The organism is Amycolatopsis roodepoortensis (genome assembly GCF_024628825.1).
Taxonomy (GTDB): Bacteria; Actinomycetota; Actinomycetes; order Mycobacteriales; family Pseudonocardiaceae; genus Amycolatopsis; species Amycolatopsis roodepoortensis.
In genome coordinates this window covers 7,513,531-7,570,298 of record NZ_CP102415.1, presented here as the reverse complement: position 1 = coordinate 7,570,298, position 56,768 = coordinate 7,513,531, and the positions used below count along the sequence as shown (strand labels likewise).

The window sequence follows — 56,768 nt, the reverse complement described above, 5'->3', positions numbered from 1 at the left end:
ACACCTGCTCGCCCAGCACCGCGAGCAGCGGTGAGCCGACCTGGTCGACCACGGTCACTTCGGCGCCGTGTTCCCTGGCGGCCGCCGCGGCCTCGGTCCCGATCCAGCCCGCGCCGACGATCACCACCCGCCTGGCGTCCTTGAACGCCGAACGCAGCGCCAGCGCGTCGTCGAGGGTGCGCAGGGTCCGCAGTCCCGGCAGATCCCCGCCGGGCACCGGCAGTGAGCGCGGTCGTGAGCCGGTCGCGAGCACGAGCCGGTCGAAACGGTGTTCACCGCCCGCGTCGTCGTGCACGAGGCGGGCGCCGAGCTCGATCTTGGTCGCGGTCGCGCCGCTGGAGAACGCGATGTCCTTCTCCGCGTAGAAACCCTCGTCGTGCACCCAGTCGGGTTCATCGGTGTTGCCAAGCAAAAGCCCTTTGGACAACGCCGGTAATTCGTACGGGCGATGGGTGTCGGTGCCGAGTAGCAGGATCTCTCCCGCGTAACCGCGTTCCCGCAGCGTCCCGGCCGCCGTCGCTCCGGCGAGACCGGCTCCGACGATGACGATCTTCCTGGGTTCGGACATCCATGACCTCCCAAGCAGTGCCTCCCCCGGACGCTACTCCCGTTCCTCCACTTCCGGCCTAGCGAGAACGGAAGTCGATCACGATATGAAGGATCGGTTAACCCATCAGTAGGAATGTCGGGTAACTCGCGTCACGGCCCCGAAAGCGCCTCGTCCCAGCCTCGGACGAGAAAGGGAGATCATGGGATACGGGAGGATGAGGACGTTGGCACCCCGGGACGAATGGTCGGTCGGCTGCCGGGATCTCGCGGGCAGGCGCAGGGACGTGACGGTGTTCGTGAGCAGCGACAAGATCGTGCTCGTGGCGCCGCCCGGAGAGGCCGCCGTGCTCGGGCCGCTGGACGTGGGGCGCCTGCGCGCCGCGCTCCGCGACGCCGTGGTCGCGGTGGCCGAGCATCCGGACCACCATGAATGACAACTACCGTTCCTACTTCTGAGTAGGTAGAGTCGGCCCCGTTCGGAAGGAGCCGGCCATGACCACCTACTTCGTGACGGGCGCGACGGGTTTTCTGGGAAAACGCCTGGTCGCGCGCCTACTACGGCGACCTGAGACCGTAGCCGTCCACGTTCTCGTGAGGGAGACCTCACGCGGGAAGCTCCCGAGCCACGAGAAGCTCGTTCCCGTCACCGGCGATCTGACCGAACCCCTGCTGGGCATCGATCCCGCCCGCCTGGAACCCCTTGACCACGTCGTGCATCTCGGCGCGATCTACGACCTCACCGCGGACGAAGCGGCGAACCGCGCGGCCAATGTCGACGGCACCCGCAACGTCCTGGAGTTCGCCGCCGCCGCGAAGGCCGGGCTCTTCCACCACGTCTCGTCGATCGCGGTCGCCGGGCAGTACGCCGGGCGGTTCACCGAGGCCGACTTCGACCTCGGCCAGAGTTTCGCTTCGCCGTACCACGCGACGAAGTTCGAGGCGGAGAAACTCGTGCGGCAGCACGGGAAAACGCCGTTCCGGGTGTACCGGCCGTCCGCCGTGGCCGGTGATTCGCGCACCGGCGAGATGGACAAGATCGACGGTCCGTACTACTTCCTGCCCGCGATCTCGCGGCTCGCCGCGCTGCCCCGCCGTCTCCCGCTGGCCGCCCCGGATCTCGGCGCCACGAACCTCGTTCCGGTCGACTACGTCGTCGAGGCGATGGAACACCTCATGCACGCCGACGCGCCCAGCGGGAGCACGTACCACCTGGCGTCACCCCGGCCGCAACCGCTTCACGAGGTCTACAACGCCTTCGCCCGGGCCGCGGGCGGGCCGAAGATCTCCGCGGTCCTTCCTCCCGGACCGTCCGGAGCGCTGAAGCGCGCCGGAACCCGGCTGGCGAAATCCGCGGCCGCCGGATTCGACCGGGTCCCTGGCGGGCGTTCGGCCCGGGCGGCGGTGCTCGCGGAACTCGGCATCCCGCTCGAAGTGCTGCCGCATCTGAGCATGGAGGTCGACTTCGACACGAGCGCGACGACGGCCGCGCTCGAAGGCAGCGGGATCACCTTGCCGCCGTTGAAGGAGTACGCCGGTCCGCTCTACCGGTACTGGCTGGAGCACCTGGATCCCGACCGCGGCCGCCGCCGTCCGGGGCCGGAACCCCTCGAAGGCCGGAAGGTGCTGATCACCGGCGCTTCCTCGGGTATCGGTCGCGCGTCCGCGCTCGCCGTCGCCGCGAAGGGCGGCGAAGTGATCCTCGTGGCCAGGCGCGCCGACGAACTCGAACAGGTCCGCGAGCAGATCGTCGCGGCGGGCGGGAAGGCGTCGGCGTATCCGTGCGACCTCACCGACGGCGGTGCCGTCGACGCGCTGGTCAAGGACGTGCTCGCCGCGCACGGCGCCGTCGACATGCTGGTCAACAACGCGGGCCGCTCGATCCGGCGGTCGCTTTCGCTGTCCACCGAACGGTTCCACGACTACGAGCGGACGATGGCGATCAACTACTTCGGCCCCGTGCGGCTGACGCTGGGCCTGCTGCCGTCGATGACCGCGCGCGGATTCGGGCACGTCGTCAACGTGACCACCCAAGGACTGCAAACGGACACCCCGCGGTTTTCCGCTTACCTGGCCTCGAAGGCCGCGCTGGAGGAGTTCGGGCTGACCGCCGGCCGGGAAACGCTTTCCGACGGCGTCACCTTCACCTCGGTCCGGATGCCGCTGGTGCGCACCGACATGATCGCGCCGACCGGTTCGTATCGCGGCATGCCGTCGAGCTCCCCCGAACGCGCCGCCGCACTGGTGGTGAAGGCACTGGAGAAACGACCCGAGATCCTGAACCTGCCCGAAGGAACCGCCGCCGAACTCGTGACGCTCGTCGCACCGAAGACGGCACGGTTCTTCGCCCATCTCGTCTACCGCGCCATGCCCGAGTCCGCGCCGGAATCCCGTGGCCTGCCCCGGAAGGCTCCGCTCGCGTCGGTGGCGGGCGCGGTCACCCGGCTGGTCTGGCGCCGCCGTCCCTGAGAGCCTGTGGGCGGAGCTGAGGTTTTCCCCGGAAAGTGACCATACGCGTGAACCCGCCCGGCCGAAGGCCCCGCTGTCGCGGTGGCAGGGCGCCCTTAACCACCTTCGCGACCAGGAAGACCAGGTCGCGCCCTGTCGACGTCGATCGCGGACGCGGGTTCACCTATAGACACTGACGTCCCGCCGCCGGGGCTCGATCGGGGGACGCCCCCGGCCGCTACCATCGGTTTCCGATACGCCGGGGGGTCGGCGGGCACGGGCCGAGGCAGGACGACCGGGAAGGGGCAGTGTGGACGTCGCCAGTCCCCCGCTGTCGACCGGACCGGACGCGGCTGGGAGGTCAGCGGTACGTCCGTCCAGGACAGTGCTGAGGCTGTCCCTCCACGCGGTCTGGGTGCTCGCGCTCGCCGTCGCCACCGAACTCCGGGTGGGGCGCTTCGGTTTCCACCCTTCGGACCAGGGCTTCATCCTCGCCCAGGCGTGGCGGGTGCTGCACGGCGAAGTCCCGCATTCCGACATCATCTCCGCGCGGCCACTGGGTTCGGCGTACCTGCACATCGTCGACTTCGCGCTGCCGGGGCCGCTGTTCTTCGTCTCCAGCGTGCTCAGCATGCTGGAGATCATCCTGGCGACCATCGCGTTCGCCGTGCTGGTCACCCGGCGCCGCGTCCGCGACTGGGGCCCGGGGCTCACCGGGCTGACGGCGGCCGCGTCGCTGCTGAACCTCAACGCCTTCCCGCTGATGGCCTGGCACACGATCGACGGGATCTTCCTGACCGCCTGCGGTGCCTGGGCACTGGATTCGGGGCTGCGCAACGGCAAGGCGTGGCCGCGGCGGCTCGGCCTGGTGCTGCTGGGCACCGCGGTGTTCGTCAAACAGAGTTTCGCGCCGGTACCGCTGATCGCGCTGTGCTGGCTGCTGCTGCACCCGTCACTACGGGAAGGCGCGTTCCGCACCGGCCGCTGGTGGGCCCGGCTGGCCTGGGATCTGCTGGCGCTGGGCGCCTTCCTGGTGGTCTACATCGGAATCGTCGCCCTCGACGGCGGGCTGGGCGCGATGGCCGAGCAGCTCACCGGCGGCCTGCCCGCGTACGGCGAGCGGCTTCTCGGGCTGTGGCTGGAAAACCCCGCGTCGCTGCTGCGGCCGCCGGTACGGGGCTTGACCTTCTTCGCGATCGCCGGGGTGTTCCTGGCCCTGCTGGGGATCTTCCGCGAGCGCGCGGGCCGCGCCGGGGCGGTCCTCGCGCGGCTGCTGCTCCTGGCAGGCGTGGCGGTGGTGGTCGGCACCGTCGTCGACGGGCATTTCACCGGCGCGTCGCGCTGGGCGGACGTCCTCTGGTGGATCCTCGGTGTCGCGCTGCTGGTGAACTGGGCGGCGACGCGGCGGTTCTCGCGGATGGGCGCGCTCGTCTTCGCGACCGGCTTCATGACCAGCCTGTCCTGGGGGAACGACACACCGACGCTGTTCACCGGAACACTGGCGCTGACGGCGATCCTGCTGCTGGCGGACGCGCTGCCGCCGCTGCCGGAGCCGTCCCGCCGGCTCGGGCTGGCGGGTGCCACGGCGATGGGCCTGGTCGCGGTGCTGGCGTCGGGCTGGGCCGTGGTCGCGCACCACGACGAAGCCGCGTACCTCGACATGGCGCACGAGAAGCTGACCGGTGACCTCGGCGAGGTGACGCCCTCGATGCGCGGGATCCGGACGAATCCGGGCACCTTCACCTACATCTCCCAGATCCAGGACTGCGTCATGCGATTCCCCGCCGGGCGCACGGCCGTCCTGCCGGACAACCCGTTCGCGTATCCCGCCTTCGGCCTGCGCAACCCGTTCCCGCTGGAATGGCCGCTGCCGCTGGAGATCGTCGCCGATGCTCCGGAGCGCATGCTCTCGACGGCCGACGTCCTCAACCGCGAAGGCGATTACCTGGTGCTGTTCCAGACCGTCAGCATGCCCGCGCTGGCCAAAGGCGGGCCGGTGCCCGCCGAGGTCGCCGGGGACGCGCCGATCTTCGACTACCTCGGCCTGGAGAACGCGCTGCGGTCGCGGCTCACCGGGCAGACCGTCACCTGCGGCAGCTTCGTCGGCAAGTGGGCGCCCCGCCCCTGACGCGTTTAGTCCTCTGAATGCGGGGGTCAGTCGACGCCGGCGTCCTCGGGGCGGCCGGAAGCCAGACCGGCGAGGACGTCCAAGGCTGCCGCGAGCGTTTCGAGCGGCGGCGACGAGACGGCGAGGCGCACCGCGTTCGGGGCGTGACCGGGGACGACGGCGAACGCGGCCGCCGGGGTGACCGCGATCCCGCGCCGCGCGGCCGCGGCGACGAAGGTCTCGGCGCGCCAGTGTTCGGGGAGCTCCCACCAGCAGTGATACGCCTGCGGATCGGCGTGCAGGGCGAACCCGGCCAGCCGCGCCGCCGTCACCCGCTGGCGTTCCGCGGCGTCGAGCCGTTTCGCCCGCTCGACGGTTTCCAGCGTCCCGCCGGTGATCCACCGGGTGGCGGCTTCGACGGCGAGCCGGGGCGCGACCCAGCCGCCCGAGCGCACGGCCGCGGCCAGCCGTTCCCGCCATTCCGCCGGGACGGCGAGGAAGCCGGTGGTCAGCCCCGGGGCGAGCCGTTTCGACATGCTGTCGACGAACACGGTGCGCTCCGGAGCGTACGCCGCGAACGGGCGGACCTCGGGCCGGAGGAAGGTGTAGATACCGTCCTCGATCACCGGGATGTCCATCCGCCGCACGGTTTCCGCCAGCTCGGCGCGCCGCGCTTCGTCCATTGTGGACCCGAGCGGATTGTGCAGCGTCGGCTGGACGTACAGCGCGCGCACGGACGCGGCTTCGAGCGCCTCGGGAACGAGACCCCTGTCGTCGGTCTCGATGGGCACCAACTGGACACCGAGCCGTCCGGCGAGTGCCTTGACCACGGGATAGGTGATGGCTTCGACGGCGAGGCGCTCCCCCATCGGCACGAAGGCGGCGATGGCGGCCGCGATGGCCTGGCGCCCGCTCCCGGCGAAGAGGATCTCCGGCGTCCAGCCGTCCTTCGCGAGCAGCCCGGCGACGGCGTCACGTGCCTGCTTCGAGCCCGAGACGCTTCCCGGCCGCAGCGCCGCTGTCAGGACGTCTTCACGCAGCAGCGGCTCCAGCGCCTTCCCGACCAGCGCCGACTGCTCCGGAAGGACGGCGAAGTTGAGCTCGAGGTCGACCGTCGCGCCACCGGGTTCGGCGAGCGCGGTCTCCAGCGGCGGCTTCGCGGCGCGGACGAACGTGCCCCGGCCGACCTCGCCGACCACGACACCTCTCCGGACGAGTTCGCCGTAGACCCTGGCGGCGGTCGAGTTCGCGATCCCGCGTTCGCGGGCGAACCGCCGCTGCGGGGGCAGCCGGTCGCCTGGCCGGAGCCTTCCGGCCTCGACGTCGGCGGAGATCTCGTCCGCGACTATCCGGTAGTCCTCCATGCCGTCCTTCGATCGCACCGAGTGCATTCACGCGATTGCACTGGGGATGATGCCATCGACGAACGTCGTGAGCCGACTGCGACCTACGGAACACCACAACGGCGGACTCCTAGGTTAGCCTAACCTGCGTGGAGACCGTGGAAACCCTCACCGAGCAGAGCACGACGTCCCGCCTGCACGCGGACGCGCTGACGCTCGCCTACGACGGCCGGACCGTGGCCGAAGACCTCGGGGTGGTCATCCCCGACCGGTCGTTCACCGTCATCGTCGGCCCGAACGCCTGCGGCAAGACGACCCTGCTGCGCGCGCTCGCGCGGATGCTCAAACCCCGCCAGGGGTCGGTGTTCCTCGACGGGCAGGTGATCAGCTCCTTCCCCGCCAAGGAGGTCGCCCGGCGGCTCGGCCTGCTCCCGCAGAGCTCGATCGCGCCCGACGGCATCACCGTCGCGGACCTCGTCGCGCGTGGCCGGTACCCGCACCAGCGCCTGCTGCGCCAGTGGTCCCGTGAGGACGCCACCGTGGTCGCCGAGTCCATGCGCGCCACCGGGGTCGACGACCTCGCCGAGCGGCTGGTCGACGAACTGTCGGGCGGCCAGCGGCAGCGCGTGTGGATGGCGATGGCGCTCGCGCAGGAGACCGATCTCCTGCTGCTCGACGAGCCGACGACGTACCTGGACATCGCCCACCAGATGGACATCCTCGACCTGTGCGCGCAACTGCACCAGGAACAGGGCCGGACGCTGGTGGCGGTGCTGCACGACCTCAACCACGCCGCCCGCTACGCGACGCACATGATCGCGATGCGCGGCGGAGAGGTCCTGGCGACGGGCTCGCCCGAAGAGGTCGTGACCGCGGCCAACGTCGAGAAGATCTTCGAGCTGCCCTGCCGGGTGATGCCGTGCCCCGAAACCGGGACCCCGCTGGTGATCCCGAAGGCCGGGCGCCGCGCCGCGTGATCATCCCGGAGTAGGTTGGCGGCGGAGGTGCCATGTCACAGCAACTGTGGTCCGAAGTGGACGATTATCTGTCCGGGGTGCTCATCCCGTCCGATCCCGCCCTCGAAGGCGCGCGTGAGGCGTCGGATCGGGCCGGGCTGCCGTCGATCGCCGTCGCGCCGAACCAGGGCAAACTGCTCAACCTGATGGCGAGGATGATCGGCGCCCGGTCCATCCTGGAGATCGGCACGCTCGGCGGGTACAGCACGATCTGGCTCGCCCGCGCCCTGCCGCCGCAGGGCAGGCTCGTCACCCTCGAATACGACCCGAAGCACGCCGAGGTCGCGCGCGCCAACATCGAAGCGGCCGGGCTCGGCGGGCTGGTCGACGTCCGCGTCGGCAAGGCGCTGGACCTGCTGCCCTCGGTCGAGGGCCCGATCGATCTGGCCTTCATCGACGCCGACAAGGTCAACAACCCGGCGTACTTCGAGGCGTCGCTGAAGCTGGTCCGGCCCGGCGGCGTGATCGTGGTCGACAACGTCGTCCGCGGTGGCGCGGTGACCGACGCCGCCAGCGAAGACCCGAACGTCCAAGGGATCAGGCGGCTGCACGAGATGATCGCCGCCGAACCCCGCGTCGACGCGACGGCCGTCCAGACGGTGGGCAGCAAGGGCTACGACGGGCTCACCGTCGTGCTGGTGAAGCCCTGACGGCTCCCTCGGCCGGGTCGTCGCGGTCCGGCCGGGTGTTGCGAAAGCCACTTTCGCAACGTTGAAGGTTGCGAAAGTGGCTTTCGCAACGTCGGCGTGGCCCGGTCCGGCGCCGTGCCCCCGGTGACCGTGTCGCGAAAGCCACTTTCGCGACGTCTGGTGTCCCGAAAGTGGCTTTCGCGACACCACGAACAGGCCTCACCGCGGCGCCGTCGTGACCGGCCGCGGACCCGAGCCCTCCGGCCACCGCACCGGCATCCCCTGGTGCACACCGTTCATGAAGCGCTGCCAGACGTCGGCCGGGATCGTCCGCCCGGTCAGTTTCTCCCCGGCGGCGTCCCGCATCCGGCGCGGCTCGTCGGAGCCGACCCAGACCGCCGTCGCGAGCTGCGGCGTGTACCCGACCGCCCAGCCGCCGGCGTTGTCGTCCGTCTCGTCGAACTGGAAGTCGCCGGTCTTCAGCGCCGCCGGGCGGTCCTTCAGGCCGGTGGCCAGCACCTGGCTCATTTCGCTCGCGATCCGGCGGCTCAGCGCCTCGTCGTCCTTGAACGCGGGCGCCCTGTCCGACGGCCGTTCCCACACGATCTCGCCGTTCTCGTCCCGGATCTTCGACACCAGATGCGGGGTGGCGCGCATACCGTCGGCGGCGAAGGTCGCGTAGGCACCGGCCATGTCGCTGGGGCGCAGGGGATACCGGCCGACCGCGATCCCGGGGCTGATCAGGAATCCGTCCTTCTCCCGCAGTGTCACCGCGCCGTCGACGGTCTCGGGGATCCCGGCCGCGCGGGCGCTTTCGCGGACCGCTTCCGCGCCCAGTTTCTTCGCCAGGTCGACGAACGGGCCCCGGGCGCCCCGCCCCATCGCCTCGCGCAACGTGCACTTCCCGGCTTCACCGCACTGGTCCTCGAATTTGAAGGTTTCGCCGAGGAAGTCGACCTCCGCGGGCGCCTTGAGCGGCTCGTCCACGTTCACTCCCCGTTCGAGACCGGCGGCGAGGATGAACGGCTGGAAGGCGGAGCCGGTGCCGTACGGGGTACCGGCGTAGTCGTGCACGCTCCAGCCACCGCCGTTGTAGGCGCGGATGGCGCCGGTCCCGGGTTCGACGGCGACCAGCGACGCGCGGAAGTGCTCCGGTTGTCCCTTCAAGCGTTCCTTGACCGCCTTCTCGGCTTCGGCCTGCGCTCGCGGATCGATGGTCGTCTCGACCTTCATCGCGCCGCTGCGGAGCCGGTCGAGCGGATAGCCGACCTGTTCCAGTTCCGCGAGGACCTGCTGCTTGATGTGGTACTGCTCGTAGGTCACGCGACCGGCCCGGGTCTCCGACGGCGCCTGGATCGCGTCCTCCGGGTAGGTCATGGTGACCGCTTCGGCCTGGCTGACGTAACCGCGCGCGACCAGCTTGTTCATCACGTAGGACCAGCGCTTCATCGCGTGCTCATGGCTGGAGGCGTACGGGTCGTGCACCGAAGGCGACTGGATCATGCCCGCGAGGAACGCCGCCTCGCTCCAGGTCATCGAGTCGTCCAGCTTGCGGCCGAAGTAGGCGTTCATCGCCGACGCCGGGCCGTAGGTGCCGCGGCCGAACGAGATGATGTTGACGTAGCTTTCGAAGATCTCCTTCTTGGTCTGCTGCTGGGTGATCTTCGTGGCGAGCACCAGCTCGGAGAACTTGCGGGTGAGGGTGGCGTCCTCGTTGCCGGTGGATTTCTTGATGTACTGCTGGGTGATCCCCGAACCGCCGCCGACGCCGGTCACCAGCGCGCGGCCGAGCCCGGTGAGGTCGAAGCCCTCGTTGTCCCAGAAGGTCGGGTCCTCGGTCGCGACGATCGCGTCGCGCAGTTTCGCGGGGACGGCGTCGTACGGCACGAACAGCCGGTCGCCGCCGGGCGGGACCACCTTGAGCAGTTCGGAACCGTCGGCGTTCTGCAGGACCACGGTCTTGTCGAGGTCGGCGAGGACCTCTTGCGGGCTGCGGACGTCGAGCAGGACGTACGCGAGCCCGAACGCGACGACGGGGATGCCGACGAGCAGGCCGAGCGTCCAGGCGGCGATCCGCCGCCACCTGCGCTTCTTCCCTTTCGGCTCAGGGGTGGCCGTGGTCTGCGACTCGGGTGCGTCTGCCTCATCCGGGTTCTCCACGCCAGGTTAGACGCCCGAACGAGTGAAAAGGTTGTGGGAAAATCACCGAATCGCGCCCAACCCCCTCCCGCATTCAGAGGACGAAACGCGGTCAGGCGAGGAAGGCCCGAAGGAGCGAAGCCGTCCCCTCGACGTGCTCCGTCATCGCCCGCCGGGCCGCCTCCGAATCCCCGGCGAGGATCGCGTCGACGATGGCCTCGTGCTGGGCGTTGGAGTGCTCCAGATTCGGTTCGAGCAGCGGGATCATGTCGAGCAGCTGGTTGACCCGCATCCGCGCGTCGGCCATCGCCGTGGTCAGCGAGCCGGACGCGGTGACCTCGGCGATCGCCAGGTGCAGCCGCGAATCCTTGCGCCGGTAGTCGCCGACGTCGGCCGCCGCCGCCTCGGCGAGCGTGCTGGTCAGATGCTGGCGGTCGGCCGGGGTGAGGGACCGCGACGCCGCCATCTCGGCGGCGCCGGTCTCCAGGACGTGCCGCAGGCCGAGCGTGTCCTCCAGGGTGGCGTTGTCGACCTTCCGCCCTTCGGTGGCGGGCGGGTCGGGCAGGACGTCGTTGACGAACGTGCCGCCGTACCGCCCGCGCCGCGACTCGACGTAACCCGCGTCGGACAGCGCGCGGATGGCCTCGCGCAGCGTCACCCGGCTGACCCCGAGCCGCTCGGCGAGCTCGCGTTCCGAAGGCAGCCGCTCACCAGCGCCGACCACACCCAGCCGGATCGCCTGGAGCAGCCTTTCGACGGTCTCCTCGAAGGCGTTGCCCGCGCGCACCGGGCGGAACAGCGCGTCACCCGCGTTCGCGACCGTGCTCGACTCCACCCTTCGAGTTTAGGCGGCCCGCAATTCGTCCTCTGGATGCGGTACTTGCGTATGCAACTACCGCATCCAGAGGACTGAACGCGGGCGTCAGCACTCGATGACGTTCACGGCGAGGCCGCCGCGTGCGGTTTCCTTGTACTTCACACTCATGTCGGCGCCGGTCTCGCGCATGGTCTTGATCGCCTTGTCCAGCGTCACGACGTGCGAACCGTCGCCGCGCATCGCCATCCGCGCGGCGTGGATCGCCTTCGACGCGCCGACGGCGTTGCGCTCGATGCACGGGATCTGCACCAGCCCGCCGACCGGGTCGCAGGTCAGCCCCAGGTGGTGCTCGACGCCGATCTCGGCGGCGTTCTCCACCTGCGCGGGTGAACCACCGAGGACCTCGGTCAGCCCAGCGGCGGCCATGGCGCTGGCCGAACCGACCTCGCCCTGGCAGCCGACCTCGGCGCCCGAGATCGAGCCCGTCTGCTTGAGGATCGAGCCGATCGCGCCCGCGGTCAGCATGAACGTCACGATGCCGTCGTCCGACGAACCCCGGATGAACCGCTGGTAGTAGTGCAGAACGGCCGGGATGATCCCCGCGGCGCCGTTGGTCGGCGCGGTGACGACGCGGCCGCCCGCGGCGTTCTCCTCGTTGACCGCCAGCGCGTACAGACTCACCCAGTCCATCGCGTACAGCGGGTCGCCGACGCCGTCCTCGGCGAGCAGCTTCTCGTGCAACGCCTTCGCACGGCGCGGCACCTTCAGCCCGCCCGGCAGGACGCCCTCGTGCTCGCAGCCGTTGCGCACGCATTCCGCCATGACCTGCCAGATCTCCAGCAGCCCTTCGCGGACTTCCTCACGCGTGCGCCACGAAAGCTCGTTGCGCAGCATGATCTCGCTGATCGGCAGCCCGGTGTCCTCGCAGTGCTTCAGCAGATCCGCGCCGGTGCGGAACGGGAACTCCAGCCGGGTCGAGTCCTCGACGACGACAGTGTCGGTCTCGTAGGACTCGTCCCGCACGAACCCGCCGCCGACGGAGTAGTAGGTGCGCTCGCGCAGCACCTTCCCGTCGGCGTCGAACGCGCGGAAGATCATCCCGTTCGGATGCGCCGGCAACGACTTCCGCCGGTGCATGGTCAGGTCGGTGTCCTCGGTGAACACGATCTCGTGCTCACCACGCACCTTCAATCGGCAGGATTCGCGGATCTCCGCGATCTTGCCGGGCACCGTGTCGGTGTCGATCTCCTCCGGACGCTCCCCCGACAGCCCGAGCAGCACGGCCTTGTCGCTGCCGTGCCCGAACCCGGTGGCGCCCAGCGAGCCGAAAAGCTCGCTCTGGACCCGCGTCGTGGCCGTCAGGTCGCCGTCGGCGGCCAGACCGTCCACAAAGGTCAGTGCGGCGCGCATCGGGCCCACCGTATGGGAGCTGGAAGGGCCGATACCGATCGAAAACAGGTCGAAGACGCTGATCGCCATTGATCTGCCCTCCTTCCTATCTGGCCAGCAGTGAGCTGGCTTCTTGGGCCGCGGGCCCTTCGGCGGCGAGATGGGCCAAGTTCTCCGACAGCTCTTCGCCGCGGTGGGCCTTCGTCTGCGCGAACAGCCGACCGGCCCGATACGACGAGCGTACGAGCGGCCCGGCCATCACACCAGCGAAGCCCATCGCCTCGGCGGCGTTCGAATGCTCGACGAACTCCTCCGGCTTGACCCACCGATCCACCGGATGATGCCTCGGCGACGGCCGCAGGTACTGGGTGATCGTCAGGATCTCGCAGCCCGCGTCGACCAGGTCCTTCATCGCGGGCGCGACCTCCTCCGGCGTCTCGCCCATGCCCAGGATCAGGTTCGACTTCGTCACCAGACCCGCCTCACGAGCCTTCGTGATGACCTCCAGCGACCGCGCGTACCGGAAACCAGGCCGGATCCGCTTGAAGATCCGCGGCACCGTCTCCACGTTGTGCGCCAGCACCTCCGGCCGCGAACCGAACACCTCGGCCAGCTGGTCCGGATCCGCGTTGAAATCCGGGATCAGCAGCTCGACACCGGTACCCGGGTTCAACGCGTGGATCTGCCGCACGGTCTCCGCGTACAGCCACGCACCGCCGTCCTCCAGGTCGTCACGCGCGACACCGGTCACCGTCGAGTAGCGCAAACCCATGGCCTGCACCGACTCCGCCACCTTCCGCGGCTCGGTCCGGTCCAGCGCCGCCGGCTTACCCGTGTCGATCTGGCAGAAGTCGCAACGCCGCGTGCACTGGTCCCCACCGATCAGGAACGTCGCCTCACGGTCTTCCCAGCACTCGTAGATGTTGGGACACCCGGCTTCTTCGCAGACGGTGTGGAGGCCCTCACGCTTGACCAGTCCCTTGAGCTCCGTGAACTCCGGACCCATGCGGGCCCGGGTCTTGATCCACGACGGCTTCTTCTCGATCGGGGTCTGCGCGTTGCGGACCTCGAGCCGGAGAAGTTTGCGCCCCTCGGGGAGCGCGCTCATCGGTTGAGGTCCGCGTACAGCGGGTGCTTCTTGGCCAGCAGCTCGACCCGGGCGGACAGCGACTGGCGCAGGGCCTCGTCGAAGTCCGGGCGCAGCGCCTCGGCGATGACGTCGGCCACCTCGGCGAAGTCCTCGGCGCCGAAGCCGCGGGTCGCCAGCGCCGGGGTGCCGATCCGCAGGCCGGAGGTGACCATCGGCGGACGCGGGTCGAACGGGACGGCGTTGCGGTTGACCGTGATACCGACCGAGTGCAGCCGGTCCTCGGCCTGCTGACCGTCCAAAGTGGAGTTGACCAGATCGACGAGCACCAGGTGCACGTCGGTGCCGCCGGTCAGCACGCGGACGCCGGCCTCGCTGCAGTCCGTGCGCGAAAGGCGGTCGGCCAGGATCTTCGCGCCCTCGAGCACGCGCTGCTGGCGCTCGCGGAACTCCTCGCTCGCGGCGATCTTGAGCGCGACGGCCTTGGCGGCGATGACGTGCTCCAGCGGACCACCCTGCTGGCCGGGGAACACCGCCGAGTTGATCTTCTTGGCGAGTTCCTGACGGCACAGGATGATGCCGCCGCGCGGACCGCCGAGGGTCTTGTGCGTGGTCGTGGTGACGATGTCGGCGTACGGCACCGGGCTCGGGTGCAGGCCCGCGGCGACGAGACCGGCGAAGTGCGCCATGTCGACCATGACCTTCGCGCCGACCTCGTCGGCGATGCGGCGGAACTCGGCGAAGTCGAGCTGACGCGGGTACGCCGACCAGCCGGCGATGATCAGCTTCGGCTTGTGCTCCTTGGCGAGGCGCTCGATCTCCTCGACGTCGACGATCCCGGTCTCCTTGTCGACGTGGTAGGCGACGACGTTGTAGAGCTTGCCCGAGAAGTTGATCTTCATCCCGTGGGTCAGGTGCCCGCCGTGCGCGAGGTCGAGACCGAGGATGGTGTCGCCGGGGTTGAGCACCGCGACCATGGCGGCGGCGTTGGCCTGCGCGCCCGAATGCGGCTGGACGTTGGCGTGCTCGGCGCCGAACAGGGCCTTCGCGCGGTCGATCGCCAGCTGCTCGATGACGTCGACGTGCTCGCAGCCGCCGTAGTAGCGGCGGCCGGGGTAGCCCTCGGCGTACTTGTTGGTCAGCACCGAACCCTGCGCCTCGAGCACGCCCACCGGGGCGAAGTTCTCCGAGGCGATCATCTCCAGGGTCGACTGCTGCCGGTCGAGTTCGGCCGCGACGGCGGTGGCGACCTCGGGGTCCACTTCGGACAGGGCAGCGTTGAACATCTCAGTTCTCCTGGGTCAGGACGGCGTACGCCTGGGCGTCGAGCAGGGCGGGCACGTCGCCGGACAGACGCACCTTCAGGAGCCATCCTTCGGCGTACGGGTCCGAGTTGATGAGCTCGGGGGTGTCCGTTGTGGCCTCGTTCACCTCGACGACCTCGCCGTCCACCGGTGCGTACAGCTCGCTGACCGACTTGGTCGACTCGACCTCGCCGAACACCTCGCCCGCGGTGACGGTGTCGCCGACCGAGGGGAGCTGGACGAACACGATGTCACCGAGCGACTCGGCGGCGAAGGCGGTGATGCCCACGGTGGCGACGCCGTCGGCGACGTTCAGCCACTCGTGTTCCTTCGTGTACTTCAGGTCCTGGGGGATGCTCATGATCGAAAAGGGGCCTTTCAGGCGCGGGAGTAGAAGGGCAGGGCGACGACCTCGACGGGCTCGATACGGCCCCGGATGTCGACGGAAAGCTCGGTGCCGGGCTCGGAGTGCTCCCGGTCCACATAGGCCATGGCGATCGGGTAACCCAGCGTCGGCGAAAGGGCACCACTGGTGACTTCACCGATCTCGGTGTCACCCGCCAGGACGGTGTAGCCGTGCCGCGGCGCGCGGCGGCCGGAGCCCTTGAGCCCGACACGCACGCGGGGAACGTCCTTCTTGGACAGCTCTTCGAGCGCGGCCTTGCCGACGAAGTCGCCCGGCTTCTCGAACTTGACCACGCGGCCGAGGCCGGCCTCGAACGGGCTCAGCTGGAGGCTGAGTTCGTTGCCGTACAACGGCATTCCGGCTTCGAGACGCAGCGTGTCGCGGCAGGCCAGGCCGGCCGGGAGCAGGCCGTGCGGCTCGCCGGCGTCGGTCAGGATGCGCCAGACGGCGGGAGCCTCACCGGCCGGGACGTACAGCTCGAAGCCGTCCTCGCCGGTGTACCCGGTGCGGGCGAGCAGGACGTCGTGCCCCTTCACGACGGCCGGGACGCTCGCGTAGTACTTGAGCGCGCCCAGGTCGGCGTCGGTGACGGCGCCGAGGATCTCGACGGCCTTCGGGCCCTGGACGGCGATCAGCGCGACGTCCTCGGACTTGTTCTCGACGACCGCGTCGAACCCGGAGACCCGCTCGGCCAGCGCCTGCGCGACCACGTCGGCGTTGCCCGCGTTGGCCACGACCAGGAACTTCTCGTCGGCGAGGCGGTAGACGACCAGGTCGTCCAGCACACCGCCGTTCTCGTCGCAGATCATCGTGTAGCGCGCCCGGCCCGGCTTGACCCCGGACAGGTTGCCGACCAGCGCGAAGTCGAGGGTGTCGGCCGCCTGCGGGCCGGTCACCTCGATCTCGGCCATGTGGGACAGGTCGAACAGGCCCGCGGCCTCGCGGACCGCCTTGTGCTCCGCCAGCTCGCTGGAATAGCGGATCGGCATCGACCAGCCCGCGAAATCGGTGAACAGCGCACCCAGTCCTTTGTGGACTCCGTGCAGGGACGTCTCTTTCGACATCAAGTGCCTCAGTTCTCGTAGGCGTTGAGCGGCGGGCAGGAGCAGACGAGGTTACGGTCCCCGCGCGCTCCGTCGATGCGGCGCACCGGGGGCCAGTACTTGGACTTGCGGTTCACCCCGGCGGGGTACACCGCCAGTTCGCGGTCGTACGGCAGGTCCCAGTCACCGACCAGGGTCTCGGCGGTGTGCGGGGCGTTGCGCAGCGGGCTGTTGTCCGCGGCCCACTTGCCCTGCGCGACGGCGTCGATCTCCGCGCGGATGGCGATCATCGCCGCGATGAAGCGGTCGATCTCGCCGAGGTCCTCGGATTCGGTCGGCTCGACCATCAGCGTGCCCGCGACCGGGAACGACATGGTCGGCGCGTGGAAGCCGTAGTCGATCAGGCGCTTCGCGACGTCGTCGACGCTGACGCCGGTCTCCTTGGTGAGCCCGCGCAGGTCGAGGATGCACTCGTGCGCGACCAGGCCGTCCTGACCGGTGTAGAGCACCGGGTAGTGCTGGTTGAGGCGCTTCGCCACGTAGTTCGCGGCGAGCACGGCGACCTGCGTCGCGGCGGTGAGCCCGCCCGCGCCCATCATGCGGACGTACGCCCACGAGATCGGCAGGATCGACGCCGAGCCGTACGGGGCGGCGCTGATCGGGCCGACACCGGTTTCGGGACCGGCCTTCTCCAGCAGCGGGTGGTTCGGCAGGTACGGCGCGAGGTGCGCGCGGACCGCGACCGGGCCGACGCCGGGGCCGCCGCCACCGTGCGGGATGCAGAAGGTCTTGTGCAGGTTCAGGTGCGAGACGTCGCCGCCGAACTCACCCGGCTTGGCGAGCCCGAGCAGCGCGTTGAGGTTCGCGCCGTCGACGTAGACCTGGCCGCCCGCGTCGTGGACGATCTTGGCCAGCTCGTCGATGCCGTGCTCGTACACGCCGTGCGTGGACGGGTACGTGACCATGATCGCGGACAGCGTGTCGCGGTTGGCCTCGACCTTGGCGCGCAGGTCGTCGAGGTCGACGTTGCCCTCGGCGGTGCACTTCACCACGACGACGCGCATCCCGGCCATGACCGCGGAGGCGGCGTTCGTGCCGTGGGCGGACGACGGGATCAGGCAGACCTCGCGTTCGGCCTGGCCGTTGGCGTGGTGGTACGCGCGGATCGCGAGCAGGCCGGCGAGCTCGCCCTGGCTGCCCGCGTTCGGCTGCAGCGACACCTTGTCGTAGCCGGTGACCTCGGCCAGCCAGCTCGACAGCTGCTCGACCAGGGTGTGGTAGCCCTCGGCCTGGTCGGCCGGGGCGAACGGGTGGATCCCCGCGAACTCGCGCCAGCTGATCGGCTCCATCTCGGTGGTGGCGTTGAGCTTCATCGTGCAGGAGCCGAGCGGGATCATGCCGCGGTCGAGCGCGTAGTCGAGGTCGGACAGGCTGCGCAGGTAGCGCAGCATCGCGGTCTCGGAGCGGTGGGAGTGGAAGACCTCGTGGGTCAGGTAGTCGCTCTCGCGGCCGAGGCCGGCGGGCAGCGCGCTGGCGTCGGCGGCGGGGGTGTCGATACCGAAAGCGTTGAGCACCTTGGCGATGATCGCGGGCGTGGTGACCTCGTCGACGGCGATGCGGACGTGGTCGGCGTCGACCGGGCCGAGGTTGATCCCGTTCTCGCGCGCGACCGCGACGACCGCTTCGGCCTGCCCGGGCATGCGGGCGAGGACGGTGTCGAAGAAGCCCTCGTGGACGACCTCCACGCCTGCCGTGCGGAGGGCGTCCGCCAGGCCGGCGGCGAGCCCGTGGACACGGGTCGCGATGCGCTTGAGGCCGTCGGGACCGTGGTAGACCGCGTACATCGCGGCGAGCACGGCGGGCAGGACCTGCGCGGTGCAGATGTTGGAGGTCGCCTTCTCGCGGCGGATGTGCTGCTCACGCGTCTGCAGGGCGAGGCGGTACGCGGGGTTGCCGTCGGCGTCGACCGAGACCCCGACCAGGCGGCCCGGCAGCGAACGCTCGAGCCCGGCGCGGACGGCCATGTACCCGGCGTGCGGGCCGCCGTAACCGAGCGGGACGCCGAAGCGCTGGGTGGAACCGGCGGCGATGTCCGCGCCGAACTCACCCGGCGCGGTGATCAGCGTGAGGGCGAGCAGGTCCGCGGCGACGGTGTACAGCGCGCCGGCGGCCTTCGCGGTCTCGGAGATGGCGGAGTAGAAGCCCGCGCCGCGCAGCACGCCGGAAGCGCCCGGGTACTGGACGACGACACCGAAGAACTCCTCCGGTAGGCCGGTGAGCAGGTCGCGGACCTCGACCTCGACGCCCATGGCCTCGGCGCGGGTGCGGACGACCGCGATGGTCTGCGGCAGACATTCGGCGTCGAGGACGACCTTGTTCGACTTCGCCTTCGACGCGCGGCGCATCAGCATGACGGCCTCGGCGACGGCGGTGGACTCGTCGAGCAGGGAGGCGTTCGCGGTGGCGAGACCGGCCAGCTCGGAGACCATGGTCTGGAAGTTGAGGAGGGCTTCGAGACGGCCCTGCGAGATCTCCGGCTGATACGGCGTGTACGCCGTGTACCAGGCCGGGTTCTCCAGCACGTTGCGGCGGATGACCGCCGGGGTGACCGTGTCGTGGAAGCCGAGGCCGATCATCTGGGTCATCGGCTTGTTGAGCGCGGCGAGCGCGCGAAGCTCGGCGATGGCGTCCTCTTCGGACGCGGCGGGGGGAAGTTCGAGATCGCGGGTGACCCGGATCGCGGACGGCACGGCGGCCTGCACCAGGGCATCGAGACTGCCGTAGCCGACCTCGGCGAGCATCTTGGCCTGCTCGGACTCCGAGGGGCCGATGTGCCGGTCGTCGAAGGACGTACTGGTCAAGGGAGCTCCTTGGGTCAGGCGCCGGATAGACCGGTGCGCTGGGAACTCCCCCTCTGTCATGGCACCTGAGAGTTTCACCACCCGTGACCGGGGTGGCTTTCACCTTGGGTGAGACGCACTTGCGCGCCTGCTTTCCAGAGTGGCCTCGCGTGAAGCGGTAGTGGGTACCTGAGAGATTCCGGGGAGTTTGCTCCTTCGGTGCCCCACCACGTTCGTGGGGGCTCTCCCGCTCCAGCTCGACGGCCCTGTCTGAAGTTGTGCGCACACCGTACCTGGCGTGTTCGACGCGCGTCTACTTCCGGCCGAGCACGTCACTTGCGTGATCGAAGCCGTAACTCACGTGATCAGAGCCGTAACTCGTGAGTTACGCCTTCAATCACGCGAGTGACGGCCCCGAGCACGCGAGTTACGCGTTCTCCATCATCATCTCGGCGGTGATGGTGCCGCAGAGCTCGGCGCACCGCGTCATCATGTCGGCGGCGTCGGCGAGCTCGGCGTCACCGGTCCTGGCGCACTCGCCGGCGCACATGCGCATCATCTGGGAGGCGAGGCCGCACATCTTCGCGCACATGCGCATCATCTCGAGGTCGGCGACCATCGCGGAGCAGCGCATCATCATGTCGGCGCACATACGGGACATGTCCGCGCAGGTCACCATCATCATGCCGAGCTTCGCACCGCCCAACTCCATGCAGCGCGTCATCATCTCCTCGCACCGGACGTGGCACTCGTTGCACAGGTCGATGCAGTCACGCATGGCGGTGCTCATCTGCCGGGTCATGCTGGGCCTCCTGGGTGGTCCTGGATGCTGGCTACGCGTTGTCAGGACTACAGCGCAGGTCAGCGGCCCGCCATCCCAGCCACCGGGACGAGTGACGCCGCGCGTTCAGAGGACTGAACGCGGGCGATTCAGAGCGGGGTGACGTAGGCGCCCGAGATCCCGCCGTCCACCAGGAACTGCGAAGCCGTGATGAACGAGGCGTCGTCGCTCGCCAGGAACGCGACGGCCGCCGCGATCTCCTCCGGCTCCGCGAACCGCCCGACCGGCACGTGCACCAGCCGCCGCGCGGCCCGTTCGGGGTCCTTCGCGAACAGTTCCTTCAGCAGAGGCGTGTTCACCGGCCCCGGGCACAGCGCGTTCACCCGGATGTTCTCCCGCGCGAACTGCACGCCCAGCTCCCGGCTCATCGCCAGCACCCCGCCCTTCGACGCGGTGTAGGAGATCTGCGACGTCGCCGCGCCCATCACCGCGACGAACGACGCCGTGTTGATGATCGAGCCCTTGCCCTGCCGCCGCATATGCGGCAGCACCGCCTTGCAGCACAGGTACACCGACGTCAGGTTGACCTTCTGCACCTTCTCCCACGCGTCGATGCCCGTGGTGAGGATCGAGTCGTCCTCTGGCGGGGAGATGCCCGCGTTGTTGAACGCGACGTCGACCGAGCCGAAAGTGTCCACAGTGGTCTGGAACAGGGCCTCGACCTGCTCGACGTCGGTGACGTCGGCCTGTACGAACAGCCCGCCGACCTCGTCGGCCGCGGCCTTGCCCGCCTCGGCGGAGATATCGCCGATGACGACCTTCGCGCCTTCGCTCGCCAGCCGCCGCGCGGTGGCGAGGCCGATGCCGCTGCTGCCGCCGGTGATGACCGCCACCCGGCCCTCGAAACGCTGAACCATTTCCTATTCCTCCGTGCTGATGGTCTTATACGAAAAGAGACCAGCTCACTCTGTGCTGATAAAAAGGTTCTTGGTCTCAGTGAAGGCGTCGACGGCGTCGGGACCAAGTTCGCGGCCGAGCCCGGACTGCTTGAATCCGCCGAACGGCGTCCAGTACCGGACGGACGAATGCGAGTTGACCGACAGGTTCCCCGCTTCGACACCGCGCGCGACGCGGAAGGCGCGGCCGACGTCGCGGGTCCAGATCGAGCCGGACAGCCCGTACTCGGTCTGGTTGGCCATCGTCACCGCGTCCGTCTCGCCGTCGAACGGGACCACGGCGACGACGGGGCCGAAAATCTCCTCGGACGCCAGCGGATGCCGCAGGTCCGGTGGGGTGACGACGGTCGGCGCGAACCAGTATCCGGGGCCGACGGGCGCGTTGCCCCGGAAGGCGACCGGCGCGGATTCGTCCACATAGGACGAGACCTTCGCGCGGTGCCCCGCCGAGATCAGCGGGCCCATCTCGGTCACTTCCAGCCGCGGATCCCCCACGACCACACCGTTCACCGCCGGTTCCAGCAGCTCCATGAACTTCTCGTACACACTCGACTGCACCAGGATCAGCGACCGCGCGCAGCAGTCCTGCCCGGCGTTGTCGAAGACGCCGTACGGCGCGGTGGCCGCGGCCTTGTCCAGGTCGGCGTCGGCGAAGACGATGTTCGCGTTCTTGCCGCCGAGCTCCAGCGTCACCCGCTTCACCTGCGCGGCGCAGCCCGCCATGATCTGCTTGCCGACCTCGGTCGAGCCGGTGAACACCACCTTCCGCACCGCCGGGTGGTCCACGAAACGCTGCCCCACCACCGATCCCTTGCCGGGAAGCACCTGGAAGACGTCCTCGGGGATCCCCGCCTCGCGGGCGAGTTCGCCGAGGCGGATCGCGGTGAGCGGGGTGAGCTCGGCGGGTTTCAGCACGACGGTGTTCCCCGCGGCGAGCGCCGGTGCGAACCCCCAGCCGGCGATGGGCATCGGGAAGTTCCACGGCACGATCACCCCGACCACGCCGAGCGGCTCGTGGAACGTCATGTTCACGCCGCCGGGTACCGGGATCTGCTTGCCGCTCAACCGTTCGGGGGACGCGGAGTAGTACGTCAGCACATCGCGGACGTTGCCCGCTTCCCAGCGCGCGTTGCCGATCGTGTGGCCGGCGTTGGCGACCTCCAGCTGGGCGAGGTTCTCGATGTCGGCGTCGACGGCGTCGGCGAACCGGCGCAGCAGCCGTGCCCGGTCGCCGGGGGCCACCGCGCGCCAGGCGGGGAACGCCGCGTGCGCGCGGGCGATCGCCGCGTCGGTCTCCTCGGCCGAGGTCAGCTCGACCGACCGCACTACCTCCTCGGTGGCGGGGTTGATCACCTCGAACGTCATGCGCGCTCCTTAGCTGCTTCCACGAGTGCCTCGAAAAGCCTGATGTCGTCGGGATTCTGTTCGGGATGCCATTGGACGCCGAGGACGAACCCGTCACCGGGCAGTTCGGCCGCCTCGATGGTCCCGTCGGCGGCCCAGCCGACCGGGACCAGCCCGTCGCCGAGCTTGTCGATCGCCTGATGGTGGTAACACGGCACCTTGGTCTCGGCGCCGAGGATCGACGCGACGCGGCTGCCCTCGGCAAGCCTCACCGTAGTGGTGCCGAAGGTCCCGGGCGCGGGTTGGTGATCCGCACTGTCCAAAGTGTCCGGCAGGTGCTGCGCGAGCGTGCCGCCCAGAGCGACGCTGAGCACCTGGAGCCCCCGGCACACGCCGAGCACCGGCTTACGGGCGGACAAAGCGGACCGCAGCAGGCCGAACTCGAAGGCGTCCCGGTTCGGCCTCGTGTACGTCGTCGCGTGCTGCTCCTGGCCGTAGCGCGCCGGGTCGACGTCGGCGCCGCCGACCAGCACGAGCCCGTCCACGGCGGAGATCAGCCGATCGTGTGCCCCGCTCACCGGCGGCAGCAGGACCGGGATCCCGCCCGCCGCGACGATCCCGTCGACGTAGACCCGGTGGAGCAGCACCGCTTCGGTCTCCCACACCAGGAATTTCGCGGGCTCCAGATAGGACGTGAGCCCGATCAGGGGTTCAGAGCCGCTCGAAGCCACGGATCCTCTCCCAGTCGGTGACGGCGGCGTCGTACGCGGCCAGTTCGATCTTCGCCGCGTTCAGGTAGTGGTCGACGACCTCGTCCCCGAACGCGGACCTCGCGAGCTCGCTCCCGTCCAGCAGCGCCGCGGACTCCCGCAAGGTGGTCGGCACGGTCGGCTTGCCGGAACCGTAGGCGTTGCCCTGGAACTCCGGTTCGAGCTCCAGTTCGTTCTCGATGCCGTGCAGTCCGGCCGCGATCAGCGCGGCCACCGCGAGGTACGGGTTCACGTCGCCGCCGGGGACGCGGTTCTCGGTGCGCAGCGAATCCCCGTGGCCGACGACGCGGAGCGCGCACGTGCGGTTGTCGGTGCCCCACGCGACGGCCGTCGGCGCGAAGCTGCCGGGGACGAAACGCTTGTAGGAGTTGATGTTCGGCGCGAAGAAATAAGTCAGTTCACGCAACCCGGCGAGCTGACCGGCGAGGAAGTGCTCCATCAGCGGCGAGAACCCGCCGGGTCCGTCGCCCGCCAGGACGGGCTCGCCCACGGCGGAGCGCAGGCTGATGTGGATGTGACACGAGTTGCCCTCGCGTTCGTTGTACTTCGCCATGAACGTGAGGCTCTTGCCCTCCTGCGCGGCGATCTCCTTGGAGCCGGTCTTGTAGACGCTGTGGTTGTCGCAGGTGGTCAGCGCGTCGGCGTAGCGGAACGCGATCTCGTGCTGGCCGGGGTTGCACTCGCCCTTGGCGGATTCGACGTACAGGCCAGCCCCGCCCATGTCGTTGCGGATACGGCGCAACAGCGGCTCGATCCGCGCGGTGCCGAGCATCGAGTAGTCGACGTTGTACTGATTGGCCGGGCGGAGGTCCTGGTACCGCTTGTCCCAGGCCGACTCGTAGGTGTCGTCGAAGACGATGAACTCCAGTTCGGTCCCGACGTAGGCGGCGAGCCCGCGTTGGGCGAGCCGGTCGAGCTGGCCGCGCAGGATCTGGCGCGGCGAAGGGGCCACTGCGCCGCCCTGCACCCGTTCGAGGTCGGCGAGGACGAGCGCGGTGCCCTCCTGCCACGGCAGCAGGCGCAGCGTGCCGAAGTCCGGGCGCATGACGAAGTCGCCGTAGCCGGTCTCCCAGGAGGACATCGCGTAACCGTCGACGGTGTTCATGTCCACGTCGACCGCGAGCAGGTAGTTGCACGCTTCGGTGGCGTGCTCGACGACCTCGTTGAGGAAGTATTCGGCGGCGCAGCGTTTGCCCTGCAGCCTGCCCTGCATGTCGGTGATCGCCACCAGCACCGTGTCGACGGCGCCTTCCTCGACCAGTTCCCGGAGCCGATCGAGCGTGAGCATGCCGCGCCTGTTCGCCATCAGCCTCACCTAAAGGTTCGATGCGGTACCTTTGCGGCTTCTTCCTACCGGGTCGACCCGACTCGGTCAACTCGGCCAATGGTCTGATTCGTTACCCATTGCTCACCGTAGTTGATCCCTGGGCGGATTGTCTGCGATGCCCGGCTGAGAAGATGCTGTGAATCCCGCCGGACGGGAGGAGATCCGCACACCCGGGACGTTGTACGGATCAAGAGAGGTGAGAAGGAATGACACAGGCATTCACGCAGCAGACCACGTTCACCGAGCCCCAGGGGCGGGCTCAGCTCCCGACGATGCCCAGTGGGTGGCCGATCGGCTCGTACGAGTCGTACTCCGAAGCGCAGCGTGCCGTCGACCACCTCGCGGGAACGGACTTCCCGATCACGGACGTGACCATCGTCGGTGTCGAGCCGGTCCTGGTCGAGCGGATCGCCGGACGGATGGGCTGGAGCAAGGTGCTGACCAGCTCGGCGCTGTCGGGCGCGATGTTCGGTGTGTTCCTCGGGCTCGTGCTGAGCCTGCTGAACCCGGGCGCCGGGCTGGTGCCGATCATCGTCGGCCTCGTCGGCGGTATCGGGTTCAACCTGCTGTTCGGCGCGCTGGGGTACGCGGCCTCGAAGAACAAGCGCGGGTTCATTTCGCAGAGCCAGCTGGTCGCCCGGCGTTACGACGTCCTGGCCCAGCCGCGCAACGCCGAGAAGGGCCGCGCCCTGCTGGCCGACCTGGCCGCCAGGAGCGCGTTCCACCACTGAGCCTCACCCCACGCGAGCCGGCACCTCTTCGGGAGGTGCCGGCTCGCGGCATTCAGCGGGTGGAGGCGGCCCCCGACGCCCGCCTCCACCCGGAGCCACCTAGCGCGTCGGCTGGGTGGAGTTCGACGGCGGAGCCTGGGACGAAGGCGGAGCCTGGGCGGTCGTGGAAGGCGGCGCCGGGGTGATCTTCGGGATCGCCGCGCTGAACGGCACGTCCGTCCTTTCCAGACAGTAGCTGCGGTAACCGTTGTAGCCGTTGAGGTTTCCGTCGTGGTCCTGGACTCCCCGCTCGAGCCGCGGCCGCGGATAGCGGTTGTCGTCGCCGATCCTTCGCTTCTCGCCCGTGCTCTGCTCGCAGGGGTACCGGGTCGTGCTGAGCGGGCGGCCGTTCTCGTCGTAGAGGTAGATCTCGGTCAGCGGTTTGCCATCGGCGTCGAACGCGTAGATGTTCTCCACGTCCTGGCTGCCGTACATCAACTGCGGGTTGCCGTAGCTGTCGCTGTAGGCGCCGTTGTAGCTCGTCGGGTAGCCGCCGTTGCCGTAGGACCGCTTCGCGATCAGGTCGACCGCCGCGCCCGCACCACCGAGCATGCTGCCGATGACGAACGCCGAGATCGGCACGGCCAGCCACAGCAGCCGCCGGTCGGCCTTCAGCTTCGGGCCCGCCCAGACCACCGCGACGGCCGCCAGCAGCATCAACGGCAGCAGCAGTACGGCTTCGGTGTCCCGGAGCACGAGCAGCAGGCCGAAGATGACCAGCACCGCCGCGCACAGCACCCACCACGCCGGCTTGAGCGTGCGGAAGTAGTTGAGCCCCTTGCCGTTCCGGTCCTTCTGGAACGAGGCCGCGATCTCGCGGAGCTTCACCACCTCGGGCAGTTCCGCGATCGGGGCGACCCCCTTCCGGACCACGTAGGCGACGCTGATCGCGAGCACGGGCGCGACGAAAAGCAGGCCCACCAACGGTTCCACCCGGACCCACACCGCGGCGGCGAAACCGAACAGCGCGAAGCCCCCGACCGAGAACACCAGACCCCAGAACGCGAACCGCGCCCCGCCGATCCCGGTCTTCACCTTCAGCACGGTGGTCTTGCCGCCCGCCTCGGCCGGCCGCGGCGGGTAACCGCCGGACGCCCGCAACTCGGCGGCGTAGCTTTCAGGGCTGCCCAGCCGCTCGATCAGGGCGTCGACCTTGGGGTTGTCCCCGAGTTCCGCCTCCATCTCGGCGAGATGCGGCCGGACGTCCTCGAGGATCTCCTCGACTTCGCTCTCGGGCAGGTCGGCGAGCGCGCTCCTGACCCTCGCCAGATACACCCGCACGGCGGTCGGATTCTGCGTGCTCATGCTGCCTCTCCCAACAGGCTGTTCATCGTCGTGGCGAAAGTCCGCCAGGTCTGCCCCGACTCTTCGAGCCGCTGGCGACCCGGCTCATTGAGGCTGTAGTACTTGCGGTGCGGGCCTTCCTCGCTCGGCACCACATAGGACGTCAGCAAGCCCGCCTTGTACAGGCGCCGGAGCGTCCCGTACACCGACGCGTCGCCCACCTCCTGCAACCCCGCGATACGAAGTCTTCGGAGGACGTCGTAGCCGTAGCCGTCCTCTCCGCGAAGCACCGCGAGAACGGCGAGGTCCAGCACGCCTTTTAGTAGCTGACTGATCTCCACAGTCGCGTCCCTCCCAGTCTTACGCAACAGAAGGTACCACGCATTGCACAGTAGTGTGCACGGCGGAGGCGACTTGCGCTCACCGAGTGGTTCGTGGGTTACTTAGTCCAGTAATGAACCACCGCACCCATGAGGTGCTCGAAGACTGGGGACGGAGGTGTCGTGCTCGACGAAGGAACACCCCTGTTCGCGCAGATCGCCGAACAGATCGCCGACGACATCGCCGAGGGAAGCCTGGCCGAGGGGGAACGCGTGCCGTCAACCAACGAACTCGCCGCCTTCTACCGGATCAATCCGGCGACGGCGGCCAAGGGGATCAACGTGCTCGCCGACGACGGCCTGCTCGAAAAACGGCGCGGTATCGGCATGTTCGTCGCCGCCGGGGCGCGGCAGAAGCTGCTCACCGACCGGCGGCAGCGGTTCGCCGAGCAGTACCTCGACCCGATGCTCAGCGAAGCGAGGCGCCTCGGCATCGACGACGAAACCCTGATCTCGCTCATCCGCGGGAACGGACACCGGAACGGAGGACCCGCCGCATGACGCCGACCATTTCGACCACCGGCCTGACCCGGCGCTACGGCGACCATCTCGCGCTCGGCGATGTCTCGGTCGACATCGAAGAAGGCAAGATCACCGGCCTGCTGGGCCGCAACGGCGCCGGCAAGAGCACCTTCCTGCGGATCGTCACCGCGCAGGAGTTCGCCAGCGCGGGCTCGGTCCGTGTGTTCGGCGAGAGCCCGGTCGAGAACGAGCGGGTGCTGAAGCGCCTGGTGCTCGTCCGCGAAGACCAGCAGTTCCCGGATTTCAAGGTGCGGCACGCGCTTGCGGCGGCGTCGTGGTTCTATCCGAACTGGGACTCCGAACTCGCCGACACGCTGCTCCGCGATTTCGACCTGCCGACGAAGCGCCCGGTCAAGAAGCTCTCGCGAGGCATGCGCTCGGCGCTGTCGATCACGATCGGGCTCGCGGCGCGAGCGGAACTCACGCTGCTCGACGAGCCGTACGCGGGCCTCGACGCCGTCGCGCGCCAGCTGTTCTACGACCGGTTGCTCGACGACTACTCGGCCCATCCGCGCACGATCCTGCTCTCCACGCACCTGATCGACGAGGTGGCCGATCTGCTGGAGCACGTGGTGATGATCGACAAGGGCCGCGTCGTCCTCGACGCGGCGGCCGACGAACTGCGCGGCTCGGCCGTCACGGTCACCGGCCCCGCCCTCGCGGTGGACGACTTCGTCAGCGGCCGCCGGGTGCTGCACCGCCGCAAGATCGGCTCGCGGGCTTCGGTCACCGTCGCCGACGCGCTCGATCCCGCCGCGACGGCGAAGGCGAAGGCCCTGCACCTGAAACTCGAGCCGCTTTCCTTGCAGCAACTGATGGTGCACACCTCCAACGGACAGACCGCAGAGGAGGCGTCCGCATGAACACCCTGGTCAACGTCGCGCGCTACCACCTGGTGGACCGGCTCCAGTACGTCGTCCTCCCGGTCGGCATCACGTTCTTCGCCTTCGGGGTGAACGTCGCGATCTTCTCGCTGCTCCCCGAAACACCCGACGAGAACTACTCCGGCGGCCTGTTCACGCTGTTCGTGTTCATGTTCGTCTGCGGCGCCTTGAGCATGACTAAGTCGCTCCCGTTCGGGCTGGCACTCGGGGTGTCGAGGCGGTCCTACTACCTCGGGACGGTACTGCTGATCGCCGGGCTCTCCGCGCTGTACGCGGCGGGAATCGCCGTGCTCCAGGCGATCGAGGACGGGACCGGCGGCTGGGGGCTCGGGCTCCACTACTTCCGCGTCCCCTGGCTGCTCGACGGTCCCTGGTACCAGACCTTGCTCACGGCCTTCGTGTTCCTGACGCTCGTGTTCGTCTACGGCATGTGGTACGGCCTGATCTACCGGCGCGCCGCCGTGCCGGGTGTCGTCCTGTTCGGCGCCGCGCAGGTGCTGGTGCTGCTGGGCGGGGTGCTGCTGCTCAGCTGGACCGATTCCTGGCCGAAACTCGGCACGTTCTTCAGCACGCTGACCGTCGGCGGCGTGACCGGGGTGCTCGCCCTGCTGGTCTGCGTCGCGGGTGCCGGCGGATTCGCCACGATGCGCCGCGTCACCGTCTGAAACCCTTCCACACCAAGGAGTTCGTCATGGCCGTGACTCATGTGGTGTTGTCGGTACTGCTGGCCGCGATCTTCGCCGTGCTGGGGGTGGCGAAGATCCTGCGGCAGCAGGCGTTGGTCTCCCGGACCGAGAGGCTCGGTTTCTCGGTCCGGGGGATCCAGGGGATCGGCGCGCTCGAACTCGCGGGAGCGGCCGGCCTGGTGGCCGGGTTCTTCTGGCGGCCGCTCGGGATCGCCGCGGCGGCAGGCCTGGTGGCCTTGCTGATCGGGGCGGCGGTCTTCCATGTGCGGGCCGGCGACGGGATCAAGGACGTCGCCCCGCCGGTCTGGCTCGCGCTGGTCTCGGCGGCGGCCGCCGTCACCGCGATCGTTTCGGCTTAGACCGCGAGCGTTTCGCGGGCCCTGTCCCGGATGCGTCCGACCACGGTGGACCGCCGCCAGGCTCGCGTGACCTCCACGAGCCACGCCGCTTCGGTGGCGATGTCCGGCTCGTCGAGGTAGGTCGCCGGAACGTCGTCGGGGGCGTACCGGCGGCCCGCCTCGGAGGCGACGAGCGCGGCGGCCAGTGCCGCCGCCTCGATCGTCGCGGCGATCCGGGCTTCGGGGATCTTCGCCTCACGTGCTTCGGCTTCCGCGAGCGCTGGAACGCCCGGATCGAAGTAGGGCCGCAACGCGAGATGGCCGTCCCGGATCTCGATCACCCTGCGGTACAAGGCGAATTCGACACCACCCGGCATACCGGGGCCGGGATCCAGCGCGATTCCGGGGACGGCGTCCCGCAGCGCGGCCCACAACGGCTCGATCCGGCGGTACGTCCGGTACGCGCCGATCAGCCGGAACGGTGTGGCCAGCGCGGGCCCCCACACGCTGAGTGTCGCGCCCGCCCCGGCGAGCCCGACGCTCAGCGCCGCCAGGATCGCCGAGAACGTCTCCTCACCGGCGTCGACCGCGCCGGTGGTGGCGAGGATGTAGATGTCGTCGACGTCCCAGAAAGTCCAGCCCAGCGCGGAAACCCCGCCACCGACGAGCAGCCACAGCCCGATGCGAAGCGGACCAGGTGCGGCATGACGCGCGAAGCGGGCGAAGACGATCGAGAAGGTCAGCAGGCTGATCAGACCGTAGACGAGGAAAAGGACGTTGTAGGCGACGAACCAGCCGAGCCTGCCCGGCCCGGCGGCGGTGTGGTCGCCGACCCGGTAGCTGTCGGACAGGAAGAAGAACGCGGTTTCGGCGGCCACCACGGTCCAGGAAAGCACCGCGTGCCAGCCGATCCGCTTGCCCTCCCCCAGTTTCAGCGACCGCGCGAACGCGACCGCGAACGCCATCGCGCCGATCTTGAGCAGGTCGGCCGCGAGGTTCAGGAGGCTGCCCATGGGTTCCTCGACCCCGACGGCGTTCTCCATGGCCGGGGTGAGCAGCATGATGCCGCCCGCGATGCACATCCCGAAGCCGCTGAGGAACCACATCCGCCGCACCGGCTGGGTGTGGCGGGCCTGGATCAGCTTGTAGCCGAAGCCCGCGAATGCCACCACGCAGCAGAAGTACGCGATGGTCTCGGTCACGGCAGGCGCCGTTTCCGGCTGCCGAAGAGATCGTCGACCCTCGCCATCCCGCCGGCGAGATCGCTCTCGTCGGGACGCGCGGCGCCGCGCACCGCCGTCCGCGCGACACGGCGCGCCAGGAGACTGGCGAGCAGCTCCGCCTCCTGTTCCTCGACGGCGCTGTAGCTCGTGCGGCCCAGGACACGGCGGACGAGTTCGGGCGACAGGTTCGGCATGAGGGTCTTGCCGGCGGCGGCGTCGAGCACGATCCCGTCGGCCCCGGCGTCCGAACCGACGTGCCCGCACACCAGGTGGCCGACCTCGTGCAGCAGGATGTGCCGCCGGTGCAGGGCGGTGGTGTTGGTCGGATAGAGGATGTAGTCCGCGCGTTCCGTGCTCATCAGCAGCCCGCACGGGCCGCTGGAAGGAACGCTGACCTGCATCAATTCGATGGGACGGCCGCGCTCGGCCGCGAGTTCCGCGACGAAGGACCCGGCGTCGAACGGTTCGGGAAGGGTGACGCCGTCGGCGAGACTCCGGCAGCGGCGCCACAACTCCTTACGGCGACGGTCCACTCACGACTCCTTCTTCGGGCCGCCCCGTCCGGATTCCCTGCGGGCGATCGCGTCGATCATGTCGCTGATGGTGTCGAGTCCGTCGGGGGAAAGCGTTACGGCCCGCAGCGCGACGTCGCGGACACCGGCGTCGCGAAGGGCGCCGAGGAGCGCGAGTTCTTCGGCGATCTTGGCGCTCTGCTCGTCGTCGAAGAAGTACGCGGGCGAGACGCCGAAGAACCGCGCGAGCGCCTCGAGATGGCGTTTCGTCGGATTGTCGCGACGCCCCGTGCGCAACTGCCACAGGTACGTCGTCGAGAAGGTCTCGCCGGTCGCCTCGCGGCAGGCCTTGGCGACCTCCTCGTGGCTGTACGGCTCGCGATCGGGTCTCAGCACGATCTGGAACAGCTTGTCGATCTTCTCGGCGAGCGTCGTCTTGCCGGGCTCGGTCGCGGCCACCATCCCACTCCCTAAGTGTCGTGCCCGTTCATGCTAGTTGACGCGGCGCCCGTGTCGTACACGACAGTTTTCACCTCGCGCGCGGCTTCGGCTGGCACCGCGGGCAGGAGAACGACGACCGGTTCATGAAGGGGTCGCGCCGGATGGCCGTCCCGCACCGGCCGCAGGGCAGTCCTTCCTGGCCGTAGGCGTCGAGTGACCGGTCGAAATAGCCGGACTCGCCGTTGATGTTGACGTACAACGCGTCGAACGACGTCCCGCCGGCGACCAGCGCCTCGGCCATCACGTCGCTGGCGGCGGTGAGCACGGCACGGCCCTGTGCGGCGGTGAGCCTGTCGGTCGGGCGGGCCCAGTGGAGCTTGGCGCGCCAGAGCGCCTCGTCGGCGTAGATGTTGCCGATCCCGGAGACGAGGGTCTGGTCGAGCAGGGCGCGTTTGAGCTCGGTCCGCCTCGACCGCAGCGCGCGGATGGCCTGGTCGAGGTCGAACCGCGGATCCATCGGGTCGCGGGCGATATGCGCGATGGTGCCAGGCAACGCCGTCCCGTCGACCTCGGTGAGTTCCGCGAGCGCGAGCCCGCCGAAGGTCCGCTGGTCGACGAAGCGCAACTCCGGCCCGTTGTCGGCGAAGCGGAACCGCACACGAAGGTGCTTCTCGTCCGGCGCGTCGCCGGGCTGGACGAGCATCTGACCGCTCATGCCGAGGTGCGCGAGCATGGCCTGGCCGTCGGAGAGCTCCAGCCACAGATACTTGCCGCGGCGGCGGGCGGCGGTGATCTTCACTCCGGAGAGCCGGCCGCCGAAGTCCTCGGCGCCGAGTTCGTGACGGCGGATCGCGCGGGCGTGGAGGACTTCGACCTCGGTGATCGTCCGGCCGGAGACATGCGCCTCGAGCCCGGCACGGACCACCTCGACCTCGGGGAGTTCGGGCATGCCGTCGATTCTCCCACCGGCCGTCGCGAGTGGCGTCAGGGAGCGGCCGGCCCGACGTCCGCCCTGGTCAGGGCTTTCCGTGCCCCGCCCGGCAGCAGTTCGTCGGCGCCGACGTCGTACCTCCCGGATCGCTTCTGCAGATCGAAATCCGTGCCCGCGTACGGGTAGGAGCCGACACCGGCGTCGATCGCGGGGCTCCCGGACGACAGGCGGTACAACCCGTCCTGCACCAGCTTGGGATCGACGGCCTTGTACCCGGAGGGCATCCCCGCGGGACCGCCCCAGGCGATGTTCCCCTCGTACTTCACGACCGAACCGCCCGGCATGCTCACGAGCTTTCCCGTCCCCTGCAGGACGTTGTTCGCGAGCACGCAGTCCTTGGGCTTGAAGTCACCGCCGTCGCCGTGGACGACGCCCGTGGTCCCGACGACGGTGTTGTACGCGACCACGACCCGGTCGGGCCGGTCGTGGAGTTTGCTGTCCGGCCCGCTGTCCGCCTCACTGCCGGAGCCGAAGACGATCCCGCGGTTCGCCGTGGAGTGCACGTAGTTGTTGACGATCTTGTGATCGTTGCCGTGGAAGCGGATCCCGGACCGGCCGAGCAGGATGTTCCCTTCGACGACACTGCGGTCGCCGTGGCGCAGCACGATGAAACCGCGGCTGTCGCGGATCGTGTTGTACCGGACGACGTTGTCCGACGACTTCACGGAGATCGCCTCGGAATCCCCGTCGGCCTTCTCGAACAGGTTGTACTCGACGATCCCGCCGGCCTTGTACTTCTGGTGGTGGCTCAGCCCGAACCGGATCGACTCGCCACCGTTCGAACCGGTGAACCCGTGGTTGGAGAAGTAATTGTGGTGCACATGCACCCGCTTCGCCATGTCCTTGGCCGGGCCGAGCACCTGGAGGAAGACCCCTTGGGTGGTGCGGTTCTGCAGCACGTTGTGGTCGAACTCGGTGTCGTCACCGTTGAGGGTGACCCAGTTGCCGCCGCCGGTGAGCTGGACGTCGAGCCGGGTCAGCCGGTTGTGCGTGCTGCCCACCGGCACGCTCAGCGAGCCACCGTGCCGGAGCTTGAACCCGCGCAGCACGACATGCGAAGCGCCCGAAGAGAACGAGAATCCCGTCGATCCCTTGATCTCGGCCTTGCCGACGTGTTCCGCGGTGATCGTGATCGGCGCGTTCGCCGTACCCGACCGTTTGATCGCGATGGCCGAGCCCGCCGAGTAGCTGCCGTCGGCCAGCCGGATCTCGTCGCCGGGAGCGGCCTTGTCGATCGCGGACTGCAACGCGCTCAGCGACGTCACCCGGACGACCTGAGCACCAGAAGCAGTGGCAGGACCTGTCATCAGCACCAAAACCGTCGCCGTGACCAGGCAGAAACAACGCATCCGCCGACCTCTCGACAGGCGACCTGAACGGTCGCGTCAGTGGCGGCGGACTGCGCTGACGTTACTGATTCACCGGTTCGCGCGTCAACGAACCGTCCCGCTGAGGAGGACTCAGGTCGTCTTCGGCGGCTGTTCGATGTCGAGTTCGGCCGAAAGCTGGCGCCAGGCCGTCTCGGCGGCCTTCTGCTCGGCTTCCTTCTTGGTCGTTCCCGAGCCGTAGCCGAGTTCGCGCCCGCCGACGAGGACGGTGGCGCTGAACTCCTTGCGGTGATCGGGCCCGGTGTCCTCGACCTTGTACTCGGGCACGCCGAGTCCGGCCGACGCCGTCAGCTCCTGGAGGCTGGTCTTCCAGTCCAGGCCGGCGCCACGCAGCGGCGCCTCGGCGAGCAGGTCGTCGAACAGGTGGTGCACGAGCTTGCGCGCGACGTCGATGCCGTGCTGCTGGTACGCGGCGCCGATGACGGCTTCGAGCCCGTCGGCGAGGATGCTCGCCTTGTCCCGGCCGCCGGTGAGCTCTTCGCCCTTGCCCAGCAACAGGTGCTTGCCCAGCCCGCCCTCACCGAGACCGCGCGCGACCCTGGCCAGCGCGTGCATGTTGACCACGCTGGCCCGGAGCTTCGCGAGCTGCCCCTCGGCAAGTTCGGGATGGGTGTTGTAGAGGTGGTCGGTGACGACCAGGCCCAGCACCGCGTCCCCGAGGAACTCCAACCGCTCGTTCGGCGGCAACCCACCGTTCTCATAGGCATAAGAACGGTGGGTCAACGACAGCGTCAGCAGCTCGGGTTCGATCGTGATCCCGAGAGCTTCGAGCAGTGGTGCGGGGTCCGCGGGTGGTCCACCGGCAGATTTGCCCCCCATGTCGTCGGCTGCCGATCAGGCGGGCTCGACGACCTGGCGACCGTTGTGCTGGCCGCAGGCCGGGCACGCGATGTGCTGGAGCTTCGGCTGCTTGCAGGCGCGGTTGGAGCAGGGCACCAGCTGAACCGGAGCCGCCTTCCACTGGCTGCGGCGCGCGCGGGTGTTGGATCGCGACATCTTCCGCTTCGGGACGGCCACGAGTAGATCTCCTTCAGACGGTCTGCCCGCGGTCGCGAGCGAACTTGCTTCTCCGGAACGAGCTGGTGCTCGTCAGGCTTGCTTTCCGGGGCCATCGGCCTGGTCATCGCCCGTTTCGTCATCGAAACGATCGACCAGCGCGGCCCACCGAGGGTCTATCTTCTCATGCCCGTGACCGGGCTCGAGATCGGCCCACTTGACACCGCATTCGGTGCACAGTCCCCGGCAGTCCTCGGCGCACAGCGGGGCCAGCGGCAGCGCCAGCACCACCGCGTCGCGGACCGTCGGCTCGAGGTCGATCCGGTCGTCCACCAGGCGGGGAATCTCGTCCTCGTCGGTGGTCTCCTCGGTCGCGGAGCCGGGGTAGGCGAAGAGCTCGGTCAGGTCGACCTCGACGTCCTCGGTGATCGGGTCGAGGCACCGCGAGCAGTGCCCCGTCGCGACGGCGGACGCCGTGCCGCTGACGAGCACGCCCTCGACGACGGACTCGAGCATCAGGTCGAGTTCGAGGGTGGAACCGGCGTCGATGGTGATGACGTCGGGCACACCGAGCGCGGTCTCGACGGGGATCGAGCGTTGGACGGCCTTGCTCAGGCCGGCGTGACGGCCGAGTTCGCGGGTGTCGAGCACCCACGGGTTCCGGTCGTCCAGTTGCGCAGGCCTGGCCTGCGGCGACTTGTTCTCAGACATCGGTCACCAGGGTACGCAGGTACCGCCACCGGCTTTCGGGCGCGGTCGGTGAAGTCCGTGAAGTACATGAAGGCCCCCTTCCTTGCGCCTAGCGCCAGGAAGGGGGCCTTCATGTACTCGAGCGATCAGCTCTGGTAGTCGTACAGCGACGTCCGGCTGTTGCCCGGCAGGTTGACCGGGGACCGCAGGTGGTTGCGCCCGGAGTCGACCGTCCGCAGCGTGGTCGCCAGCAGTTCGGAGAACTCGGCCAGCTTCCCGTCGACGTAGGCGTCGCAGTCGCCGCGCTGCTTGTCGGCCTCGACGTGCGCCTCGTCGACGATGCGGGCCGCCTCGCCGTGCGCGGCCTGGACGACCTCGGTCTGGGCGACGAGCCTGGCCTGTTCGGCGCGGCCGTCCTCGATGGCGCGCTCGTAGGCGTCGCGGCCCGCCTGGATCATCCGCTCCGACTCGGCGCGGGAGCGGTCGGTGAGGTTCTGGAACTCGGCCTGTCCGGCGGCGACCATGCGCTCGGCCTCGGCGTGCGCGTCGCTCATCATCTGCTCGGCGCGGGCGCGGGCGTCGGCGAGGATGCGCTCGGCCTCGGCCTGCGCGTCGGCGACCGTGCGGTCGGCCTCGGTGTTCGCCGTGGTGATCGTCTCCGCCGCCTCGGTGCGGGCGGTCTGGATCAGCTGATCACGTTTGTCCAGGACGTCCTGGGCGTCGTCCACCTCGCCCGGCAGCGCGTCGCGGATGTCGTCGAGCAGTTCCAGGGTGTCCCCCCGCGGGACGACACAACTGGAGGTCATCGGCACGCCGCGGGCTTCCTCCACGATGGTGACGAGCTCGTCGAGCGCCTCGAAAACCCGGTACACGGCCACTCCCTACCTACAGCGATCCCCACATTCCCTGAGCTCAGTTTGCCCTCATCGCCGCCGTAAGGGGTGAAAGCGCGCGGTACCGGGCGTGTCCCGCCTGGTACCGCGCGTCGCCTACCGGAGATCGAGTTCGGGATCCGAGACCAGCTTGATCAACTGGTCGTCCGGCGGACGCGAGCCTCCGTCGCCCGCGCCGGTGGACACGGCGACCACCGTGCCGTCGGCCCGGTACGCGATCGCGTCGCGACCCGGTTCGACGTCGCCGGGAGGCAACGACGGGACGGTCCCGGTGACGACGACGGTGCTTCGGTCCGGTTGGAGCAGCTTCACGCAGTCCACCGGTTCCCCGCTCGTCACCCCGCCGAGGTCGGCGTCGAAACCGCCGCGGGGCCGGCGGCCAGGCTCACAGCTGTCTTCGAGCGAGAACCCGCGTTTGGCCGCTTCGACCCCGAGAACAGTGAGAAGGAGGGAACGATCGGCGCCGGAGGCGTCCCGGTAGCCGATCATGAAGACGAGGGCGTCCCAGGTACCCAGCTGATGCACGGAGCGGATCCGGACGTCCTTCGCCCCGGTGAGCACGCCGGGCAGGGCGGTCGCCAAATGCCCGGAGATCCTCGCCTTCCGCGCGGTCAGGTCGCCGTTCGCCGGAGCCGGCGACGGCGACGGCGACGGCGACGGCGCGCCACTCGGTGACGGCGCGACCGGGACGGGCGGCACGGCCGGCGTGGGTCCACCCCTGGGCGCCACGAACACGACCGCCGCCGCGATCACCGCCAGCGTGGTGGCCCCCGTCGCCGCCATCGCCCGCCGGTTCCGCGCCTTCTTCGCCGCCTTCCCGGCGACTTCGTCCGGGTCGAAGCCGAGCGGTGGCTCGGCCAGGGTGATCCCGCGCAGCCTGTTTTCCAGTTCGTCCATCACGCGCTCCTCCCGGAGACAGCCTCGTCGTGCTGTCTCTGCAGGGCCGCGCGGAGGACTTCGAGTCCTCGCGCGGCCTGGCTCCTGACCGTCCCTTCCGAACAGCGCAGCGCGACGGCCACCTCCGCGACCGGGAGATCGGCGCAGTAGCGCAGCACGACGGCGGCGCGCTGTTTCGGGGGAACTTCGGCGAGGGCGCGAAGCAGCGAATCCGAGATCCCGGCGGTCGCCGGGGCCGCGGGCTCTTCGGGGACGACGCCGTCGCGGTTCTCTCTGCTCCGCCATGGACGTCGCCGCTCGTCGAGCCAGCAGCGCATCAGGATCTGCCTCGTGTAGTTGTCGACGGGCCCTTTCCGGCGGACCTTCGGCCAGACCCGGTAGAGCTTGATGAGCGCGACTTGGACCAGATCCTCCGCGAGATGCCAGTCGCCGCAGAGCAGGTACGCCGTCCGTCTGAGCGGTAGCGCCTTGTCCCTGGCGAACTCCCTGAAGCTCGCGTCGTCCCCAGACCGCATCGTGCCTCCTCGTCCGTGTTCCGGTGTATCTCACGGACGAGGAGGTACGAAATGTTGCACGGACGGGTCAGCCGGCGAGATTCACCAGCTTGAAGGTCGCGTAACGGTCCGGCGTGTAGACGATCTCGCCGCCCTTGCCGGAGATCACGCGGTCGCTCGTGCCCACCGGGAACAGCTGGTAGTAGCCGGCGGCACACTTCGGCAGCACACCTTCGCGGTTCTCGTAGACCGTGCCGGTCGCGCCACCGCGGGCCTTGTCCACCACGGACTTCGCCGCGGAGGACAGCGTCGAGTAGCCGATCTTCGTCAGCTTCGAGGTGTCGCCGCAGGACGGCGCCGGGGTGCCGTCGGCGTCGATCACGGAGAAGGTCTTGTAGTGGTCCGCGGTGTAGAAGTGCTCGCCGGCGTTACCGGTGACGATGCGGCGCGCACCGCGATCGGGCGATCCCGGCGTCGGGACCGTGTACTCGCGGTAGTAGCCCGACGCGCACTTCGGGAGGATGTTCTCGCGGTTGGAGAAGACCGTGCCGTCCTTGTCCGGGTACGGGAACGGGCCACCCTTCTGGATGAGGTCGTAGGTCGTCGTCGCCTCGGCGGGCAGCGACGACAGCGACACGTGCTTGAACCCGGTGAGATCCCCGCACGGGTTCTGCTGGATCGAGACGGGGGCGGCCGTGGCCTGCGCGGCACTCAGCCCGCCGAAGAACGTGACAAGCAGAACGAGCAGCGCGGCGGCGATCCGCGATCGTTTGTTGGTCATTTTCGGACCGTAACCCGATCGTGTATTCACCAGAAGGCGCCGAGATGAACTCTTCATCGCCACTCACCAGCGCCAGACCAACGGCTTCGGCCGTTCGGGTCAACCTCGGTCGGAGTACTTCTCCGAGAGGCGTTTGAACACTATCGGCGGCACCAGGTGCTCGATGTCGCCGCCGAGCGCGGTGACCTCCTTGACCAGCGAGCTCGACACGAACCCATACGCCGGGTTGTTGGCCATCAGCAGGGTTTCGAGCCCGGTCAGCTCGCGGTTCATCTGCGCCATCTGGAGCTCGTAGTCGAAGTCGCTGACCGACCTCAGCCCCTTCGCGACGGCGATGATGTCGTTCTCGCGGCAGTAGTCGACCAGGAGTCCCTGCCACGAGTCGACGCGCACGTTCGGCAGCTTCGCGGTGATCTCGCGGAGCATGTCCATCCGTTCCTCGGTGGTGAACAGGCCCTTCTTGCTCTTGTTCACCCCCACCGCGACGACGACCTCGTCGAACAGCTTGGCCGCCCGCTCGATGATGTCGAGATGTCCATTGGTGGCCGGATCGTAGGACCCGGGACAGACCGCACGCCGCATGGCGCGGACGCTACCAAGGCCGAGGGCCCGCTGCGCGTCCTGCGCACTTTCTCGGTGCGGCGTCACACCTGATATTCGGCCCAGTAGAGCGCGGTGTCGCCGTAGCGCTTCGTCCGCATCGGCTCGAAACCCGGCGGCCAGTCCGGCTCGCCGTCCCGGGCGGCCCGCTCGATCACCACCAACGCGCCGTCCGTGACCCATCGGCCGGCCGCGAGCGCGGCCATGACCTCCCCCAGCCGGGTGGAATCGACAGCGTAGGGCGGATCGGCGAGGACGATGTCGAACGTTTCCGGCGCCGGAGCGGCCACGACGGACTCGACGGTCCCGGCCCGGACCGCGCCGCCGAGCCCCAGTGCGGCGACGTTCCCCTTGAGCACTTCGACCGCGCGCCTGTCGTGTTCGACGAACAGCGCGCCGGAGGCGCCGCGGGACAACGCCTCCAGCCCGAGCGCGCCCGAACCGGCGTAAAGGTCGAGGACCTGGGCTCCCTGCAGCTCGCCGGCGACCTCGAGCGCGTTGAACAGCGCTTCGCGCACGCGTTCCGACGTGGGCCTGGTGCCCTTCGGCGGGACCTTCAGCCGCCTGCCGCCCGCGGTCCCCGCCACGATCCTGGTCATGGGTGCATCGTGCCTCAACGCCTTCCATCGTGACGTTGGCCGGGACTTGGTGAAGCCGCCGCCCAGCTCGCGTAGAGTCGTCCTTCGCCCTCGGAGGCGATAGAAGCGTTTAGGAGCGTTGCGTGTCCGAACCTCGGGTCAGACGGGCCGAGATCGCCATCGAGCAAGCCCATGTGGACACCGTCTACACCCGGCTCGCCGAATTGCGAGCCCAGGCTGAGGCCATGCGTACCAAGGGCTACGAGATCGGCCATGGCGCCGGGCGGGAAGCCATCTTCGAGCAGGCGTCCATGCTGTTCGAACGGGACATGATGGTCTTCCACGCCAATCAGACCCTGCAGACCCTCGACGCGGAGTACGAGGGGCTGGTCTTCGGCAGGCTCGACCACCTCGACAACGACCACATCTACGTGGGCCGCCTCGGCATCCGCGACGCCGAGTTCGACAACCTCGTCACCGACTGGCGCGCGCCCGCGGCCGCGGCGTTCTACCAGGCGACGGCCGAGGAGCCGATGAACGTCGTCCGGCGCCGGGTGATCCGGTGCTCCGGCCAGAACGTGCTCGACGTGGACGACGACGTCCTGATCGCAGACGCGGTCCCCGACGGCATGCAGATCGTCGGCGAAGGCGCGCTGATGGCGGCGCTCGGCCGGTCGCGTGGCGAGAAGATGCGGGACATCGTCGCCACCATCCAGAAGGAGCAGGACGAGGTCATCCGGGCGCCGTGGCGCGGGGTCACGGAGATCACCGGCGGCCCCGGCACCGGCAAGACCGCGGTCGCGCTGCACCGCGCGGCGTACCTGCTCTACCGCCACCGGCGCCAGCTCGGCGGCGCGGGCGTGCTGGTGATCGGCCCGTCCGGCGTGTTCACCAGCTACATCTCGCGGGTGCTGCCGTCGATGGGCGAGACGAACGTCGAACTGCGCGCGCTCGGCGAAGTCCTCGACGGCCTCGAAGCGACCCGTCAGGACCCGGCGCCGCTGGCGGCGATCAAGGGATCGCTGCGGATGCGCAAGATCCTGCTGCGCGCGCTGCGGGACACGCCGGAAGACGCGCCGGAGGACATGAAGATCGTCTACCGCGGCGAGGTGCTGCGGCTCAACGCGCGCGAGCTCGACAAGGTGCGCCGCAAGGTGCACACCGCGGGCGGGCCGCCGAACCGGTCGCGGATCCGCGCCGCCGAACTGCTGCTCGACGCGCTCGCCGCGAAGGCCGAGCAGCACGCGAAGGACGACGGCCGTCAGATCGACAAGGCCGAGCTGATCACCGAACTCGGCGAGCGCATCGAGTTCCACCGGTTCCTGGTGACCTGGTGGCCGATCCTGTACCCGGCGCAGATCCTGCGCTGGCTCGGCGACGAGAAGCGGCTCGCCTCCGCGGCGAAGGGCCTGCTCAACCGCGGCGAGATCAGCATGCTCGCGGCCGATTTCGCCGATCGCTCGCGTGGCTGGACCATCGCGGACGTCGCGCTCCTCGACGAGCTGCGCGTCCTGATCGGCCCGCCGCCGAAGAGCCGCCGGACCCGTCAGAACGTCGAGGTCAACCCGGAGCGCGGGGGCGCCCCGACCCGGCCCGAGCACTACGACGAGTACTCGCACGTGGTCGTCGACGAATCGCAGGACCTCTCGCCGATGCAGTGGCGGATGGTCGGGCGGCGCGGCAAGTACGCGAGCTGGACCGTGGTCGGCGACCCGGTGCAGAGTTCGTGGCCGGATCCGGCCGAGGCCGCGATGGCGCGGGACCAGGCCTTCGGGCTCAAGACGACGCGGCGCCGGTTCACCCTGCGCACCAACTACCGGAACTCGGCGGAGATCTTCGACCTGGCCGCGAAGGTCGTCGCCGGGCACGCGGAGGCCGACGAGCTTCCGCGCGCGGTGCGGCAGACCGGTGTCACGCCGGAGGTCCGGCCCGTCGAGGCCGCCGGACTGGAGGCGGCGACGCAGGCCGCGGTGAAGGAGATGTTGGGGGTCGTCGAAGGCACCGTCGGCGTGATCACCGCCATGGACCGGGTGCCCGAGATCGAGGGCTGGCTCGACGGGCTGTCGGACGAGCGGCTCAAGGTCGTCGGCAGCCTCGACTCCAAGGGCCTCGAGTACGACGCCGTCGTCCTGGTGGAGCCGAACGACCTCATCACGGAGTCGACCACCGGACGCCGGGTGCTGTACGTCGCGCTGACCCGCGCGACCCAGCAGCTCACCGTCCTGGCCTCGAACCCGGACTGGATCCCGGCCGCCTGATCACGTGTGTCGTCCACCTGATCACGCGTGTCGTCCGTCCAGTCACGCGTGTCCGCCGCCCCATCACGTGAGTTACGCCCCCGATCACGCGAGTTACGTCCCCAACCACGCGAGTTACGCCCCTGATCACGCGAGTTCGGCAGTCCGGGATGGACGACACACGTGATCGAACGGACGACACACGTGATTGGACGGACGACACACGTGACTGGATGGACGACAAGCGTGATTCGGGGCGCGACTCACGTGGTTGGGGACGTCACTCGCGTGTTTGGGCGCGTCACTCGCGTGTTTGGGCGCGTCACTCGCGTGTTTGGGCGCGTCACTCGCGTGATTGGGGGCGGAACACAAGAGGTGGAGACGGAAAAGCTGAAGGGCTCCTTCAGGACACTGGTGAATGCCCTGAAGGAGCCCTTCAGACCCCCGGTGAGTGAACGATGTGGGGACGCATCGCACGTCCAGGGATATTTCTAGCGCCTCTTCGTTGTTCGGTGTCACGGCGATCCCACCGAACAACAACGCCGAACAACGTATCGGCCGTGGTCACGGGCACGGGGGCGCGTAATCGAGCCCCGGCAGGTGTTGTTCCCACTCGTCCGCCGTGATCCGCGGGTACACCGTCGCGCAGATGCGTTCGGCCGCCCGTTCGGGGCTGGTCTCCCACAACCGCACGCTGCCGTCCGCGACCGAACCCGCGAGGGTGTGCCCATCGGGGGCGAACGCCACGGCGTTGACCCGGTCGACGTCGTCGGTCAGGTTCGCCGATTCGCGGACCGATCCCGGATCGGAGACGTCCCATAGTCGCACGGACCGGTCGTAGCTGCCGGTCGAGAAGGTCTTCCCGTCCCCGCTGAACGCGACCGAGATGACGTTGTCGGTGTGCCCCGCCAGCAGCGCCGCCTCGCGCGGGGCCGCCGGATCCGTCACGTCCCAGAGCCTGCCGGTGCGATCCGCGCTGCCGGTGGCGGCGAGTTTGCCGTCCGGGCTGTAGGCGACCGAGAACACAGTGTCCGAATGCCCCTTCAGCACCGAAAGCGGCTTCGGCGCCTTCGCCATCGAGACGTCCCACAGCCGGGCGGTGTGGTCCCATCCGCCGCTGAGCAGGGTGCGTCCGTCCGGGCTGAACGCGATCGAATGGACGTCGTCCTCGTGCCCGGTCAGCGTCGCGAGTTCGACGGGCCGCCGGATGTCGGAGACGTCCCACAGCTTCACCGTGTGCCCGGACCCGGCCGTCGCGAGCGTCCGGCCGTCCGGGCTGAACGCGACGGGGTCGATCTCTTCCGCCGGCCGGTAGAAGACGCCGGTGTCGACCGGCTTGCGCGGATCGCTGACGTCGATCAGCCGCATGGTGTGGTCCCAGGAGCCGGCGGCGAGCGTCCGCCCGTCCGGACTGAAGGCCAGACCGCAGACGCCCTGGCCGAAGCCCGCGACCTTGCCCACCTCACGCGGGTTCCGGGTGTCGGAGACGTCGACCAGGCGCACCACGCCGTCCTGGCTGCCGGTGGCCAGCAGCTTCCCGTCGGAGCTGAACACCGCCCGGCAGGCAGACCGCGCCGGGCCGCTGATCGCGGGCCCCGGCAGATCCCACATCCGCACCGTCTGGTCGTCGCTCGCGGTCACGAGCGTGCGGCCGTCCGGGGAGAACACCGCCCAGACCACGGCCGCGGTATGCCCGACGAGTGACGGTTTCTCGCGCGGTTTCGCCGGATCGGTGATGTCCCAAAGCCGTGCGGCGCGGTCGAAACCGGTGGTGGCCAGGGTCGTCCCGTCCGGACTGAACGCCACGGACCGCACGATGGTCTTGTGCGCGGCCGTCGTCCCCAGCGGTGACGGCGCCATCGGGTCGGCGACGTTCCACAGCCGCGCCGTCTGGTCGATGCTCGCGGTGGCGAGCGTCCGGCCGTCCGGGCTGAACGCCGCGGAGTGGATCCCGGCGGTGTGCCCGTTCACCACGCCGAGCGGCCTGGCCTTGACGGGGTCGGCGACGTCCCACAACCGCGCGGTCTTGTCGGCGCCGGTCGAGACGAGCGTCCGCCCATCGGGGGCGTAGGCGAGACCGTTGACGTTGCCGGTGTGCCCGGGGAGGGTGGCCGCGAGCACGGGTTTCGCGGGATCACGGACGTCGAACAACCGCACCGTGCCGTCGCCGTCGGCGGTCGCGAGCACGGCGGACTTCGGGCTGAACGCCACCGCGTTGACCCGGCTCGGATGCTCGCCGACCAGTACGCCCGGCCCGGGTTTCGCCGGATCGGCGACGTTCCACAGCCGCGCGGTCTTGTCCCAGCCCGCCGTCGCGACCACGGCGCCATCGGCGCTGAAGGACACCGAGTTGACGTTGCCGGTGTGCCCGGTCAGCGTGGCCAGCTCGGCCGGGCGATGGGGATCCTTGACGTCCCACAGCTTGGCCGTCTGGTCCCAGCTGCCGGTGACCATCACCTGGCCGTCGCCGCGCAGCGCGGTCGCGTTGACGCGGTGGCCGTGCCCGCGGACGCGGGTCGAGTACGGCGACTCGAACATCCCGAGCACGCTGCCGCGGGTGTCCACACTCGGATCGACGCGGTACGCCGCCAGCGCGAGCTGCGCGGCCAGCGCCGGATTCGTCGTCCGCATCTCGATGGCCTGCCCGGCGACCTTCTGCGCGAGCGCGCTGTTGCGCTGGCTGGTCGCGGTCTGCTCGGCGCGGACGGCGTACGCCATCGCGGCCGTCGCGAGCACCAGCAGGACGGCCAGGAGCGCGACCAGCTGACGCAGCCGCCGGGTGCGGCGCCGGGCGACGGCCTGCTCGTGGTTCTCGATCGCGACGCTCGCCTCGAGAAACCGGCGTTCACGCTGGGAAAGCGCGCTGTCGTGCTCCCCCGCCCACTCCCTGGCGATCGCCAGGCGCGCTCCGCGATAGAGCCAGCCGTCGTCGCGGCCGACGGACTCCCACGCGTCGGTCGCCTCGGTGAGCTGGCGGTGCACGCGCAGGCCTTCACGGTCCTCGGCGAGCCATTCGCGCAGGCGCGGCCAGCCCCGGATCAGCGCCTCGTGCGCGATCTCGATGCCGTTGTCGTCGAGCGTGACCAGCCGCGACGACGCCAGCCTGTCCAGCACGACCGCGACGTCCGGGTCGTCGGCGTCCACCTCGTCGCGGGTGATGCGCCGTTTGGTGTCCTCGGTGCCCTCGCCGAGCGCGGTCATCCGCAGGAAGATCTGGTTCGCCAGCCGCTGCTGGTGTTCGGTCAGCGCGGTGAAGGTGTGCTCGGAGGTCTGCGCGACCGACCGTTCGATCCCACCGGTGGACTCGTAACCGGTGAGGGTGAGGGTGTTGCCGTGACGCCGGCGCCAGGTCTCCAGCAGAGCGTGCGAGAGCAGCGGGAGCACGCCGGGCTGCCCGGTCGCGTCGGCGACGAGCCGCGAGACCAGCGCGTTCTCGACGCGGTACCCGGCGTCGATCGCCGGCCGCGAGATGGCCTGCCGCAGCTCCTCGGTGCTCATCGGGCCGACGAGGATCTGCGCGTCCTGCATGGCCTCGACCAGCTCGGGATGCCGCGCGCAGTGGGTGTAGAAGTCGGTGCGGATGCCGAGGACGACCCTGGTCCGGCTCTCCGCTTCGGTCGTCGCGGTGACCAGCGCGGACAGGAAGGCCGTCCGTTCGTCGGCGTCCTGGCAGAGCGTGAAGACCTCCTCGAACTGGTCGACGACCAGCACGACGTCGCCCTCGCGGTCGGCGACCAGCTGACGGGCGGCGAGGCCGAGGTTGCGCGGATGTCCGGTGAACTCCGCGAGCAGCCCGCCGGGCGCGAGCCCGAGCGCGGCGCCGAACTGGACGGCGCATTCCTGCAGCGGCCGCGATCCGGGGGTCATCAGCAGCGTGACCGACGTCTCGGCGACGGCCGGGAGGAGACCGGCGCGGAGCAAGGACGACTTACCGGAACCCGAAGCACCCAGAACGGCCAAAAATCGTTGGTTCGAAAGCCTCGTGACGAGTTTTCCGACAAGTCGTTCGCGACCGAAGAATCGGCTCGCGTCATCCGGCCCGAATGCGGCCAGACCGATATAAGGGACCGATTCCCCATTCGATGGGGCAACCGGTGAATCATCGACTCCGGCGCGCGTCCGCTCGGTCACGTCGTGCCATCGCGCCTCCCACTCCTCCTCCGGGCCGTCGCACGCCCGGACGTAGGCCAACGTGACCGCCAAGCTGGGCATCTTCTTCCCGCCGGCGGCTTCGGAGAGGGTGCCGGCGGAGTAGTGGGCACGCCTGCCCAGCTCCCGGTACGTCGGATTTCCGGCCTTCTCCCGGAGTCGCCGGAGATCGGCGGCGAACCCCAGCAACGGATCGTCCCCGGGGTCCAGCGGTCGTTCCGGACGCGGCACCTTCAATCCTTTCTTTTCAGTGGTTTTCCCACGCTCGCATTAGGGGGCAACCGTACCGTGGAAAGGGGGGAACTCCGCCGAGTACCGGGTACATCGAGTCGGTTAATTTCGATCGATCGACAGGCACGGGAAGGGATCGGTGGCCCGCGGCGTTGTACCGATGCGTGACCTCTTTGCCTGACATCCCGCTGTCCGTGCTCGACCTCTCGCCCGTCGTGGCCGGAGGCGGTGTCGCGGATTCGCTGCGCAACACCCTCGACCTCGCGCGCCGGACCGAAGCCCTCGGCTACCACCGGTACTGGCTCGCCGAGCACCACAACATGCCGGGTATCGCGAGTTCGGCGACCGCCGTGATGATCGGCCAGGTCGCGGCCGCCACCGAACGCATCCGGGTCGGCTCCGGCGGGGTCATGCTGCCGAACCACGCGCCGCTGGTGGTGGCCGAGCAGTTCGGCACCCTGGAGGCGTTCCACCCCGGCCGGATCGACCTCGGCATCGGGCGTGCCCCGGGCACCGACCAGCGGACCGCATTGGCGCTGCGCGGCCCCGGCGGGCTCACCGCGGAGAACTTCCCGCAGCAGTTCGCGGAACTGCTGGCCTACTTCGAGCACTCCGACCAGCGCGCCGTCAACGCCGTGACGGCCGAAGGCAACAAGCCGCCGGTGTGGCTGCTCGGGTCGAGCGGCTTCAGCGCGCGGATGGCGGGCGAACTGGGCCTGCCGTTCTCGTTCGCGCACCACTTCAGCGCCGAGAACACGCTCCCCGCCGTGGCGCTCTACCGCGACTCGTTCAAACCGTCGGACGTCCTCGACGAGCCGTACGTGATGCTCGGCGTCTCCGTGGTGGCCGCCGAGACCGACGAGCGCGCGCAGTACCTCGCCGCCCCGAGCGGCCTGACGTTCCTCAGCCTGCGCAAGGGCCGCCCGATCCCGCTGCCGACGCCGGAAGAGGCCGCGGCCTACCCGTACACCGACATCGAGCGCGTGTTCATCGAGGACCGGGCCGCGAGCAGCATCATCGGCTCGCCCGAGACGGTCCACAAGGGACTCGAGACCCTGCTGGCCGACACCGGCGCGAACGAGCTGATGATCACGACCATGGTGCACGACCAGGCGGACCGGGTGCGGTCTTACGAGCTGGTCTCCGAACTGGCGCGCTGAGGCGCTTCTCGCGTGAAGGCCCCCTTCCCTCGGCTGAGTCGAGGGAAGGGGGCCTTCACGCGCTTTCGGCCACGGTGCTGGGGATGTCCCGAAAGTGGCTTTCGCGACATGCGGGCACCGCGCCGGCCTCAAGGATCGTTCGAGAGCCGCCCCACGCCACGAATGGACCAGCGCGCCACCGGACACGAAAGAACGGACAAGACCCCCGCCCGCCTTTGTCACAAAAGAACAAGAATTCTCCGGTTACCAGGACGTGACGTCTTGATCACACCGAAGTTCTTGTCACCAGGCAGGCACGTGATTAGCGTACCGACCAGTAGCAAACAGCACGGTAACACCCCGTTGATACTGTTCAACGATTCCGTTCCGCCATTCGGAGCAAAGGAATTGCGCAAGCTGGGGTGTATTCGCCGTGCCCGGAAAACGGGAGGGTCGGCGTGGGCGTCCGGACTAACGCACCCTCATTCCCCGGCGCGGGTGCGATCCGGGAGACCGGCAGGCTCTACTCACTCGGCCTCGACGTCGTCCGCCTGACCTTCCGGCGGCCGTTCCAGGCCCGCGAGCTGATCCAGCAGTTCTGGTTCATCGCGAGTGTGTCGATCCTGCCGACGGCGCTGGTCGCGATCCCGTTCGGCGCGGTGATCGCGCTGCACATCGGTTCGCTGACCGCGCAGATCGGCGCGCAGTCCTTCACCGGCGCGGCCAGTGTGCTGGCGATCATCCAGCAGGCCAGCCCGATCGTGACCGCGTTGCTGATCGCGGGCGCCGGCGGCTCGGCGATGTGCGCGGACCTCGGGTCCCGCACGATCCGCGAGGAGATCGACGCGATGGAGGTGCTCGGGGTCTCCCCCGTCCAGCGCCTGATCGTGCCGCGCGTGCTCGCCGCGATGGGGGTCGCCGCATTCCTCAACGGAATGGTCAGCGTGGTCGGCGTCCTCGGCGGCTATTTCTTCAACGTCATCATGCAGAATGGGACACCGGGTGCGTATCTGGCCAGTTTCTCCGCCCTCGCGCAGCTCCCGGACCTCTGGATCAGCGAGATCAAGGCGGTCATCTTCGGTTTCGTCGCGGCGATCGTCGCCTCTTATCGCGGGCTCAATCCGAAAGGCGGCCCGAAAGGCGTCGGTGACGCGGTGAACCAATCCGTGGTCATCACGTTCCTGCTCCTGTTCCTGTTGAACCTCGTGCTGACGACGCTTTACCTGCAGCTCGTCCCGGCGAAGGGCAGCTGATGGTCACGACGACACCCACTCGCACGACGCGGGTCCGCGAAGCCGTCGATCGCCGGTTCGGGTTCCTGGACACGCTCGGCGACCAGATCCTCTTCTTCCTCAAGGCGCTCGCCTGGGTGCCGCGTGCGATACGACGCTATCTCCGCGAGATCATCCGCCTGCTGGCCGAAGTCAGCTTCGGCAGCGGTGCGCTCGCGGTCATCGGCGGCACGATCGGCGTGATGATCGGGATGACCGTGTTCACCGGCACGGTCGTCGGGCTCCAGGGATACTCGGCGCTCAACCAGGTCGGCACGTCGGCGTTCGCCGGGTTCGTCTCCGCGTACTTCAACACCCGCGAGATCGCGCCGCTCGTGGCCGGGCTCGCCTTGTCGGCGACCGTCGGCTGCGGTTTCACCGCGCAGCTGGGCGCCATGCGGATCTCCGAGGAGATCGACGCGCTGGAAGTGATGGGCATCCCCAGCGTCCCGTACCTGGTGACCACGCGGATCATCGCGGGTTTCCTCGCGGTCATCCCGTTGTACGCGATCGGCCTGCTGACCTCGTATCTCGCGTCACGCCAGATCACCGTCTGGTTCTACGGCCAGTCCGCGGGCACCTACGACCACTACTTCCTGCTGTTCCTGCCACCGGGCGACGTGCTCTGGTCGTTCGGCAAGGTGCTGGTGTTCAGCGTCGTGATCGTGCTCGCCCACTGCTACTACGGCTTCCGCGCGAGCGGCGGACCGGCGGGCGTCGGTGTCGCCGTCGGCCGCGGGGTGCGGACCGCGATCGTGGCGGTCAGCGTGCTGGACTTCTTCCTCAGCCTCGCGATCTGGGGCGCGACCACGACGGTGCAGGTGGCCGGATGAGCAGGCGCGGGCTGCGCAAAGCCGGGGTCAGGACGGCCGGGGTGCTGTTCCTCGTGGTGATGTCCGCCCTCGTGCTGCTGTCGATCAAGATCTACCGGAAGGATTTCGTCGACTCCGTGCCGGTGACGCTGCAGGCGGACCGCGTCGGCAACCAGTTGCGCCAGGGCGGGCAGGTCAAGGCGCGGGGCGTGGTGGTCGGCGAGATCCGTGACGTCCGCGCGACACCGGGCGGCGCGGAGATCGACCTGGCCATGGAACCCGGCAAGGTCTCGAAACTGCCCAAGAACGTGTCCGCGCTGCTCGTGCCGAAGACGCTGTTCGGTGAGCGGTACGTGCAACTGTCCATTCCGGACGGTTCGACCGCGGCGCCGCTCGCCTCCGGCGACGTGATCACCCAGGACCGGTCGGCCAACGCGATCGAGCTGGAACGCGTCTTCGACAACCTGCTGCCCCTGCTCAAGGCCGTGCAACCGCAGAAACTCGCGACCACGCTGACCACCGTCGCCACCGCGCTGGAGGGCCGCGGCGACCAGATCGGCGACACGCTCGCCACCGCGGCCGCCTATCTGAAGGACTTCAACCCGAACCTGCCGAAGCTGAACGACAACATCCGCGACCTCGCCACGGTTTCGAAGCTGTACGGCGACATCGCACCGGATCTGCTCGACGCGCTCAGCGCGTCGGCCGTCACACTCGACACGGTCAATGAGAAGCGGGCCGAGCTGGCGTCGGTGTACCAGCAGGTGACGTCGTCCTCCCAGCAGGTCACGACGTTCCTCGCCAACAACCGCGCCAACATCATCGCGCTCGCCGCCGACAGCCGCGCGCCGCTGGAGATCGGCGCGAAGTACTCGCCCAGTTTCGCCTGCACGCTGGACGCGCTCGCCAAGTTGAAGCCGCAGATGGACCAGGTGCTGGGCGCCTGGTCCGACGAACCCGGCCTGCACGCGGAGATCACCATCAGCCGGCCCCGGGGCAAATACGTGCCCGGCAAGGACGATCCGGTCTACGACGCCACCGGGGAACCGCGCTGTTACCCGACGAACGGCCTGATGAGCCAAGGGATCGTGGCGACCGGCGAGCAGACCGCGGCGCTCCCCGGCGCGCAGGGCGATCTCGGCCTGGCGAACTCGCCGCAGGAACGGGAGCTGATCTCCACGCTGGTCGCGCCGTCCATCGGCGTCCCGGCGGCGCAGGTCCCCGCCTGGGGCAGCGTGCTCGTCGGGCCGCTCTACCGGGGCACGGAGGTGACCCTGCGATGAGGAACTTCGTGAGCCCGCTGATCAAGGGGCTGATCTTCGTCGTCGTCACGACGCTGGCCACGGTGCTGCTGGCGGTGTCCATCACGAACACCGGCCTCGGTGACACGAGGACCTACAGCGCCAAGTTCCTCGACGCGACGTCGCTGAACGTCGGCGACGACGTCCGGATCTCCGGGGTGCGGGTCGGCCAGATCGAGGAACTCGAGATCGCCGACCACAGCCTGGCGCGCGTCCGGTTCTCCCTCGACTCGCAGCGCAGGCTGCCCGCCGACGTGACCGCGGTGATCAAGTACCGCAACATGGTCGGCCAGCGTTACATCGCGCTCGAACGCGGCAAGGGCACCCCCGAGCTTCTGGAGCCCGGCGCGGAGATCCCGCTGGAGCGCACGACGCCCGCGCTGGATCTCACGGAACTGTTCAACGGCTTCAAACCGCTGTTCCAGGCGTTGTCGCCCAAGGACGTCAACCAGCTCTCCGGCGAGATCGTCCAGGTGCTGCAGGGCGAGGGCGGCACGGTGGAAAGCCTGCTGGCGCACACCGGTTCGCTGACCACCACGCTCGCCGGCCGCGACAAGGTGATCGGTGACGTGATCACGAACCTGGACACGGTGCTGAAGAGCATCAACGGCAAGGGCGACGCACTGTCCACTTTGGTCTCCACACTGAAGGAACTGGTGGCAGGGCTCGCGGGTGACCGCACCGAGATCGGGGAGGCCGTCTCCGGGCTCGCGGACCTCACCACCGCAACGGCCGGTCTGCTCGAACAGGGCAGGAAACCGCTCAAGGACAGCATCGAGGGGCTCGGCCTGCTGGCCGGTCAGCTGACGACCGAAGAGGGCAAGGCCGAAGTCGACCGCGTCCTGACGGTGCTCCCGGGAAAGCTGAACGACCTCGGGCGGATCGGCTCCTACGGATCGTGGATGAACTTCTACCTGTGCTCGTCCGTCCTGCAGACCAAACCTCCGCGCGGGGTACCGGCGACGGCGGAGAGGTGCACGTCGTGAAACCCTTCAAGGAACGGAACCCCATCGTCGTCGGTCTCGTCGGCAGTGCCGTCGCGGCCGCGGTGCTGACCGCGACGCTCAACTACGAGAACCTGCCGATCATCGGTTCCGGGACCACCTACCAGGCCGAGTTCTCCGAAGCGGCCGGGTTGCAGCAGGACGACGAAGTCCGCATCGCCGGGATCAAGGTCGGCGAGGTGAGCGACGTCCGGCTCGCCGAAGACCACGTGGTGGTCAGCTTCCGGGTCAAGGACGCCTGGATCGGCGACAAGACCGCCGCCGAGATCAAGATCAAGACCCTGCTGGGCCGGAAGTTCCTCGCGCTGCGCCCGACCGGCGAGACGGTGCAGAACCCGAAGCAGGTCATCCCGCGCACCAGGACCGTGACGCCGTACGACGTCACCGAGGCGTTCAACGGGCTGGCCGACACCGCGGGGGCGATCGACACCGATCAGCTCGCGGAGAGCTTCACCACGCTCAGCGACACGTTCAAGAACTCGCCCGCGCATATCAAGAAGGCGCTCGAAGGGCTGACATCGCTGTCGAAGACCGTGTCCTCCAGGGACAACGAGCTCGCCAGCCTGCTGTCCAACGCGCACGGCCTCACCACGACGCTCGCGAACTCGAACGACGACTTCGCCAAACTCCTCGCGGACGGCAACCTGCTGCTGACCGAACTCGACAAGCGGCGGCAGGCGATCCACGACCTGCTGACCGGCTCGCAGGAGCTCGCCACCCAGCTTTCGGGGCTGGTGAAGGACAACAAGGACCAGCTCGGCAACGCGCTCGGACAGCTCGGCGAGGTGACCGACATCCTGCAGCGGCAGAACGACAATCTCGCCAAGAGCCTCGACCTCGCCGCGCCGTACTTCCGCGTGGTGAACAACTCGCTCGGCAACGGGCGCTGGGTGGACGGCTACCTGTGCGGGCTCATCCCGGAGAACCGGGATCCCTGTACCCCGCCGATTCCGGGAGGTGGCCGGTGATCAGCAGATTCGTCACCCTCGCGCTCGTGCTCGCGCTGGCCGTCGTCGGCGGGCTCTGGTGGATCTTCTCCGGCAGCGGGCTCGACCGGGTCACCGTGTACTTCTCGCGGGCCGTCGGCGTCTACAGCGGATCGGACGTGCGGGTGCTCGGCGTCCGGGTCGGCCAGGTCGAATCGGTCGCCCCGGAGGGGGAACGGGTCAAGGTCGTGCTGACCGTCGACGGGTCGACCCCGATCGCCGCCGACACGAACGTACTGGTCGTGGCGCCGAGCGTGGTGGCCGACCGCTACGTCCAGTTCACCAAGCTCACCCGCGCGGGGAACCGGCTGAACGACGGCGCGGTGATCCCGGTCGAGCGCACCGGCACGCCGGTGGAACTCGACCAGCTCTACTCCAGCCTCGACACCCTCGCCAAGGCGCTCGGCCCCAACGGCGCGAACGCCGACGGCGCGCTTTCGGACCTGCTGCGCACCGGCGCGAAGAACCTGCAGGGCAACGGCAAACCGTTCAACGAGTCGGTGCGCAACTTCGCCGACCTCGCCAGGACGCTGTCCGGGAACTCGCAGAACCTGTTCGCCACCGTCGACGAACTGCAGCGGTTCACCTCGATGCTGGCGACCAACGACCGGAACGTCGGCGAGGTCAACAAGCAGCTCGCCTCGGTGACCGGGACGCTCGCACGGAACAAGGACGAGCTCGCCCGCGCGCTCAACGGCCTCGGCGGCGCGCTGGCGGAGATCCAGCAGTTCATCAAGGACAACCGCGCGCTGATCAAATCCAATGTGGACAAGCTCGCGGTGACAACCGGGACGCTGGTCGACAAACGCGCCGCGCTGGCCGAAACCCTCGACACGATCCCGCTGGCGGTGACGAACGTGCTCGAAGCCGTCGATCCGAAGACCGGCAAGCTGCAGAGCCGCGGCAACATGCTCGAATACGCCCCGCTCCCGCTGCCCGTGGCCGGCGACACCTACACCGGGGGGCGCTGATGGCCGCGAACCGGAAGATCGCCGTGCTCGCCGCGTGCTGTGTCGCGCTCACCGCCTGTTCGTCGGATTTCAAGGGCGTCTACGACCTGCCGCTCCCCGGCGGCGCGGACATCGGCGACCATCCGTACCGGGTGACCGTGCAGTTCGCCGACGTCCTGGACCTGGTGCCGCAGGCGGCGGTGAAGGTCGGCGACGTCCCGGTCGGCCGGGTCGAGACGATCCGGCTCGGTGAGGACGGCTGGACGGCCGAGACCGTCCTGGCGGTCAACGGCGACGTCCACCTTCCCGCCAACGCCATCGCGCGGCTGCGGCAGTCCAGCCTGCTCGGCGAGAAGTTCATCGAACTCGCCCCGAGCGCGGCGAAGGCCGAGGGAAGACTGGGCGACGGCGGGGTGATCCCGGTCGCGAGCACGAACCGCAACCCGGAGTTCGAGGAGATCTTCGGCGCGCTGTCCCTGCTGCTCAACGGCGGCGGGATCGGCCAGTTGCAGACCATCAACCGGGAGCTGTCGAAGGTGATGGACGGCAACGAGGAGGAGATCCGCTCGTTCCTGTCCACAGTGGAGCAACTGGTGTCCAACCTGGACACGCACCGCTCCGACATCACCTCCGCCCTCGACGGGCTCAACCGGCTCTCGACCACACTCGCGAACCGGAAGAAGCAGGTCGAGGGCGCCCTCACCGACCTCACCCCCGGCCTCCAGAGCCTTGCCGAGCAGCGCACCCAGCTCGTCTCGATGTTGCAGGCGCTGGACCGGCTCTCCGGGGTGGGTGTCGACGTGATCGAGAAGAGCCGGGCCGATCTCGTCGCGGATCTCACCGCGCTCGCGCCGATCCTCAAGCGGTTGGCCGACGCCGGGGAGGCCCTGCCGAAGTCGCTGGAGATCCTGCCGACGTTCCCGTTCACCGACGCCGTCCGCGACGGCATCAAGGGCGACTACCTGAACGTCTACGCCTCGGTCATCCCCGCGCCGGGTGTCGAACTCCCGCCCCCTGGCGAAGGGGTTCCGCCGGGACTCCCGACCTTGCCGCTGCCGTCCTCCGGAGGTAGCTGATGCTCACCACCCGTGTCCGGATCCAGGTGATCGCGTTCGTCATCCTCGCGCTGGCGACGACGGCGTTCGTCGGAGCGAACTACGCGGGGCTCGGCCGGCTCTTCGGGGCGGGCGGATACACCGTGAAGCTCTCCCTGGCCGACGGCGGGGGCCTGTTCACCAACGGCGAGGTGACCTACCGGGGCGTCGCCGTCGGCCGGGTCGGCGAACTGCGGCTCACCGACGGCGGGATGGAAGCGGATCTGCTGATCGACGACGACGCGCCACCGATCCCCGCGAACTCGCGGGCGGTCGTGGCGAACCGGTCCGCGGTGGGCGAGCAGTTCGTCGACCTCCAGCCGCGGACCGGCGACGGCCCGTACCTCGCCGAAGGTTCGGTCATCCCGCGCGAGGCGACGGCCGTTCCGCTGCCGGTGCAGCATCTGCTGACCGACCTGGACTCGCTGACCGCGTCCGTGCCGACCGAGGACCTGCGGACCGTGGTCGACGAACTCGACAACGCCCTGCGCGGTTCCGGCGCGAACCTCCAGGTGCTGCTGGACTCCACCACCGACTTCACGAAACAGGCCGCGGACCACCTGCCGCAGACGGAGAAGCTGATCACCGACGGCTCGACCGTGCTGAAGACCCAGGTCGACTCGTCGCAGGCGTGGCGGCAGTTCAGCGGCAACGCCAAGCAGTTCGCCGAGCAGCTGTCCCGTTCGGACGGTGACCTGCGGCGGTTGATCGCGACCGCGCCCGACGCGGCGACCCAGCTTTCCGGGCTGCTGCGGGACAACGAGCCGGGCCTGCCGATCCTGCTGGCGAACCTGCTCACCACGTCGCACGTGTTCTCCGCCCGCACCGACGGCCTCCGGCAGCTGCTGATCAACACACCGAAGGCGGTGTCCGCGGTCGACGCCGCCGTCGACGGGGGTTCCGTGCGGACCGAGCTGGTCCTGACCTTCTTCGATCCCATGCCCTGTACCAAGGGCTACGGGGGTACGAAGATCCGCAGCAGCACGGAAGTCTCGCCGCTGCCGTTCAACACCGGTGCCGCGTGCACGCTCGACAAGGGCAACGCGAGTTCGGTCCGAGGCTCGCAGAACGCGCCGAAGGGCGGGGTCCCGCCCGCCGCGATCCCCGGCGGCTTCGGCGCCGACGGCCAGCCGACGTCCACCAGCCTCGAGGAGATGTTGTGGCTGCGCAACTGAAGATCGCGATCGCCGTGTTCGCCGCGGCCTGCGCGTTCGCGGGCTGGGCCGGGTACACCTGGTTCACCGCGACGGGTTCCGAGGCCGTCGCCTACGGGAACTCGCGCGACGAAGCGCTGAAGTCCGGGCGTGAACTCGTCGCCCGGCTCACGAGCCTCGACCACCACCGCGTCGACCAGGGCATCGCCGACTGGCTCGCCGCGTCCACGGGCCCGCTGCGCGATCAGCTGGGCAAGGCCGACGACGCGACGAAACGGACGCTCACCAAGGACGCGACCGTCTCGACGGGCAAGGTGCTCGACGCGGCGATCAGCGAACTGGACGACCACGCGGGAACGGCCAAGATGCTGGCGTCGGTGGAGATCACGATGGCGAAGGAGGGCGCGGCGCCGACGACGAAGCGCAACCGGTTCGCCGCCGGGCTGACCAGGACGGACGAGGGCTGGAAGCTCAGCGCGCTCGACCAGCTGCCGGTGGGTGTGCGATGACCGCCACGGCCGACACTTCCGTCGAACCCGAAGCCGAGGTCGTCGCCGAGAAGCCGTCGCGCCGCCCGAAGCCGCCGTTGATCCTGCTGGTCGCGGCCGCCGTGCTGGTGGCGGCCGGGGTGTGGTTCACGCTGGAGGCGAAGTCGATCTCGGCGGCGCCGTCGGCGGCCAACACCGCGCTCACCGACGTCGGCGCGACCGCCGAGGTGAACTCCGCGGTGACCGTGGCGCTCGACAAGATCTTCTCCTATTCCTACGACCGGACCGACGCCACCGAAAAGGCGGCCGCGT

54 protein-coding genes and 1 riboswitch (2 of these 55 only partly in view) are annotated in these 56,768 nt (G+C 69.2%); of the genes, 22 read left to right on the top strand and 32 right to left on the bottom strand.

Annotation, left to right across the window (positions count from 1 at the left end; all coding sequences use genetic code 11):
• Positions 1-568, bottom strand: the 5' end (the start) of a protein-coding gene (locus NQK81_RS36435; protein ID WP_257485097.1) for an NAD(P)/FAD-dependent oxidoreductase. The gene continues 662 nt to the left of window position 1, outside the view; only the first 568 of its 1,230 coding nucleotides appear in the window; it begins with the start codon at positions 566-568; its stop codon lies beyond the left edge, outside the window.
• A gap of 196 nt (positions 569-764) precedes the next feature.
• On the opposite strand from NQK81_RS36435, the gene NQK81_RS36430 reads away from it, so the two are divergent.
• The 3 genes from NQK81_RS36430 (at position 765) to NQK81_RS36420 (ending at position 5,122) form a co-directional block, all read left to right on the top strand.
• The gene (locus tag NQK81_RS36430; RefSeq protein WP_126733519.1) at positions 765-983 is read left to right on the top strand and encodes a hypothetical protein; all 219 of its coding nucleotides are present in this window, start codon (positions 765-767) and stop codon (positions 981-983) included.
• Between the two features lie 58 nt (positions 984-1,041).
• Entirely contained in the window at positions 1,042-3,015 is a 1,974-nt protein-coding gene (locus NQK81_RS36425) for an SDR family oxidoreductase (RefSeq protein ID WP_257485096.1), read from the top strand.
• Positions 3,016-3,304: 289 nt separating this feature from the next.
• Entirely contained in the window at positions 3,305-5,122 is a 1,818-nt protein-coding gene (locus NQK81_RS36420; protein ID WP_306856008.1) for a hypothetical protein, read from the top strand.
• A gap of 26 nt (positions 5,123-5,148) precedes the next feature.
• Here NQK81_RS36420 and NQK81_RS36415 read toward each other — a convergent pair whose 3' ends face one another.
• Entirely contained in the window at positions 5,149-6,465 is a 1,317-nt protein-coding gene (locus tag NQK81_RS36415; RefSeq protein ID WP_257489918.1) for an aminotransferase-like domain-containing protein, read from the bottom strand.
• 128 nt (positions 6,466-6,593) lie between these two features.
• On the opposite strand from NQK81_RS36415, the gene NQK81_RS36410 reads away from it, so the two are divergent.
• Together NQK81_RS36410 and NQK81_RS36405 are read left to right on the top strand one after the other, a co-directional pair.
• Positions 6,594-7,421, top strand: a complete 828-nt coding sequence (locus tag NQK81_RS36410; protein ID WP_126733523.1) for an ABC transporter ATP-binding protein — start codon at positions 6,594-6,596, stop codon at positions 7,419-7,421.
• Positions 7,422-7,453: 32 nt separating this feature from the next.
• Complete coding sequence (locus NQK81_RS36405; protein WP_257485094.1) at positions 7,454-8,110, top strand: O-methyltransferase; 657 nt, start codon at positions 7,454-7,456, stop codon at positions 8,108-8,110.
• A gap of 198 nt (positions 8,111-8,308) precedes the next feature.
• Here NQK81_RS36405 and NQK81_RS36400 read toward each other — a convergent pair whose 3' ends face one another.
• The 13 genes from NQK81_RS36400 to NQK81_RS36340 form a co-directional block, all read right to left on the bottom strand.
• Positions 8,309-10,249, bottom strand: coding sequence for a transglycosylase domain-containing protein (locus NQK81_RS36400; protein WP_257485093.1), 1,941 nt, complete (start codon positions 10,247-10,249; stop codon positions 8,309-8,311).
• Positions 10,250-10,340: 91 nt separating this feature from the next.
• The gene (locus NQK81_RS36395) at positions 10,341-11,063 is read right to left on the bottom strand and encodes a FadR/GntR family transcriptional regulator (protein ID WP_306856007.1); all 723 of its coding nucleotides are present in this window, start codon (positions 11,061-11,063) and stop codon (positions 10,341-10,343) included.
• 87 nt (positions 11,064-11,150) lie between these two features.
• Positions 11,151-12,524, bottom strand: coding sequence for an L-serine ammonia-lyase (locus tag NQK81_RS36390; RefSeq protein WP_034323423.1), 1,374 nt, complete (start codon positions 12,522-12,524; stop codon positions 11,151-11,153).
• Positions 12,525-12,540: 16 nt separating this feature from the next.
• On the bottom strand, positions 12,541-13,542 hold the full coding sequence (lipA, locus tag NQK81_RS36385; RefSeq protein WP_257485092.1) for a lipoyl synthase: 1,002 nt from the start codon (positions 13,540-13,542) through the stop codon (positions 12,541-12,543).
• Positions 13,539-14,807 carry a serine hydroxymethyltransferase gene (glyA, locus tag NQK81_RS36380; RefSeq protein ID WP_126733529.1) on the bottom strand — a complete coding sequence of 423 codons (1,269 nt, stop codon included), beginning with the start codon at positions 14,805-14,807 and terminating at the stop codon, positions 13,539-13,541. Before glyA ends, lipA begins: the two co-directional genes overlap by 4 nt.
• 1 nt (position 14,808) lies before the next feature.
• Positions 14,809-15,186, bottom strand: coding sequence for a glycine cleavage system protein GcvH (gcvH, locus tag NQK81_RS36375; protein WP_016336369.1), 378 nt, complete (start codon positions 15,184-15,186; stop codon positions 14,809-14,811).
• 17 nt (positions 15,187-15,203) lie between these two features.
• Positions 15,204-16,295 (bottom strand): glycine cleavage system aminomethyltransferase GcvT, encoded by a 1,092-nt coding sequence (gene gcvT / locus NQK81_RS36370; protein WP_257485091.1) that lies wholly within the window; start codon positions 16,293-16,295, stop codon positions 15,204-15,206.
• Between the two features lie 8 nt (positions 16,296-16,303).
• Positions 16,304-19,135 (bottom strand): aminomethyl-transferring glycine dehydrogenase, encoded by a 2,832-nt coding sequence (gene gcvP / locus NQK81_RS36365; RefSeq protein WP_257485090.1) that lies wholly within the window; start codon positions 19,133-19,135, stop codon positions 16,304-16,306.
• A 145-nt stretch (positions 19,136-19,280) separates the two neighbouring features.
• Positions 19,281-19,374, bottom strand: a riboswitch (glycine riboswitch).
• Positions 19,375-19,541: 167 nt separating this feature from the next.
• Entirely contained in the window at positions 19,542-19,916 is a 375-nt protein-coding gene (locus NQK81_RS36360) for a four-helix bundle copper-binding protein (RefSeq protein WP_257485089.1), read from the bottom strand.
• A 128-nt stretch (positions 19,917-20,044) separates the two neighbouring features.
• Positions 20,045-20,812, bottom strand: a complete 768-nt coding sequence (locus NQK81_RS36355) for a 3-oxoacyl-ACP reductase (protein ID WP_257485088.1) — start codon at positions 20,810-20,812, stop codon at positions 20,045-20,047.
• Between the two features lie 45 nt (positions 20,813-20,857).
• Positions 20,858-22,216 (bottom strand): aldehyde dehydrogenase family protein, encoded by a 1,359-nt coding sequence (locus NQK81_RS36350; RefSeq protein WP_257485087.1) that lies wholly within the window; start codon positions 22,214-22,216, stop codon positions 20,858-20,860.
• The gene (locus NQK81_RS36345; protein ID WP_257485086.1) at positions 22,213-22,926 is read right to left on the bottom strand and encodes a gamma-glutamyl-gamma-aminobutyrate hydrolase family protein; all 714 of its coding nucleotides are present in this window, start codon (positions 22,924-22,926) and stop codon (positions 22,213-22,215) included. The genes NQK81_RS36350 and NQK81_RS36345 overlap by 4 nt, the downstream gene beginning before the upstream one ends.
• Entirely contained in the window at positions 22,907-24,271 is a 1,365-nt protein-coding gene (locus tag NQK81_RS36340; protein ID WP_257485085.1) for a glutamine synthetase family protein, read from the bottom strand. Before NQK81_RS36340 ends, NQK81_RS36345 begins: the two co-directional genes overlap by 20 nt.
• A 227-nt stretch (positions 24,272-24,498) precedes the next feature.
• Between NQK81_RS36340 and NQK81_RS36335 the strand changes: the two genes are divergently transcribed.
• A complete protein-coding gene (locus NQK81_RS36335) occupies positions 24,499-25,023 on the top strand; it encodes a YflT domain-containing protein (RefSeq protein WP_126733535.1) in 525 nt (174 codons plus the stop codon).
• Between the two features lie 99 nt (positions 25,024-25,122).
• Here NQK81_RS36335 and NQK81_RS36330 read toward each other — a convergent pair whose 3' ends face one another.
• Positions 25,123-26,367 carry a DUF1700 domain-containing protein gene (locus NQK81_RS36330; RefSeq protein WP_257485084.1) on the bottom strand — a complete coding sequence of 415 codons (1,245 nt, stop codon included), beginning with the start codon at positions 26,365-26,367 and terminating at the stop codon, positions 25,123-25,125.
• Entirely contained in the window at positions 26,364-26,687 is a 324-nt protein-coding gene (locus tag NQK81_RS36325) for a PadR family transcriptional regulator (protein ID WP_034323457.1), read from the bottom strand. Before NQK81_RS36325 ends, NQK81_RS36330 begins: the two co-directional genes overlap by 4 nt.
• Before the next feature lie 162 nt (positions 26,688-26,849).
• Between NQK81_RS36325 and NQK81_RS36320 the strand changes: the two genes are divergently transcribed.
• Genes NQK81_RS36320 through NQK81_RS36305 form a run of 4 tightly spaced genes read left to right on the top strand, consistent with a single transcriptional unit; the run spans position 26,850 to position 29,177 of the window.
• A complete protein-coding gene (locus NQK81_RS36320; protein ID WP_126733537.1) occupies positions 26,850-27,227 on the top strand; it encodes a GntR family transcriptional regulator in 378 nt (125 codons plus the stop codon).
• Complete coding sequence (locus NQK81_RS36315) at positions 27,224-28,111, top strand: ABC transporter ATP-binding protein (protein WP_257485083.1); 888 nt, start codon at positions 27,224-27,226, stop codon at positions 28,109-28,111. Before NQK81_RS36320 ends, NQK81_RS36315 begins: the two co-directional genes overlap by 4 nt.
• Positions 28,108-28,797 carry an ABC transporter permease gene (locus NQK81_RS36310; RefSeq protein ID WP_126733539.1) on the top strand — a complete coding sequence of 230 codons (690 nt, stop codon included), beginning with the start codon at positions 28,108-28,110 and terminating at the stop codon, positions 28,795-28,797. The genes NQK81_RS36315 and NQK81_RS36310 overlap by 4 nt, the downstream gene beginning before the upstream one ends.
• Before the next feature lie 26 nt (positions 28,798-28,823).
• Positions 28,824-29,177, top strand: coding sequence for a DoxX family protein (locus NQK81_RS36305; RefSeq protein ID WP_257485082.1), 354 nt, complete (start codon positions 28,824-28,826; stop codon positions 29,175-29,177).
• Here NQK81_RS36305 and NQK81_RS36300 read toward each other — a convergent pair.
• From NQK81_RS36300 to rsmD, 14 genes are all read right to left on the bottom strand, one after another.
• Complete coding sequence (locus NQK81_RS36300; RefSeq protein WP_257485081.1) at positions 29,174-30,358, bottom strand: MAB_1171c family putative transporter; 1,185 nt, start codon at positions 30,356-30,358, stop codon at positions 29,174-29,176. The genes NQK81_RS36305 and NQK81_RS36300 overlap by 4 nt on opposite strands.
• Complete coding sequence (locus NQK81_RS36295) at positions 30,355-30,912, bottom strand: hypothetical protein (protein ID WP_257485080.1); 558 nt, start codon at positions 30,910-30,912, stop codon at positions 30,355-30,357. The genes NQK81_RS36300 and NQK81_RS36295 overlap by 4 nt, the downstream gene beginning before the upstream one ends.
• A complete protein-coding gene (locus tag NQK81_RS36290; protein WP_257485079.1) occupies positions 30,913-31,353 on the bottom strand; it encodes a helix-turn-helix domain-containing protein in 441 nt (146 codons plus the stop codon).
• Positions 31,354-31,420: 67 nt separating this feature from the next.
• The gene (gene mutM / locus NQK81_RS36285) at positions 31,421-32,281 is read right to left on the bottom strand and encodes a bifunctional DNA-formamidopyrimidine glycosylase/DNA-(apurinic or apyrimidinic site) lyase (protein WP_126733544.1); all 861 of its coding nucleotides are present in this window, start codon (positions 32,279-32,281) and stop codon (positions 31,421-31,423) included.
• 35 nt (positions 32,282-32,316) lie between these two features.
• Entirely contained in the window at positions 32,317-33,672 is a 1,356-nt protein-coding gene (locus tag NQK81_RS36280; protein WP_257485078.1) for a polysaccharide lyase 6 family protein, read from the bottom strand.
• Positions 33,673-33,783: 111 nt separating this feature from the next.
• Positions 33,784-34,530 carry a ribonuclease III gene (gene rnc, locus NQK81_RS36275; RefSeq protein WP_185927140.1) on the bottom strand — a complete coding sequence of 249 codons (747 nt, stop codon included), beginning with the start codon at positions 34,528-34,530 and terminating at the stop codon, positions 33,784-33,786.
• A 15-nt stretch (positions 34,531-34,545) separates the two neighbouring features.
• Positions 34,546-34,728: a 50S ribosomal protein L32 gene (rpmF, locus tag NQK81_RS36270; protein WP_005160412.1), complete on the bottom strand. Its 183-nt coding sequence runs from the start codon at positions 34,726-34,728 to the stop codon at positions 34,546-34,548.
• 72 nt (positions 34,729-34,800) lie between these two features.
• Positions 34,801-35,418, bottom strand: a complete 618-nt coding sequence (locus NQK81_RS36265; protein ID WP_126733546.1) for a YceD family protein — start codon at positions 35,416-35,418, stop codon at positions 34,801-34,803.
• A 125-nt stretch (positions 35,419-35,543) separates the two neighbouring features.
• Entirely contained in the window at positions 35,544-36,269 is a 726-nt protein-coding gene (locus NQK81_RS36260; protein WP_034323487.1) for a DivIVA domain-containing protein, read from the bottom strand.
• Positions 36,270-36,386: 117 nt separating this feature from the next.
• Entirely contained in the window at positions 36,387-37,187 is an 801-nt protein-coding gene (locus NQK81_RS36255) for a hypothetical protein (RefSeq protein WP_257485077.1), read from the bottom strand.
• Complete coding sequence (locus tag NQK81_RS36250) at positions 37,187-37,702, bottom strand: RNA polymerase sigma factor (RefSeq protein ID WP_257485076.1); 516 nt, start codon at positions 37,700-37,702, stop codon at positions 37,187-37,189. Before NQK81_RS36250 ends, NQK81_RS36255 begins: the two co-directional genes overlap by 1 nt.
• Before the next feature lie 67 nt (positions 37,703-37,769).
• A complete protein-coding gene (locus NQK81_RS36245) occupies positions 37,770-38,462 on the bottom strand; it encodes a ribonuclease domain-containing protein (protein ID WP_257485075.1) in 693 nt (230 codons plus the stop codon).
• Positions 38,463-38,561: 99 nt separating this feature from the next.
• Positions 38,562-39,044, bottom strand: a complete 483-nt coding sequence (coaD, locus tag NQK81_RS36240; protein WP_126733550.1) for a pantetheine-phosphate adenylyltransferase — start codon at positions 39,042-39,044, stop codon at positions 38,562-38,564.
• A 62-nt stretch (positions 39,045-39,106) separates the two neighbouring features.
• Entirely contained in the window at positions 39,107-39,661 is a 555-nt protein-coding gene (gene rsmD / locus NQK81_RS36235; RefSeq protein WP_257485074.1) for a 16S rRNA (guanine(966)-N(2))-methyltransferase RsmD, read from the bottom strand.
• A 122-nt stretch (positions 39,662-39,783) separates the two neighbouring features.
• Here rsmD and NQK81_RS36230 point away from each other — a divergent pair, with 122 nt between their 5' ends.
• Entirely contained in the window at positions 39,784-41,898 is a 2,115-nt protein-coding gene (locus NQK81_RS36230) for a HelD family protein (protein ID WP_257485073.1), read from the top strand.
• A gap of 543 nt (positions 41,899-42,441) precedes the next feature.
• On the opposite strand, the gene NQK81_RS36225 is transcribed toward NQK81_RS36230, so the two are convergent.
• Positions 42,442-46,257, bottom strand: a complete 3,816-nt coding sequence (locus NQK81_RS36225; RefSeq protein ID WP_443092891.1) for an nSTAND1 domain-containing NTPase — start codon at positions 46,255-46,257, stop codon at positions 42,442-42,444.
• A 164-nt stretch (positions 46,258-46,421) separates the two neighbouring features.
• On the opposite strand from NQK81_RS36225, the gene NQK81_RS36220 reads away from it, so the two are divergent.
• The 11 genes from NQK81_RS36220 to NQK81_RS36170 form a co-directional block, all read left to right on the top strand.
• Positions 46,422-47,417 carry an LLM class flavin-dependent oxidoreductase gene (locus tag NQK81_RS36220; RefSeq protein WP_257485072.1) on the top strand — a complete coding sequence of 332 codons (996 nt, stop codon included), beginning with the start codon at positions 46,422-46,424 and terminating at the stop codon, positions 47,415-47,417.
• Between the two features lie 437 nt (positions 47,418-47,854).
• Positions 47,855-48,649, top strand: coding sequence for an MlaE family ABC transporter permease (locus tag NQK81_RS36215; protein ID WP_126733552.1), 795 nt, complete (start codon positions 47,855-47,857; stop codon positions 48,647-48,649).
• A complete protein-coding gene (locus NQK81_RS36210) occupies positions 48,649-49,500 on the top strand; it encodes an MlaE family ABC transporter permease (protein WP_126733553.1) in 852 nt (283 codons plus the stop codon). The genes NQK81_RS36215 and NQK81_RS36210 overlap by 1 nt, the downstream gene beginning before the upstream one ends.
• On the top strand, positions 49,497-50,762 hold the full coding sequence (locus tag NQK81_RS36205) for an MCE family protein (RefSeq protein ID WP_257485071.1): 1,266 nt from the start codon (positions 49,497-49,499) through the stop codon (positions 50,760-50,762). The genes NQK81_RS36210 and NQK81_RS36205 overlap by 4 nt, the downstream gene beginning before the upstream one ends.
• Positions 50,759-51,766, top strand: a complete 1,008-nt coding sequence (locus NQK81_RS36200; RefSeq protein ID WP_126733555.1) for an MCE family protein — start codon at positions 50,759-50,761, stop codon at positions 51,764-51,766. Before NQK81_RS36205 ends, NQK81_RS36200 begins: the two co-directional genes overlap by 4 nt.
• Positions 51,763-52,752 (top strand): MCE family protein, encoded by a 990-nt coding sequence (locus NQK81_RS36195; RefSeq protein WP_257485070.1) that lies wholly within the window; start codon positions 51,763-51,765, stop codon positions 52,750-52,752. The genes NQK81_RS36200 and NQK81_RS36195 overlap by 4 nt, the downstream gene beginning before the upstream one ends.
• On the top strand, positions 52,749-53,741 hold the full coding sequence (locus tag NQK81_RS36190) for an MCE family protein (protein ID WP_126733557.1): 993 nt from the start codon (positions 52,749-52,751) through the stop codon (positions 53,739-53,741). Before NQK81_RS36195 ends, NQK81_RS36190 begins: the two co-directional genes overlap by 4 nt.
• Positions 53,741-54,796: an MCE family protein gene (locus NQK81_RS36185; protein ID WP_126733558.1), complete on the top strand. Its 1,056-nt coding sequence runs from the start codon at positions 53,741-53,743 to the stop codon at positions 54,794-54,796. Before NQK81_RS36190 ends, NQK81_RS36185 begins: the two co-directional genes overlap by 1 nt.
• A complete protein-coding gene (locus NQK81_RS36180; protein WP_257485069.1) occupies positions 54,796-55,989 on the top strand; it encodes an MCE family protein in 1,194 nt (397 codons plus the stop codon). Before NQK81_RS36185 ends, NQK81_RS36180 begins: the two co-directional genes overlap by 1 nt.
• The gene (locus tag NQK81_RS36175) at positions 55,974-56,477 is read left to right on the top strand and encodes an Rv1363c family protein (protein ID WP_257485068.1); all 504 of its coding nucleotides are present in this window, start codon (positions 55,974-55,976) and stop codon (positions 56,475-56,477) included. The genes NQK81_RS36180 and NQK81_RS36175 overlap by 16 nt, the downstream gene beginning before the upstream one ends.
• A protein-coding gene (locus NQK81_RS36170) for a hypothetical protein (protein WP_257485067.1) crosses the window boundary here: on the top strand, positions 56,474-56,768 show its 5' portion. Its footprint extends 272 nt past the window's final position; 295 of the gene's 567 nt are visible here — the first part of the coding sequence; its start codon is at positions 56,474-56,476; its stop codon lies off the right edge, out of view. Before NQK81_RS36175 ends, NQK81_RS36170 begins: the two co-directional genes overlap by 4 nt.

Excerpts from the sequence above, each read along its gene's own strand:
- NQK81_RS36430 (WP_126733519.1), top strand. The coding sequence starts at position 765 with ATGAGGACGTTGGCACCCCGGGACGAATGGTCGGTCGGCTGCCGGGAT.
- NQK81_RS36425 (WP_257485096.1), top strand. The coding sequence starts at position 1,042 with ATGACCACCTACTTCGTGACGGGCGCGACGGGTTTTCTGGGAAAACGC.
- NQK81_RS36415 (WP_257489918.1), bottom strand. The coding sequence starts at position 6,465 with ATGGAGGACTACCGGATAGTCGCGGACGAGATCTCCGCCGACGTCGAG.
- NQK81_RS36405 (WP_257485094.1), top strand. The coding sequence starts at position 7,454 with ATGTCACAGCAACTGTGGTCCGAAGTGGACGATTATCTGTCCGGGGTG.
- NQK81_RS36390 (WP_034323423.1), bottom strand. The coding sequence starts at position 12,524 with ATGGCGATCAGCGTCTTCGACCTGTTTTCGATCGGTATCGGCCCTTCC.
- lipA (WP_257485092.1), bottom strand. The coding sequence starts at position 13,542 with ATGAGCGCGCTCCCCGAGGGGCGCAAACTTCTCCGGCTCGAGGTCCGC.
- glyA (WP_126733529.1), bottom strand. The coding sequence starts at position 14,807 with ATGTTCAACGCTGCCCTGTCCGAAGTGGACCCCGAGGTCGCCACCGCC.
- gcvH (WP_016336369.1), bottom strand. The coding sequence starts at position 15,186 with ATGAGCATCCCCCAGGACCTGAAGTACACGAAGGAACACGAGTGGCTG.
- gcvT (WP_257485091.1), bottom strand. The coding sequence starts at position 16,295 with ATGTCGAAAGAGACGTCCCTGCACGGAGTCCACAAAGGACTGGGTGCG.
- NQK81_RS36360 (WP_257485089.1), bottom strand. The coding sequence starts at position 19,916 with ATGACCCGGCAGATGAGCACCGCCATGCGTGACTGCATCGACCTGTGC.
- NQK81_RS36355 (WP_257485088.1), bottom strand. The coding sequence starts at position 20,812 with ATGGTTCAGCGTTTCGAGGGCCGGGTGGCGGTCATCACCGGCGGCAGC.
- NQK81_RS36350 (WP_257485087.1), bottom strand. The coding sequence starts at position 22,216 with ATGACGTTCGAGGTGATCAACCCCGCCACCGAGGAGGTAGTGCGGTCG.
- NQK81_RS36340 (WP_257485085.1), bottom strand. The coding sequence starts at position 24,271 with ATGGCGAACAGGCGCGGCATGCTCACGCTCGATCGGCTCCGGGAACTG.
- NQK81_RS36335 (WP_126733535.1), top strand. The coding sequence starts at position 24,499 with ATGACACAGGCATTCACGCAGCAGACCACGTTCACCGAGCCCCAGGGG.
- NQK81_RS36330 (WP_257485084.1), bottom strand. The coding sequence starts at position 26,367 with ATGAGCACGCAGAATCCGACCGCCGTGCGGGTGTATCTGGCGAGGGTC.
- NQK81_RS36315 (WP_257485083.1), top strand. The coding sequence starts at position 27,224 with ATGACGCCGACCATTTCGACCACCGGCCTGACCCGGCGCTACGGCGAC.
- NQK81_RS36310 (WP_126733539.1), top strand. The coding sequence starts at position 28,108 with ATGAACACCCTGGTCAACGTCGCGCGCTACCACCTGGTGGACCGGCTC.
- NQK81_RS36305 (WP_257485082.1), top strand. The coding sequence starts at position 28,824 with ATGGCCGTGACTCATGTGGTGTTGTCGGTACTGCTGGCCGCGATCTTC.
- NQK81_RS36290 (WP_257485079.1), bottom strand. The coding sequence starts at position 31,353 with ATGGTGGCCGCGACCGAGCCCGGCAAGACGACGCTCGCCGAGAAGATC.
- mutM (WP_126733544.1), bottom strand. The coding sequence starts at position 32,281 with ATGCCCGAACTCCCCGAGGTCGAGGTGGTCCGTGCCGGGCTCGAGGCG.
- NQK81_RS36280 (WP_257485078.1), bottom strand. The coding sequence starts at position 33,672 with ATGCGTTGTTTCTGCCTGGTCACGGCGACGGTTTTGGTGCTGATGACA.
- rnc (WP_185927140.1), bottom strand. The coding sequence starts at position 34,530 with ATGGGGGGCAAATCTGCCGGTGGACCACCCGCGGACCCCGCACCACTG.
- NQK81_RS36265 (WP_126733546.1), bottom strand. The coding sequence starts at position 35,418 with ATGTCTGAGAACAAGTCGCCGCAGGCCAGGCCTGCGCAACTGGACGAC.
- NQK81_RS36255 (WP_257485077.1), bottom strand. The coding sequence starts at position 37,187 with ATGGACGAACTGGAAAACAGGCTGCGCGGGATCACCCTGGCCGAGCCA.
- NQK81_RS36250 (WP_257485076.1), bottom strand. The coding sequence starts at position 37,702 with ATGCGGTCTGGGGACGACGCGAGCTTCAGGGAGTTCGCCAGGGACAAG.
- NQK81_RS36245 (WP_257485075.1), bottom strand. The coding sequence starts at position 38,462 with ATGACCAACAAACGATCGCGGATCGCCGCCGCGCTGCTCGTTCTGCTT.
- coaD (WP_126733550.1), bottom strand. The coding sequence starts at position 39,044 with ATGCGGCGTGCGGTCTGTCCCGGGTCCTACGATCCGGCCACCAATGGA.
- rsmD (WP_257485074.1), bottom strand. The coding sequence starts at position 39,661 with ATGACCAGGATCGTGGCGGGGACCGCGGGCGGCAGGCGGCTGAAGGTC.
- NQK81_RS36210 (WP_126733553.1), top strand. The coding sequence starts at position 48,649 with ATGGTCACGACGACACCCACTCGCACGACGCGGGTCCGCGAAGCCGTC.
- NQK81_RS36205 (WP_257485071.1), top strand. The coding sequence starts at position 49,497 with ATGAGCAGGCGCGGGCTGCGCAAAGCCGGGGTCAGGACGGCCGGGGTG.
- NQK81_RS36200 (WP_126733555.1), top strand. The coding sequence starts at position 50,759 with ATGAGGAACTTCGTGAGCCCGCTGATCAAGGGGCTGATCTTCGTCGTC.
- NQK81_RS36185 (WP_126733558.1), top strand. The coding sequence starts at position 53,741 with ATGGCCGCGAACCGGAAGATCGCCGTGCTCGCCGCGTGCTGTGTCGCG.
- NQK81_RS36180 (WP_257485069.1), top strand. The coding sequence starts at position 54,796 with ATGCTCACCACCCGTGTCCGGATCCAGGTGATCGCGTTCGTCATCCTC.